This window comes from Amycolatopsis sp. NPDC051758 (assembly GCF_044453095.1).
Taxonomy (GTDB): domain Bacteria; phylum Actinomycetota; class Actinomycetes; order Mycobacteriales; family Pseudonocardiaceae; genus Amycolatopsis.
On sequence record NZ_JBITCJ010000003.1, the window covers coordinates 109609 to 166209 of the forward strand.

Consider the following 56601-nt stretch of genomic DNA (forward strand, 5'->3'; position numbering starts at 1 on the left):
CTGCTGGCCGAGCAGGGCTTCGTGACCCTCGCCTTCGACGCCGCCTACCAGGGCGAGTCCGGCGGGCTGCCGCGCGGCCTGGAGGATCCGGCTCAACGCATCGAAGACTTCAAGGCCGCCGTCTCCTTCCTCACGACCCGGCCCGAGGTCGACACCGGCCGGATCGGGCTGCTGGGCATCTGCGCCTCCGGTGGCTACTCGCTCGCCGCCACCGGTGGTGACCACCGGGTCAAGGCCGTCGCGACCGTGTGCACCGCCGAACCCGCCCGCCAGTTCCGCTACGGCGCCGACGGCACCCAGGACCCGTCCGTCTTCCAGGGCCTGCTCGACGCGGCCGCGCAGGCCCGCACGACCGCCGCGCGCGGCGAAGACCCCGGGGTGCTGACCATGTTCCCCGAGACCGCCGAACAGGCCGGCGCCCTCGGTGGTGAGCACGGCATCGAGGGCTGGGAGTACTACTGCGGCGCCCGCGGGTACCACGAGCGCTCGGCGAAGTTCCTCACCTGGGACAGCGTCGACAAGATGGCCTCCAGCGACGTCTTCCACGCCGTCCCGCTGATCGGCCCGCGCCCGATCCTGCAGATCCTCGGCGAGCGCGCCGTCACCGCCTGGATGGGCCTGGAAGCCCACCGGCGCGCCACCGGCCCCGCGGAGATCCACTGGATCAAGGGCGCGAGCCACGTGGACCTCTACGACAAGCGCGAGTACATCGACCAGGCTGTCGGCAAGCTCACCGATTTCTTCACCGTCAACCTGGACAAGTGACCTAGACTCGGGCTCGCCACAGGTTCCCCGGGGTTCGCTCCGGGGAGGCAAGAGGGAACCCGGTGCGAATCCGGGACTGCCCCGCAGCGGTGAGTGGGAACGAAAGCCGTCAAGAAGCACTGAGCGACACAGCTTGGGAAGCGACGGCCGGTAGGAGTGCGCAGTGCGCCCACGAGTCCGAAGACCTGCCCGTGGTGCGTGCGCCGACGGCGTGCGCGAGTCCGGGCCTCGCGGGATGGGCACGACCGAAACGCTCGCCTTCGCGCGCGTCCGGACTCTTCGGACTAGCTCGCGAGGAGAGAGCTGTGACCATCGGCACCACTGTGCTCGGCTACCCCCGGATCGGCCCGGACCGGGAGCTCAAGCGCGCCCTGGAACGCTACTGGGCGGGCAAGATCGACGAGGCCGCGCTGCTGGCCGTCGGCCGGGAACTGCGTCAGCGGACCTGGCTCGACCTGCGGGAAGCCGGCCTGGATTCCATTCCGTCCAACACGTTCTCGCACTACGACCACGTGCTCGATACGGCCGAGCTGTTCGGCGCGCTGCCCGCACGGCCGGGTCTTTCGCCGCTCGACACGTACTTCGCCGCGGCGCGAGGCGTCCAGGACGCGCCGGCGCTCGAGATGACGAAGTGGTTCGACACCAACTACCACTACCTCGTCCCGGAACTGGGCCCGGACACCGAGTTCACGCTCGCCGGGACCAAGCCCCTCGACGAGTACCGGGAGGCCCGCGCGCTCGGCATCGAGACGCGGCCGGTGCTCGTCGGGCCGGTGACGTTCCTGCTGCTGAGCAAGGGTGTCGACGGGTTCCGTCCGTTGGACCTGCTCGACACCCTGCTCCCCCGCTACGCCGATCTGCTGGCTCGGCTGCACGACGAAGGTGTCGAGTGGGTGCAGCTCGACGAGCCCGCGTTCGCCGCCGACCGCACCGAGGCCGAGCTGAACGCGCTGATCCGCGCGTACCACTGGCTCGGCAAGGCGACGGCCCGGCCGAAGCTGCTGGTCGCCGGGTACTTCGGCGGGCTGGGCCGCGGGCTCGGGGTGCTGGCGCGCTCCCCGATCGACGCGCTGGCCGTCGACCTGGTCACCGATGCGTCCTTTGTGGACGCCGTCGCGGCCGAGCCGGCGTTGCGGGACAAGGAGGTGCTGGCCGGGGTGGTCGACGGGCGCAACGTCTGGCGGACCGACCCGCAGCGCGCGCTGAGCCGGGCCGCGACCCTGCTCGGCGTCGCGAAGTCCGTCAGCGTCTCGACGTCGTGCTCGCTGCTGCACGTGCCCTACGACGTCTCTCGGGAGGACCTGCACCCGCGACTGAAGAGCTGGCTGGCCTTCGCGCGGCAGAAGGTCGACGAGGTTGTCCTGCTCGGCCGGGCGCTGCGTGGTAAGCCCGCCGACCTGACGGCCGCACGCGCCGCCGTCGCGGACCGGGCCGCCGCGGCCGAGCTCGCCGACGACCAGGTCCGGGCCCGGCTGGCGGCGCTGGAGCACGTCTCGCGGGCGCCGTACGCGCAGCGGGCGGCGGCGCAGCAGGCCGCGCTCGATCTCCCACCGCTGCCGACCACGACGATCGGCTCGTTCCCGCAGACCCTGGACGTCCGTCGCGCGCGGGCCGCGCACCGCGCCGGGACGCTCGACGACAAGGGTTACGACGACGCGATGCGGGCCGAGGTCGAGCGGGTCGTCCGGCTGCAGGAGGACCTCGGCCTCGACGTGCTGGTGCACGGCGAGCCGGAGCGCAACGACATGGTGCAGTACTTCGCCGAGCAGCTGAGCGGGTTCGCCGCGACCGCGCACGGCTGGGTGCAGTCGTACGGCTCCCGCTGCGTCCGTCCGCCGATCCTCTACGGCGACGTCTCGCGGCCGGCGCCGATGACCGTGGCGTGGGCGCGGTACGCCCAGAGCCTGACGGCCAAGCCGGTCAAGGGGATGCTCACCGGGCCGGTGACGATCCTCGCTTGGTCGTTCGTCCGCGACGACCAGCCCCTCGGCGACACCGCGCAGCAGGTGGCCCTGGCGATCCGCGACGAGGTGCACGACCTGGAGGCGGCCGGCATCCGGATCGTCCAGGTCGACGAGCCGGCGCTGCGGGAGCTGCTGCCGCTGCGGGCTCGTGCCCACGAGGCGTACTTCGGCTGGGCGGTGTCGTCGTTCCGGCTGGCGACGTCCGGGATCGCCGACACGACGCAGATCCACACGCACATGTGCTACTCGGAGTTCGGCGAGGTGCTGCCGGCGATCGACGCGCTCGACGCCGACGTCACCAGCATCGAGGCGGCCCGCTCGAAGATGGAGGTGCTCACCGACCTCAACGCCGGCGGCTTCGGCCGCGGTGTCGGGCCCGGGGTGTACGACATCCATTCGCCGCGCGTGCCTTCCCCGGCCGAAGTGGCCGGGCTGCTGCGGACGGCGGTCGGCGCGGTGCCGGCTTCGCGGGTGTGGGTCAACCCGGACTGCGGCCTGAAGACGCGGGGTTACGCGGAGGTCGAACCGGCGCTGCGGAACCTGGTCGCGGCGGCCCGGGAGGTGCGTTCCGAGCTGGGCTAAAGCCGTGAAGGACTCCTTACCGGCATCTCGAGCCGGTAAGGAGTCCTTCACGGACCACCCGAAAAGAGGGCAGCCGAGGTGTTGTCAGGTCGTCAACAAGGGTGCATCGTAGGAGGGGTAACCGATCTCGACGGGGAGATGGTCACCTTGACGAGCACTGTGGGCCGGGCCGCCGAAACCCTGCGCGAACGCGTGCCACCGCTGACCTCGCTCCCCCTCCCCCGCGGTGTCGACCAGCGCTGGCTGCAGTCACGCTGGCCGGTCAAGGAGCTGGCGACGCCGCCCGCGGGCAGTGGCCTCAAGCCCGTGCTGGGTGACGAAGGCCCGCCGGTGGTCGGGCACATGCTCGAGATGATGCGCTTCGGCCCCGCGTTCGGCCTGCGCCGCTACGAGCTCTACGGGCCCGTGTCGTGGACCGGCGGCTTCGGCCGGCGGATCGTCGCGCTGTCCGGGCCGGAGGCGACGCAGATCGCGCTCGTCAACAAGGACAAGGCGTTCTCGCAGGAGGGCTGGAAGTTCTTCATCGAGAAGTTCTTCGAGCGCGGCCTGATGCTGATGGACTTCGGCGAACACCACCTGCACCGCCGGATCATGCAGGAGGCCTTCACCCGGCAGCGGCTCATCGGCTACGTCAACGAGATGGGCCCGGCCCTGCGCGAAGGCGTTGCGGCCTGGGGCACGAGTGAGCGCCCGCGGCTGTACTGGTCGCTCAAGCAGCTGACCCTCGACGTCGCCACGCGCGTGTTCATGGGCATGCGCAGCGGCGCCGACGCGCACCGGATCAACCGCGCGTTCGTCAGCTCCGTGCGGGCCGGCACCGCGCTCGTGCGCGTCCCGGTGCCCGGCGGGCGCTGGTCGGCCGGACTGCACGGGCGGAAGGTCCTGGAGCGCTACTTCGGCGAAACCCTGCCCGCCAAGCGGAAGTCCGACGGCGACGACCTGTTCTCCGCGCTCTGCCACGCCACCACCGAAGACGGCGACCGGTTCTCCGACACCGACATCGTCAACCACATGATCTTCCTGATGATGGCCGCGCACGACACGACGACCATCACCAGCAGCGCGATGGCCTACTACCTCGCCAAGCACCCGGAGTGGCAGGAGCGGGCGCGCGAGGAGTCGCTCGCACTGGGTGACGACGTGCTCGACATCGACGCCGTCGACCGGCTCGAGACGCTCGACCTCGTGATGAAGGAGGCGCTGCGGCTCGTGGCGCCGGTGCCGTCGCTGACCCGCCAGACCGTCAAGGACACCGAGGTCCTGGGCCACTACATCCCCGCCGGCACCCTGTGCGGCGTCTCGCCGACGGTGAACCACTTCTCGCCCGAGTGCTGGACGAACCCCTTCGCATTCGACCCCGAGCGCTTCGCCGAGCCGCGCCGGGAGGACAAGTCGCACCGGATGGCGTGGATGCCGTTCGGCGGCGGCGCGCACAAGTGCATCGGGCTCCACTTCGGCGGGCTCGAGGTGAAGTTGCTGATGCACGAAATGCTGCGCGCCTACCGCTGGTCGGTTCCGGAGAGTTACACGGCGAAGTGGGATTACGTGTCCTTGCCGGTGCCCGCCGACGGTCTCCCGGTGCGGTTGACCCCTCGCTGACCCGGGTGCCGTCCACCACTGCATACACGGTGTGACAAAAAGTTACCGCATGTGGAGATTCGTTCACTCGTTCAGCCGGTAGACACCCCGTTACGCGCATGATGGCGTGGCATCGTTCGCGGCTGAGGGGTGCCTAGTGTGGCTTCATGATCCCCGACACCGTGTCTGAACTGGGCTGACCTGTGCGTGAAGAGGTGGAGTGTGCCTGAGCTCGGTGCCGCGCCGGGATTGCTGGACGTGGCGCGCAGGTGGGCGGCGACCCTGGCCGACACCAAAGGAGTAACACTTCCCCCGGAGGAGCTCGAACCGCTCCTCCTGGAGATCGCGCACGACGCGGTCGGCCACGTCGTGCCCGGGCAGGACGGCGCGCTGCACCGGTTCACCGCGCTCTACGCGGCGTCGCCGATGGGGATCGCGCTGGCCGACCCGGACGGCGAAGTCGTCGAGGCCAACCTCGCGCTGGGCCAGTTGCTCGGCTGCTCGCCGGACGAGCTGCGGGGCCGGCACCTCACGGACTTCGGCTCGACCGACCACGACGTCTCGCGGCTCAAGGCCGGGCTCGAGCAGGTGCGTTCCGGGCGGGAGCGGTACCAGGAGCGGATGCTGCTCGACCACACCGAGGACGGGCAGCTCTGGACCGACGTCACCCTCGCCCGGCTGCCCGGCGACCGGCCGGGCTCGATCTACCCGGTGCTGATGGTCTCCGACGCGAACGAGCTGCACCTGCTGCAGGAACGGCTGCTGCACCAGAACGTGCACGACCCGCTGACCGGGCTGCCGAACGCGTCGTCGTTCACGACGAAGCTCGAAGCCGCGCTCGGCGCCGGCGCGCGGGACGACATCGCGCTGATCTACCTCGACGTCGACGGCTTCAAGGTGATCAACGACGGGCTCGGCGCCGGCGTCGGCGACCAGGTGCTGCGGGGGATCGCGAGCAAGCTGACGGCCGTGTTCACCGGCCACCACGACGGGTTCGTCGCGCGGCTGTCCGGCGACGGCTTCGCGATCCTGCTGCGGGGCGAGCTCAGCGCCACCGAGGTCGTCGAGCTCGTCGAACGGGCCCTGGAGGACCTCAACGAGCCGATCTACCTCGGCGGGCACGGCATCGGCGTCAGCGCGAGCGCGGGCATCGTGGTGCGGGCCGCCGTCGAAGGCGGGGCCGCCGAGCTGCTGCGGGCCGCGGAGATCGCGCTGCACCGGGCCAAGGAGGCCGGCAAGGCGCAGTGGATGCTGTTCGACCCGGAGCTGGACGCCCGCGACCGCGGCCGGTACCAGCTGGGCGCGGTGATCGCCGGCGCGCTGGAGAACGGCGAGTTCTCGCTCGTCTACCAGCCGACGGTGAAGCTCGCGCACACCGACGAGCTCGCCGCGGTCAACGCCGGCCTGCGGTGGAACCACCCGGACAAGGGCGAGCTCGACTCCGACGAGTTCTACCCGCTGGCCCAGACCACCGGCATGACGGTGCCGCTGGGCCGCTGGCTGCTCGCCGAGTCCCTGGCCGCGACCGCCCGCTGGCGGGAGCGTTTCGGTGACGCCGCCCCGGACGTCTGCGTCCGGCTGCCCGCGCGGCTGGCCATCGACCCGGACCTGGTGCTGCTGGTCAAGGAGCAGCTGGACAGGCACGAGCTGCCGCCCAGGGCGCTGCGCCTGTGCACGGACCGCGATTCGGTGCTCGACCCGTCCGGCGAAGTCCTGGAGTCGTTCACGGTGCTCGCCGACCTGGGCACGCAGCTGGTCCTGACGATCTCGGGGTCGGCGGACCTGGAGCTCATCCCGCTGCACGGGCTGCCGGTCCGGCACGTGATCCTGTCGGGCCCGGTGGTCGACGCACTGGACACCGACGAGCCGGCCGAGACCGACCTGCGGCACCTGACCCAGCTGATCACCCGGGCCCGCGAGCTGAAGCTGCGCGTCGGCGCGGAGGGCGTCCGCACGCACGAGCAGGCCGCCCGGCTGCGTCAGCTGGGCGTACTGGCGGCGCGAGGCCCGTTCGTGAGCGCCTCGGCCACCGGCGACGAGGTCGACGAGCTGATCGCGGGCCACCCCGACGAGTAGGCGCGGGGCCCGGGCCGGTGGCGACGGCTCAGCTCTCTGGGCAAGCCGGGACCAAGCCGGCGGCGCGACGGCTCCGAAGACCCGGCAAGATGGGTTCTGCCGCCGACGAGAAGGGACGTCCATGGACGCCGGAGACCTCGCCCCCGATTTCACGCTGCCCGACGACCAGGGCCGCGAGCGCACGCTCTCGGACTTCCTGGCCACCGGACCGGTGGTGCTGTTCTTCTACCCCGCCGCGATGACCGGCGGCTGCACGGCGGAGAGCTGCCACTTCCGCGACCTCGCCGCGGAGTTCGCCGAGGTCGGCGCGCACCGCATCGGGATCAGCCCGGACGGTGTCACCAAGCAGCGCCAGTTCTCCGAGGCCAACAACTTCGACTACCCGCTGCTGTCCGATGTGGAGGGTGAGGTCGCCAAGCAGTTCGGCGTCTGGCGCAAGCTCCTGCCCCTGCACGCGAAGCGCGCCACCTTCGTGATCGGCGAGGACCGGAAGGTGCTCGAGAAGATCAAGAGCGAGCTGAACTTCACGGTCCACGCCGACCAGGCGCTGAAGGTCCTTCGGGAGCGGAACAAGGTCGCCTAGGACGCCGTCAGCCGCCACACGTGGTTGACGCCGGTGCACGCCGGCGCGCGGTCCTCGTCCGCGGTTTCCTTGCGCACCATCGTGAAACCCAGCCGGGCCGGGATCGCGCCGCTGCGGGTGTTCAGCTCGTCGTGCTTGATTTCGACGTAGCCGGCGCCGCGGCGGAACGCGTCCGCCGCCAGCAGGGAAACCGCGCGGCTCACCAGGCCGCGGCCGGTGCTGGCGTGGCCGAGCCAGTAGCCGATCTCGACACCGCCGTCGCGGGTCATCACGCCGATGCCGCCCGCGATCGAGCCGTCGACGCGGATCGCGTAGTCGTACGCCCGGCCCGTCTCCCAGTTTTTGTTGGTGAGCCGCAGGAACGTCGCCGCGTCTTCGTCCGAGTACCCGCCGGTCGCCCAGAACACCCAGTCGGCCAGGTGCGCCCCGGACGCCTCGATCACCGCGCGCAGCGGCGCACCGTCCGCAAAGGTCCAGCGGGTCAGCAAGAACTCGTCGTGGGTGAAGGTCTCAGCCGGGGTTTCCATGCACCTCATGGTGCCCCGGCCGGACCCCGCCCCGCACGCCATTAATTGACGATGACGCTGTCCGGGATCTCCGTGTCGTTCTTCAGCGCGTCGAACAGCTGCTTCGACTTGTTCTTGTCCCAGTTCTCCGCCGACGCGCTGGTGATCGGGACCGTCGTCGTCACGACGCCGCCGGAAGAAATGCCGCGCATCGCGATCGCCAGGCCGACCAGGTTGTGCACGTGGTCACCCGAGTCCATGGTCAGCGCGTCCGGCGCCGAGGACAGCAGCGGGAAGAAGTGGAACGGGTTGAGCACCGTGCCGGGGCTGGCGATCTGGCTGACCAGCGCGCCGATGAACTTGCGCTGGTTGGCGACGCGGTCGAGGTCCGAGCGCGGGGTCGCTTCACTGTGCCGCATCCGGACGAAGCCCAGCGCCGACCGGCCGTCGAGGGACTGGCAGCCCGCCTTGATGCTGATGTTGGTGAAGGTGTCGTTCATGTCCTTGTCGACGCACATGTCGACCCCGCCGATCGCGTCGACGATCTTGGCGAACCCGCCGAAGCCGATCTCCGCGTAGTGGTCGATGTGCAGCCCGGTGGCGCCTTCGACGGTCTGCGCCAGCAGCGACGGCCCGCCGAGCGAGAACGCCGCGTTGATCTTGTTGGTGCCGTGGCCGGGGATCTTCACCTGCGAGTCGCGCGGCAGCGACAGCAGCGTCGGCTTGGTGCTGTTGTCGGGGATGTGCGCGACCATGATCGTGTCGGTGCGCTGCCCACCACCCGCCGCGGCGACGTCACCGGTGGCCAGGCGCTCCTCGTCCTCCGCGGTGAGGCCTTCACGGCTGTCGGAGCCGACGATCAGCCAGTTGGTGCCGGATTCGGCGACCGGGCGGCCGGAGTAGTCGGCCAGCGCGTCGACACGCTTGATGGAGAACTCCAGGTAGACCCAGACGCCGGTGAGGAACACCACGAAGACCAGCAGCAGGGTCATCAGGATCCGGCCGAAGCCCCACCGGCGGCGCCGGCGCGGCGGCCGGGACGGCGGGTAGTCCTCGTCCTGGCGCGGCGGGGGCTGCCGCGGCGGCGGCTGCGGCGGCACGTAGTCCTGCTCACGGTGGCCCATCGGGCGGGTGCGCTCGTCGTACGGGCTCTGGCCGCGCCCGGGCAGCGGCATCATCTGCGCGCGCTGGTGGTCCCGGGGGCGCCCGGCTGGCGGCCGGGGCGGGGGCATCCGGCGTCCGCCGTCGTCGCCACGGTACGTCATCACCCATCACCCAATCCCGATTCGGACAAACCTGTCGTCGTCAGTCAACCGCACGTCCTCGAAAGGAGGACGTGCGGTACCGGGTCGGGGTTGCCGCCGCGGGTTACTTGTCGGTCACCTCGTAGCCGAACTGGTGGACCTTGAGGTAGCCCGAGCGGAACCCGGCCTCGGAATAGGCCAGGTAGAACTCCCACATCCGGCGGAAGACGTCGTCGAACCCGAACCCGGCGATGTCGGTCCAGCGGTGCAGGAACCGTTCGCGCCACAACCGTAACGTGTGCGCGTAGTCCTGGCCGAACTCGCGCATCCCGGCCAGCTTGAGCCGGGTGTTCGCGACCAGGCCGTCCTCGATCGAGCGGACCGACGGGATGATGCCGCCGGGGAAGATGTACTTGTGGATCCAGGTGTAGGCGCGGGACGCCGCCATCATCCGGTCGTGGTCCATCGTGATGGCCTGCAGGCCGAACCGCCCGCCGGGGCGCAGCCGCTCGCCGATGGTCGTGTAGAACGCCGGCCAGTAGGACGCGCCGACGGCCTCGATCATCTCGACGCTGACCACGGCGTCGTACTGCCCGCTCGACTCGCGGTAGTCGCACAGCTTCACCTCGACGCGGTCGGAGAACCCGGCCTTGGCGATGCGCTCGGTGGCCAGCGCGCGCTGTTCCTCCGAAATGGTGAGCGAGGTGACGACGGCGCCGCGCGCGGCGGCGCGGATCGCGAGTTCACCCCATCCGGTACCGATTTCGAGGACTTCGCTGCCCGCGCGGACCCCGGCGTAGTCCAGCACGCTGTCGATCTTGCGGTGCTGGGCGGCGGTGAGGTCGTCGGCCGGGCCGAACAGGGCCGAGGAGTACATCATCGACTCGTCGAGGAAGGCGCCGAACAGGTCGTTGGACAGGTCGTAGTGCCGGTGGATGTTGGCCCGCGCGCCCTCGAGGGAGTTCTCCTCCTGCGGCGGCTGCGTGCGCTCGGCGATCTTCCGGAACTTCTGCAGCACCGGCGGCACCAGGGTGGCCATCCGCTCGGCGAACGGCGTCAGCACCTCGGCCAGGTCGGACGCGGTCCAGTCACCGGCCATGTAGGACTCGCCGAAGCCGATCTTGGCGTCGACTCCGAGGCGGTGGAAAAAGGCGTCCGGCCGCAAAATACGCATTTCGGGCGATTCCGGGCCGCCGGCGCCGAGCACGGTGCCGTCCGGGAACATCACCCGCACGTCGAGCGGGCGGACCGCGCGACGGAAGAGCGAGGCCGCGATCCGCGCCCGCAGCGCGGAGTGCGGCGGGGTGGCCAGGCCCGGCCACCGGGACTCGTCGGGGACGTCCTGGGCCGACGCCCGGTCAACACTCGAGGTGGTCACGGTTCTCCCTCCGGCCGGCCAGATTCGCCGGTGATCCTAATCGCCGCACCCCACGGCGCGCTTCGCAATATGCCCTGTTCGGGGCGCTCTCACACGGGTATTCGCAGCCGCTCGGGCCCCGGAGCGGCCCACGCCTCACGGAGTTCGTCAGCGGCACCCCCGGCGATTGCTTCCAGCGTGAAAGCAATCGTCAGCCGGGTCCACACGGACGACCGCCGCAGCATCGCGTGGCCTTCGTTGGCGATCTCGAACCGGGCGACCCGGGCGGCGATGCGCTCGGCCCGTTCGGCGAAGGCGTGCGACTCCACCGGGCTGGTCATCCGGTCGCGGGTGCCGTGCACCACGAGCAACGAACGCCCGGCCACGGCCTCGACCGGCTCACCCCGCGGGGTCCACGGCGCGAGGGCGCAGATCCCGCGCACGGCCGGGTCGTCGGCGACGCGCAGCGCCACCCGGCCGCCCATCGAGTGGCCGACCAGCACGACCGGCACCCCGGGGTGGTCGGCGTGGATGCGTTCGAGGGCCCAGCGGGCGTCCTGGACCGGGTCCAGCGCGGGGGCGTTCCAGCCGTAGCGCCGGTTGCGCAGCAGCCGCACCTCGACGCCGGCCTTGCGCCCGGCCCGGTGCAGGGCACGCGCGATCGGGACCATCCGCAGGTAGGCCAGCTTCCAGGGCGGCACGCCGCCCGTGCTGTGTTCCGTGCCGCCGTGCAGTACGAGCACGACCGCTTCGGTCCGCCCGCGTGCCGGCCACACGGACACCGCCGGTTCCGCTTCGCCCACCCACGCCTCCCGCTGCCTGAGGACCCTGTTGCCGACGTTCGGATAAACCCCGATCGGCCGTCCGGCTATTCCACCGCGTACCACCATCTTCGCGGTAGATTCGGCGCCCGATCCCCTACGGAAGGGTGGGTGTGGTGAGCGCCACGGACATCTCGGTCAGCGTCGCGAAACAGCTGGCCGACGTCGAGCAGGCCAACGCCGAGGCAGTGCGCGAAGCGGCGGATCTGGTGCTGGGGGTGATCCGGGCCGACGCACTGGTCTATACCGCCGGGGCCGGGCACTCGCTGGCGGCCGTCGCCGAGACGTTCTACCGGGCCGGCGGGCTGGCCTGCGTGTACCCGCTGTACCACCCGGACCTGCTCCCGCTGCACGGCGCGGTGAGCAGCACGAAGACCGAGCGACGCAGCGGCCTGGCCGCCGAGGTGCTGGCCGAGCGCGCGCCGGGGCCGGACGACGTGCTGGTGGTGTTCTCGACGTCCGGGTCGAACCCGTACCCGGTCGAGCTGTGCATCGAGGCGCGCAAGCGCGGGGCGGCGGTCATCGCGATCACGTCGCGGGCGTGTGTGGCGGCGGCGCCGCGGCGGTCGTCGAGCACACTGGTCGAGCAGGGCACCGTGGTGCTGGACTCGCTGGTGATCCCGGGTGACGCGAGCTACCCGCCGGACGCCCCGCGCACCGCGCCGCTGTCCACTGTGGTCAACGCGTTCCTGTGGAACCTGGTGCTCGCGCAGGTCTACGACCGCGGCACCGCCGAGGGCCTCGACGTCCCGCTGTGGCGCAGCTCCAATGTGGAAGGCGGCGACCAGGCGAACGAGGCGCTGCTGGCGAAGTACAGCGTGATCGTGCCACGGCTGAAGTAGCCCTTTCCGTGAAGAAGCACCGGCCGGGCACGGCTTGACGGGCGTGCCCGGCCCCCTTTAGCGTCGACATACCGACTGGTCGGTGTGCTCAACGACGAGCTGAGGAGATCCCATGGACGGTGCCACGGCGACGGTGCAGGGTGAGTGTGCTCCCGGGTTCGAGCCGGTGCGCGAAGCCTTCGAAGCGAACTTCCGCGAGCGCGGCGAGCTGGGCGCGGCGTTCACGGCCATCCGCCACGGCGAGGTCGTCGTGGACCTGTGGGGCGGGTGGTCCGGGCCGGACCGGACGCGTCCTTGGCAGGCGGACACCCTGGCCAACGTCTGGTCGACGACCAAGGGCATGACCGCGCTCTGCGCGCACCGGCTCGCCGACGCCGGCGAACTGGACGTCGACACGCCGGTCGCGAAGTACTGGCCCGAGTTCGCCGCGGCCGGGAAGTCCGAGATCCCGGTGCGGTGGCTGCTTTCGCACCGCTCCGGTGTCAACGGGATCGGCCTCGACCGGCCAGTGCGGGTCGAGGAGCTGTACGACTGGGACCTGATGACGTCACTGCTGGCGGCGCAGGAACCGTTGTGCGAGCCGGGTTCCGCGGGTGGTTACCACGCGCTGGCCTACGGCTGGCTCGTCGGCGAGGTCGTGCGGCGGATCGCCGGGCAGGGCATCCGCGAGTTCTTCGCGGAGCAGGTCGCCGGGCCATTGGGCGCCGACTTCTCGATCGGCCTCGACGAGTCCGTCGACCTCGATCGTTGCGCGACGCTGGTGGACCCGGTGGTGCCGGAGGAGGTGGCGAACGCGCTGGCCGCGGCGTTCGCCGCCGCGGGCCCGGTTGCGCTGGCCGCCTTGACCAACCCGCGCGTCGAAGGCCACGACGCCAACACCCCGGCGTGGCGCCACGCCGTCATGCCGGCACTGAACGGCCACGGCACGGCCCGCGCGATCGCGACGATCTACAGCGCGATCGCCGACGGCACGCTCCTGTCCCCCTCGGCACTGGCCCTGGCCCGGGAAAGCCAGGGCAAGGAGGTCGACGCGGTCCTCGGCCTGCCGAACGAGTGGGGCCTGGGCTTCTACCTCGGCAGCGACGCCCGCGGCTTCGGCCCGAACCCGGCGGCCTTCGGCCACGACGGCCTCGGCGGCTCCACCGGCGCCGCCGACCCCGAGAACGGCATCGCCTTCGGCTACACGCTCAACCAGCTCGGCCCCCTGATCCGCGACGACCCCCGCAAAATGGCCCTGGTCCAGGCGGTCTACCAGTCCCTCCCGAACACGTAACCCCCGTGATCAGAGCCGTGACTCGCGTGATTGGTGCCGTAACTCGCGAGTTACGGCCCCAATCACGCGAGTTCCGGCTTCAATCACGCCAGTTCCGCCTCTGATCACGCGACGGCGGGTTCTTCCTCGGCGAACTGGGTGGCGTGGAGGGTCGCGTAGCGGCCGTTCGCGGCCAGGAGTTCGTCGTGCGTGCCGCGCTCGACGATTTCGCCGTGCTCCAGGACCAGGATCTGGTCCGCGGCTCGGACCGTCGACAGCCGGTGTGCGATGACCAGCGCCGTGCGGCCGGCCAGCGCGTGCGTCAGGGCTTCGCCGACCGCGGCCTCGGACTCGGAGTCCAGGTGCGCGGTCGCCTCGTCGAGCACGACGACCTTGGGCTGCGCCAGCAGGAGCCGCGCGATGGTCAGCCGCTGACGCTCACCGCCGGAGAGCCGGTAGCCGCGCTCCCCCACCGTCGTGTCGAGGCCGTCGGGCAGCGAGTGCGCCAGTTCGCCGAGCCGCGCGCGTTCCAGCGCCGCCCAGATCTCGTCGTCGGTGACGCCGGGACGCGCATACGCGAGGTTCGCGCGGATCGTGTCGTGGAACAGGTGCCCGTCCTGCGTGACGACCCCGACGGTTTCCCGCAGCGAAGCGAAACTCAGGTCCCGAACGTCCACATCGGACAGCCGGACCGACCCGGAATCGACGTCGTAGAGCCGTGGCAGCAGCGACGCGATCGTCGACTTCCCCGCCCCCGACGACCCGACCAGCGCGACCATCTGCCCCGGCTCGGCGCGGAACGAGATCCCGTGCAGCACTTCTTCGCCGCCGCGGTGGTCGAGCGTCGCGACGTCTTCCAGCGACGCCAGTGAATACCGGTCCGCCGCCGGATAACCGAAGCGGACGTCGGAGAATTCGACGGACACACCGGAGGACGGCGGCAGGGTACGCGCTGAAGGCTTCTCCTCGATCATCGGCTTCAGGTCGAGGACCTCGAAGACCCGCTCGAACGACACCAGCGCGGTCATCACGTCGACGCGCACGTTGGCCAGCGCGGTCAGCGGCGCGTAGAGCCGGGTCAGCAGCAGTGCCAGCGCGACGACGGTGCCCGGCGCGAGCTTGCCGGTCAGCGCGAGGTAACCGCCGAGACCGTAGACGAGCGCCTGCGCCAACGCCGAAACCAGCGTCAGGCTCGTCATGAACCAGCGGGTCAGCATCGCGGTCCGGATGCCGATGTCACGCACGCGCCCAGCACGCTCACCGAAGTCCGCGACCTCCTGCACCGGCCGGCCGAAGAGCTTGACCAGCGTGGCGCCGGGCGCGGAGAACCGCTCGGTCATCTGCGTGGTCATCCCGGCGTTCAGGTTCGCGGCTTCCCGCTGCAGCCCGGCCATCCGGCGGCCGAGCCGGCGCGCGGGCAGCACGAAGATCGGGAGCAGCACCAGCGCGAGCAGGGTGACCTGCCAGGACAGCGTCAGCATGACGGCCAGCGACAGCGCCAGCTGGATCACGTTGGTGACCAGGCCGGACAGCGTCGCGGTGAACGTCCGCTGCGCGCCGATCACGTCGTTGTTCAGCCGGGAGACCAGCGCGCCGGTGCGGGTCCGGGTGAAGAACGCGATCGGCATCCGCTGCACGTGCTCGAACACCGCGCGCCGCAGGTCGTAGATGATGCCTTCGCCGATGCGCGCGGACTGCCAGCGCTCGACGAGCCCGAGCCCGGCGTCGGCGATCGCCAGCCCGGCGATCACGACGGCCAGCCAGACGACGACCGGCAGGTCGTGCCCACCGACGATGGCGTCGACCACCTTGCCGGCCAGCACCGGCGTCGACACGGCCAGGACCGCCGAGATGACGGTCAGCACGAGGAAGGCCACCAGCCGCCGCCAGTGCGGCCGGGCGAAGCGGGCGACGCGCTTGAACGTGCCGCGGCTCAGCCCCTTCGGCACGTCGTTGGCGCGCATCGCCGAACTCAGCAGCGCCCAGGTGTTGTCCACGGGAGACCCCCAGTTCCAAAACCTCTATGTTAATTGAGGTTTTCTTCGGATATGACCTGGACAACGCGGTCGTCGTCCGATTGCTTCCCGGCCGTGTTCACTCGCCGCGAACAACCCGGTGCAGCGCGGCGCGCAGCCGGTCCGCATCATCCCCGAGAGGCGCCAGCAGGAGCGCCTCGGCCTCGCGTGTCGCCGCTTCACCGGCGTGACGGACCCGCTCCCCCTCGCCGGTCAGCCGCACCAGCCGCTTGCGGCGATCGCCGGGCGCGACCTCGCGCCGGACCAGGCCCTTGACCTCCAGCTCGTCGACCAGCGCGACCATCGTCGTCCGGTCGATGCCGAGGCGCGCCGCACCGTCCTGCTGCGACTGCGCCGGCCCGTCACCGAACAGCGTGAGCAGCGCCAGCTGCCGCCCGGTGACGCCGAGCGGCTCGTACAGCGGCTCGGCCAGCTCCCCGAGCCGCGCCCGGGCGTGCTTCAGCAGGTACCCGAGCCGGCGGGTGACGGCGGGCGGCGCACCGAGATCGCTGGACATGCGAGAACTCTACACTTAGGCTGATCGTCAGTTTTACTGATGATTTGCGTGACTGACAATCAGGAGTACTTCATGACGACCATCGGGATCAAGCCACCCCAGCAGCACATCGGAATCACGGCCCTCCGCGAGATCTGGGCGATCGCCGACGACGCCGGCTTCGACGGCTGCTGGGTGTTCGACCACCTCGCGCCGATGGGCCCGGACCGCACCGGTGACGTCTTCGACGGCTGGAGCCTGCTCGCCGCGATGGCCGAGGCGACAAAGCGGGTACGCATCGGATGTCTGGTCTCCGGCAACACCAACCGCCACCCGGGCACGTTCGCGAAGATCACCGCGACCGTCGATCACCTCTCCGGCGGCCGGCTCGACGTCGGCCTCGGCGCGGGCGGCGACACGCACACCGACACGATGCTGGGCACGCCGACGCCGGCACCGGTCGAACGTGTCGAAAGACTGGCCGAGACCTGCGAAATCCTCCGTCTGCTGTGGACCCGGCCGAGCACGGACTTCCGCGGCCGCCACTACACGCTGACCGGCGCGATCAGTGACCCGAAGCCGCTGCAACAACCGAAACCGCCGCTGTGGCTGGGCAGCAGCGGCGAAAAGCGCGGCCTGCGCGTGGTCGCCGAGCACGCCGACGTCTGGCTCAACGCGGCCCTGCCGGGGACGGAAACCGCCGAGCTGCAACGGCTTTCCGCCGTGCTCGACACGCACTGCGCGACGGTGGGCCGCGATCCGGCGGCGATCCGCCGGGCGGTGCAGTTCCGGCTGCCGTCCGATGCGGACAGTGCCCTGCGCCTCGCGCAGAGCTACGTCGACGCCGGGTTCACCGAGCTCGTCCTGATGCCGGCGGGCCACGACGACGTTGTCAGCGCCTCGGAAGCGGCCGCGAAGCTGCTCCCCCGCCTGCGAGACGTCGGCTGAACCGGGCCGACGGCCCGTCGGTAGCCTGGCGAAGTGGAAACGGAGGTGGGCCGGGCGCCCGCATGGCGGCGCGCGGCACGGCTCTTCACGGCACCCGCGCAGGCTCCCGGCCTCGCGGCCCTGCGGTGGGACCTGGGGTTCTACCTCGCCTGCTTCGCCTTCGCGTTGCCCACCGCACTCAAATCCGAGTTCTACGGCTACCGCGTCTGGGGCAACTTCGCGACGGTGGCGTACGGCCTGGGCGCCCTGCACAGCGGTTGGCTGCTGCTGTCCGCACGCAGTGGCCGTACGCCGCGTGGCCTACTCGGTTCCCGCTGGTGCGGGATCGCCGCGGTCGCCCTGTTGGCGATGATCCTTCCGTTGGCACTTCTGGTGATTCGCCGACTGACCGGAGTGGACTGGCTGATCACCCCCGGCTCGTGGGCCGCGCAGCCCGAGGTCTGGGTGATCGAGCGGTCCGCGGATCTGCTGCTGCACCACGGAACCCCGTACGTCGACGTCACCGCGCTCGGCCGGGCGCCCGAGGTAAACGATTACACGCCGTACGGCCCGGTGATGGCCATCTTCGGCCTGCCCCGGGCCGTGTTCGGCGGCACCCCGGTGGCGAACGCGCTCACCGACGCCCGCTGGATGTTCGCCCTGGCCGCCTGCGCGTGTGTGCTGGGCACGCTGAAACTGCTGAAGTGGCCCCAAGTTCCGGTCGGGGCCGCGCAGCTCGCGCTCGCCTGCCCGCTCACCGCGCTGACCTGGGCCGTCGCCGGCCCGGACCTCGCGATCGTCGGCCTGCTGGTGCTCGCGTGCGCGCTCGCCGCCACCGGGAAGATCGCCTGGTCGGGGCTGGTGCTGGCGCTGGTGATCAGCGCGAAGCTCATCGTCGCGCCCGCGGCCGCGGTCCTGGCGTTCTTCGTGCTGGCACGCCGGGGCAAGGTCAGCCACAAAACCGGGCCCGACTGGGCCGCGCTGGGGCGGTTCGCGTCAGCGCTCGTCGCGACGACGGCCGCACTGCACCTGCCCGTGTACCTGGTGGACCCGACGGCGTTCGTCGAACACGTCTTCCGGTTCCCCCTCGGGATGGGCGCTGTGCGTTCGCCCGCGGCCAGTCCGTTGCCGGGCCACCTGATCGCCGAAACCGGCGTGGTCGGCCAGGTGGCGGCGTTCGTGCTGGTCGGCGTCGCGGCCGTGGTGATGCTGCTCTGGCTGGTGCGCCGGCCCCCCGCGAACGGCTCCGGCGCAGTGCTGCGCATCGCCGTCGGACTCGGCGCCTTGATCCTGCTCACCCCGGCCACCCGGTACGGCTACCTGGTGTACCCGCTGGTCCTGCTCGGGGCCCACCTGGCGTTCCGCGTGGCCGAAGCTCCCGCTGCGCCCCCCGCGCAGCAGTCCTCGGCTACTTCTTCTTGACCCTGGTGGCCCCGCCGCGCCCCCGCAGCTGAACCCCGGACTCCGACAGGACCCGGTGGACGAACCCGTAGGAACGCCCGGTCGACTCCGCCAGGGCCCGGATGCTCTGGCCCTTCTCGTATTTCTTCTTCAGGTCAGCGGCCAGCTTGTCGCGCGTGTTGCCGGTGATCCGCGCGCCTTTCTTGAGATCAGCCACGTCGATCGCCTTCCCGCCGAGAGTGTTCTGGGCCACATATCGGCCCCTGCCGGGGCAATGATCGAACACTGAGCGCCGGAATGCCAGACGACAGACGTAAAACGGCCGAAACTGCGATCACATTGGGCCATTCCAGTGCTCTGGGGGAACGATCTTGCACCCGAATGGACGCACCGGTCACGCAAGCTGGACAAGTTCCAGATAGTCCGCCGACCAATGGTCCTCGGTGCCGTCGGGCAGCAGGATGACCCGCTCGGGCTCCAGCGCTTCGACCGCGCCGGGGTCGTGCGTCACCAGGACGACGGCGCCGGCGAAGCTCCGCAAAGCGTCCAGGACCTGGGCGCGGCTGGCCGGGTCGAGGTTGTTCGTGGGCTCGTCCAGCAGCAACACGTTGGCAGCGCTGGAGACCAGGCCCGCCAGCGCGAGCCGGGTCTTCTCCCCGCCCGAAAGCGTGCCGGCCGGCTGGTCGAGCTGCTCACCGGTGAAGAGGAAGGACCCGAGCAGGTTCCGCAGCTCCTGGGCGCCGGTGTCCGGCGCGAGGTGTCGGATGTTTTCCCACACCGACGCATCATGATCAAGAGTTTCGTGCTCCTGTGCGTAATAGCCCAAACGCATTCCGTGACCCGGAACGACGGAACCCGTGTCCGCGCTTTCCATTCCCCCGAGGAGCCGGAGCAATGTGGTCTTTCCCGCGCCGTTCAGGCCGAGTACGACGACCTTCGAACCGCGGTCGACCGCGAGATCGACGCCGGTGAAGATTTCCAGCGAGCCGTACGACTTGGACAGGTCCTCGGCGGTGAGCGGGGTCCGGCCGCAGGGAGCGGGCTCGGGGAACTTGATCCGGGCGACCTTGTCGGCGTGCCGGGTGTCCTCGAGCGCGTTCAGCATCTGCTCGGCGCGGCGGGCCATGTTCTTGGCCGCCACGGCCTTCGTCGCCTTCGCGCCCAGCTTCGCGGCCTGCTGATGCAGGGCCGACGCCTTCTTCTCGGCGTTGGCGCGCTCGCGGCGGCGGCGCTTCTCGTCGGTGGCACGCGCGTCGAGGTAGCGCTGCCAGCCCATGTTGTACAGGTCGAGTTCGGCGCGGGTGGCGTCGAGGAACCACACCTTGTTGACAACGTCGGCAAGCAGCTCGACGTCGTGGCTGATCACGACCAAGCCGCCGTCGTGCTGCTTGAGGAACCCGCGCAGCCAGTTGATGGAGTCGGCGTCGAGGTGGTTGGTCGGCTCGTCGAGCAGCAGGATCGTCTCGGACTTGCCGCCGGCGCCGGCCTCGGCCGCGGCGAACAGGATCCGCGCCAGCTCGACGCGGCGGCGCTGCCCGCCTGACAGCGTGCCCAGCGTCTGGGCGAGCACGCGGTCGGCGAGGCCGAGGTTCGAGCAGATGCGCGCGGCTTCGCTCTCCGCGGCGTACCCGCCGAGCGAGGAGAACCGCTCCTCGAGCCGGGCGTAGCGGTTGATCGCCTTGTCGCGCGCGGCGTCGTCGACGAGCTCGGCCATCGAGGCCTGCGCCTTTTCCATGTCCCGCATCAGCTTGTCGAGGCCGCGGGCGGACAGCACACGGTCCTTCGCGGTGACCGAAAGATCACCTTCACGCGGGTCCTGCGGCAGGTAGCCGAGTTCGCCGGTGCGGCGGACCTCGCCCGCGTGCGGCTCGCCTTCGCCGGCGAGGACCTTCAGCGAGGTGGTCTTGCCCGCGCCGTTGCGGCCGACGAGGCCGATGCGGTCGCCGGGCTGGATGCGGAGGGTGACGCCGTCGAGCAGGATGCGCGAACCCGCGCGCAGCTCAAGGCCGGTGGCCGTGATCAAGGGAAACTCCCGTGGAAAGGGGGTGTACGGAGGACAGCGTCAAGCGGCCGGTCGACTCAAGACCGGCGGCGGCGTCACTCCAGCAGGATATCCACGGAGACCAGTGTACGGGCTGGGGTCGACCGGTTTTTCCGGACGTGTGCGGTCTCACCCGCCGCGTAGCGTGACCTGCACCGACAGCGCGCGGACGGCCGCTTCTTCGAGGACGGCCCGCCGCGGTTCGCCGATCTCCAGCACCCGCGGTTCCGCGCGGGCGAACAGCGGGGCCAGCCGGCGGTCTGCACGCAGCTCGTCGAGCGCCCGCCGGTCACCGCCGAGCACCACGGCGTCCACTTCGGACAACCGCGGCACGAGTACTTCGAAGACGTCCTGCGCCGCCGCCTGCAACGCCTGCCGCGCCTGACCCGCGCGACGCCGGGCGAAGCGCTGCTGCGACCAGCCGCCGGCGGCGGACCGGCCGTGCACGAGGTGCCGGTCGGTGCGGGAGACCTCGACCCGCCCGTCCCGCGCGATCCCGATGCTGTGCCCGCCGAGCCGCACGAGCACCAGCGCGATCCGCCGCGGAACCAGGGCGTGCGCGACGAGCGCGTCGATCGAGGACCCGTCGAAGGGTCCGAAAGGGACGGTGGCGGTCGCGGTGACCCCGTCGGCCGCGGTGACGCGGAGTCCGTCCGAAGTGGCCTCGGTCGCCACGACTCCCCCGTGACCTCCGGCGAACCGGGCGAACCAGCCGGCGAGGCGCTCCGGCGGCACCTCGACGGCGCGCCCGCCGCCCGCGACCTGCCGCGCCTTCGCCATGGGGAAACGGTACGGGGCCGCCGCGTCGCCGCGACGGCCCCGTCCGAGGGAATACTTGCGAATCAGTGCTTACAGCGGGTGCACCGGACCGTTGTTCGTGTAACCCCGCACGTTCGACGGCGCGCCGGCCGCCGGGGGCTGCACGAACCCGTTGATGTGCAGGGCCACCGCGCGGATCGAACCGACGTCGCCGCCGGCCACGTCCACCGCGCTGAACGTCCAGGTGCCGTCCGCGGCCGCGCCGGCCAGGCCGCCGGTCAAGGACTGCGTCGGCCGGTAGGACCCGGTGAACGGCGCGTTCGCCGAGGTCACCGTGCTGAACGCGGTCGCGGCGTTGTCGGCGAAGACGACCTGGCACAGGTTGTCGCCGGAGCCGCCGTTGCGCTGGAACACCGTGGCCTTCGCCCCGGACGGCGAAGTCAGCGTGCCGACCAGGTCACCGACGTAGGAGTGGTTCAGGCCCACCGTCGTCGAGTTCGGGTCGGTGCTGCAGGTCGTGCCGTCCACGGAGAACGTCACCTTGGACGCGCGGCCGACCCCGGTGACCGGGATGGTCACCGACGCGCCGACCGGGCTGTTGTCCGGGATCGCCACCGGCGCGCCGGCGTAGGCGAAGTCCTGCGCGACCGGGGACGGGGTGCCCACCGGCAGCGAGAACGACGCCGTCGTCGGCGAGTGCGCCCCCGCGAAGGTGACGCGGGCGTTCAGCACCACCGGCACACCGAGCTGCTGGCTCGCCGGGACGGTGATGGTGAAGTCGTTGACGCCGGTCTGTCCCGGGCTGATGGTGCCGTAGGACTTCGAGCGCGGCGCCACGGTGACGCCCGGGGTCGGGCTGGTGAGCACAACGCTGGTGGACACGGCGGTGCCGTCACCGTCGTTGGTCACCGGCAGGGTCACCTTGGCGGTGTCACCCGGGTCGAGCGACGAGCCGCCGTCGGCCGGGGTGACCGTCGGCTGCTTGGCCACCGCGAGCGGCTGCGGGCTGGCGCCGGTGTAGGCGAGCACCTTGTCCGCGAGGATGACGCCGGCCCCGGTGAAGTTGTCCGGGCCCGGCTTCTCGATGTCGACGGCGGTGTTGATCAGCGCCTCACGCACCTCCGACGGCGGCAGACCGGGGTTGCCGGACAGCACGAGCGCCGCGATCGCGGCCGCGTGCGGAGCGGCGGCCGAGGTGCCGAAGAACGGGTTGAACCCGGTCACGCTGGTCTTCACGCCGTCGGCGGCGGTGATCTCCGGCTTGGTCCGGACCTCACCACCGGTCGAGGACACGTTGCCCGGGGTGATCGGCGTGCCGTCGGCCTCGTAGAACACCCGGCGCGGGCCGTCGGAGGTGAACCGCTCGGCCTTGCTCGCCCCGCTGAAGGAGCCGGGGTACGGGCCGGCCGGGTTGGCCGGGTCACCCGGCTCGAGGAGCCGGCCGAACGCCTGGGCGGCCGGGGTCGCCGCGACGCTGAAGGCGTCCCGCGCGGCCGAGTGGCCGACCGTCACGCCCGGGGTGTTGTAGGCCTTGAGGCCGTCCGCCGAGTCGGAGAACCGCCCGCGCAGCGCGGACAGCGACAGGTAGCGCGCCGCACCGGAGAACTTGACGACGGCCAGGCGCAGCCCGGCACCGCCGAACGCCGGTGTCGCCAGGATCTCGTACGGGTCCTGGGTGCCGTCCTGGACGTTCTGGCTGAAGCTGACCACGGCGCCCGCGGCGTTGAGCAGGTAGAGGTCGTAGTCGTTCGCGGACGCGCCGATCGGGTCCGACCAGTGCAGCGTCACCGGGACGTTGGCCGAGGACGCGGTCGAGATGGGCTCGTAGATCTGGTTGCCCGCCGCGCCGGCGAAGTTGTGCGCGGTGCCGGCGAACTTGCCGACCGACTTGCCGGAGTCGACGAAGTCGCCTTCCCAGTGCCCGGCGGTGCCGTCGGCGACGTTGCCTTCGTTGCCCGCCGACGAGAAGTACAGCGCGCCGTCCGCGGTCACGTCGTTCACGGCCTGGGCGATGATCCAGTCCTGGAACGGGGATTCCTTGAAGTAGATGACGTCGTCGACGATGACGTCGCAGTGCGACTCGAAGCGGAGCTTGCGGATGTTGTCCGCGAAGCTGGCGTCGGAGTTGAACGCCGACGCGAAGCCGAGCGCGGCGTTGGGCGCGAGGTCGTGGATGATCTCGAGCATCGCGGTGCCCTCGTCGCCGTCACCCTCCTGGCCGGCGATGACGTCGACGTTCGGCGGGAGCTCGCCCTTGGCCTGCGAAGCGGCCAGCGAGTCGACACCGTCGGACAGCGCGCACGCCTTGACCCCGACCCCGGTGACGCCGAACTGCTGGCGCGCGATGTCGGCGTTGTGGGCGCGGTCGCCTTCACTGGTCAGCGTGGCGGCTGCGGCGGCGCTGCGCTGGGACTTGGCGGAGACGGCCTTCTGCAGCTCCCCGGCGATGCGGTCGGCCTTCTGCTGCTTGGTTTCGGTGCCCTTCCCCGACGTCACGGGGGTGGCCAGCTCGCGGGCGGTCATCGCCTGGTCGGCCTGCTCGACGCGCTTGACGTCGCTGCGGGCGGCGATGGCGCTGACGGCGGAGAGCGGCACTTCGGCCCGGACGCTGCCGTACCGGTCGGACACCGCGCGGATGCCCGCCCCGGCCTTGGTCAGCCCGGCGATGAGGTCCGGCGAGACCTTGCTCGCGCGGATGTCGACCACGACGGTCCCGCCGGCGGCGACTCCCGACTGGAGCGCGTTCAGCTGCTTGGCAACACCCTTCTCGGCGACGAGGAGCTTGCTGTCCACTTTGGACTCGGTGGCGGTGCGCCCGGCCTTGACGGCCTGGAGGGCGGCGATCTGCTGTTGCGCGGTGGCGGAGAAGGCGTCCGGAGTGGACGTGGTGGCGGCCCCCGCGGCGGGCGGGGAAACCAGGCCGAGCGCGGCGAGCAGCGCCGCCGCCCCGGCTGTGAGCACAGTGGATCTCGATCTCGTGGAACGGGTACGACGCACGTGCGCCCTCCGATATCTCCAGGCGCGTGCCCCGACTCACGCTGACCGATCGCCGGTGATCACCGACGGGACCAAGTCAAGTACGGTGTGTTCTCCGTAAAAACCCGCCGTTCGAGTGACAAAGGACGGATAATTTCCCGAACCGGCCGGAGGTCGTAGGCCGTTCAGCTCAACCGTGAATTTTCCACCGGACACTCACAGGACAAACGAGTCCGACCACGGCTGCGCGGCCCGCCCCGACAGCGCGTCCAACAGCGTCACCGCCTGCTTGTCCGTCAACGAAGCCACGAAGTCCACCACCGCGCGCCCGCGCGCCAGGCCGCGTACCGCGTCCGCGCCCGTCACCGGTTCGCCCGTCGCGCCGACCAGCAGCTCCGGCGCCGACCGCGCCAGGTCCGAGTATTCCTTGCGGGCCAGCTCGACCAGGTCGTGCAGCCGGCGGGGCAGCCGGGAGACCTCGTCGCGGTCGAGGAGCCACGCGTCCAGCGCGTCGACCAGGCTCGACACCACCCCGGCCTGGCCGCGCTGGTGCAGCGCCAGATCGGGCCGCAGCAACACGAACCGGCGGTGCACGAACTTGAGCACCTGCGCCTCGTGCCACTGCGCGGGCCGCAGCGAAACGTGGCCGCTGCGGGTGGACGGCGAGGCGACCACGACCACACCGTCGACCAGCCGCGCCGTCCAGTTCGCCGAGAACGCCGCCGTCGCCTGCTCGGCCTCGATCGAGCCGTCGAACTCCTCGGCGAGCAGGCCGTCGACCAGCTCCGCGCGCACCCGCGCCACCGCGGCGGCGAAGGCGTCGTCGTCGACGACCCACGCGTCCTTGGCGTGCATCCGACGGCGGAGGCGTTCCAGCGACCGGCCCGGGCGGCGCAGGCCCGCGTGCAGCGTCTCGTCGTCCAGGGCGGCCAGCTCGCCCGCGTGCTCCAGCCACTCCCCCAGCTCCGCCGCGACCGGCGCGTGCTGCAGCACCCCGATGCGGTGGAAGTCCTGCAGGTCGTGGATGGCGTAGGCGATGTCGTCGGCGGTGTCCATCACGGACGCTTCGACGGTCTGCTGCCAGCTTTCGACGCGCCCCGCGAACGCCGCGCGGGCCTGCTCGAAGTCGTCGAGTTCGGTGGCGTAGGCGGAGAACTTGGCCGCGCCGGTGCCGGGCAGCTCGTCGGGCTCGGCGGCGCCGCGCGGCGGCACGGCCATCTCGGAGGGGTGCGGCGCGGGGTGGTGCAGCCGCAGCCACGGGTACTTGAGCACGGCGGCGCGCACCGCCGTGGTGAGGTCGAGCCCGATCGCCGACGGTCCGCGCACGTCGGTCGTGGTGATGATGCGGAACGACTGCGCGTTGCCCTCGAAGCCGTCGGCGAGGCCGAACCGGTGCCGCGCGATGCGGTCGAGCGTCTGCTCCCCCAGGTGCCCGAACGGCGGGTGCCCGAGGTCGTGGGCGAGCGCGGCGGCCTCGGCGACGTCCGGGTCGCAGCCGCCCAGCTTGTCCGCGAGCTCCGCGTCGTCACCGGTGGTGATCCGCTCGGCGACCGCCCGGGCGACCTGCGCGACCTTCAGGCTGTGGGTGAGCCGGTTGTGCAGCAGCCCGGCGCCGCCGGCGCTGACCACCTGCGTCACCCCGCCGAGGCGGGCGAAGAACGGCGACGCGGCGATCCGGTCGCGGTCGATCCGGAACGGGCTGGTCGCCAGGTCGGTGAACCCGCCGACGTTCGCCACGGGGTCACGCCGGGCCGCCCGCGGGTCGGTGTGCTCGCTGCCCTGATCCATGCGCCGACCCTATCCGGCTTCACCCGATCGGCGGGCAGGTGCGTGGGTACCCTCGGGTATGTCCCGACGGATCGTCACGACGCTCGCCGTAGCCGCCTTCGCCCTGGTCGCGTGCGGCGCGCCGCCGGGAGGCGCCGGCACGACGACGGTGGTCTCGACGTCGACCTCAACATCGACATCAGCTCCGGCGCCGGCCTCTGCGGAGGCCAAGACGATCAAGGTCCCGGACGTCTCGGGCATGAACCACCAGGACGCCCAGAACGCGATGCAGAAGGCCGGGCTCTACAACCTGCGCGAGGTCGACGGCACCGGTCAGGGCCGGGCCCTGGTCATCGACCGCAACTGGGTGCAGACGGGCCAGGACCCGGCGGCCGGCACGGAGGTTTCGGCCGACGCGGTGATCACCCTGACGGCGGTCAAGTACACCGATCGTTAAGCCTCCGGCTGGGCGGTGTAGGCCGCGAGGCAGCGGTCCGCCATCGCGTGAGCGGTCGCTTCGTCCTCGCCGCCCTCGACGTGCGCCCGGTACCAGGCTTCGTTCGCCGACGTCACGAACTCGATGCCTTCCGGGGAAGCCATCCAGGCCATCGCCTCGGCCGGGTCGACGACCACCTCCGGACCGGCGGCCAGGTGCCGGACCAGGGCCGTCAGCGCCATGTCCCAGCCGACGCCGACCGCGCCCGGGCCGAACTGGTCCCAGTGGTCGTCGACGTGCGCGACGTGCTCCAGCTCGAACCGCGTGCCGTCACCCTCGGGGCTGAGCCGGACCTCGATCCGGCTGACGCCGCCCATGGCCTCCCACGTCGCGGCGAAGCTCTTCGGCGGGTCGCAGCGCTCGACCGTGCCGCCCGCGTTGCCCTCCAGCTGGTACTTCCCGCCGACCTTGAGCTCACCGCGGACCGGCAGGAACCAGCGCGGGATGCGCTCGGCGTTGGTGCAGGCGTCCCACATGTCGTCGACGTCGGTGTCGTAGACCTGGCTGATGGTCATGACGCGTGCCTCGCCCGCTTCGAGCACGCGCTTGCCGACCGTGCGGCGGACGGCGCTGATCTGGTGGCTTACGTCGATCACGACGGTTCTCCTTCGGTGTTTTCGGCGGCCAGGCGCCGTTCGCGCTTGCCGCGGGCGATTTCGGTGGCCAGTGCGTCGAGCGGCGGGGTCCAGAACCGGCGGAACCGGTCGAGCCAGACGTCGACGTCGCGCAGCGGTGCGTGCCCGACCGCGTACAACCGCCGCGTCCCGTCCTGGCGGACGAGGGCGAAGCCGTTCTCGCGCAGCACTTTCAGGTGCTGCGACACCGCCGGCTGCGAGATGCCGAACTCGGCCCGGATCACCTCGGTCACCGCGCCGGCGGCCTGCTCGCCGTCGGCCAGCACTTCGAGGATCCGGCGGCGGACCGGGTCACCCAGGACGTCGAACGCGTGCACCTCGTCAAGCTACAAGTGGCGACTTATATAAGTCAAGAGTGAATAAGTGGCCGGTGTCACCCTGAGTTACTCCGATGTGGGTAACGCCGATGAACATCTGTCGACATCGGTTTGATTTCGCCGGGCGACCCGCGACGATCGGGGTGTGAAGTCGCCACGCGCGGTCCGCTTCGCCTTCCAGCCGCTGTACAGCCTCCACACGGGAGGCGTCGTGGCTCACGAAGCGCTGGCCAGGCCCGGCCACGGAACCGTCCCCGAACTGCTCACGCAGGCGCGTCGCGAAGGCCGGCTCGCCGAGGCCGACCTCGGGCTCGCGATCGCCGCCGTCCGGCAGGACGAGTCGCCGCTGCCGCTGCACGTGAACCTTTCCGCCCGCACCCTCGCCGCGCCGACGGCGATGTTCGACGACCTGCTGGCCGAGCTCGGCGACGCCGGGCGCCGCACCCGCGACGTCGTGCTGGAGATCGGGCCGCCGTTCGCGCCGCTGCCCACCGAGCGCGCGCTGACCGGCATGCGAGGGCTCGCCGAGCTGGGCTTCCGGCTCGCGCTCGACGGCCTCGGCCGCGGCGACCTGCCGCTGAACCTGCTCGTCGAGGCGCCGATCGACCTGGTCAAGCTCGACCGCACCGCGCTGCGCGGGCTGCCGGACGACCGGGCCGCGGTCGCCGTCGTCGAGGCGCTGCTGCACTACACGAACCGCACCGGCACCCGGCTGGTCGCGACCGGCGTGGAGACCGACGCCCAGCTCGACGCCGTCCGCGATCTGGGCATCCGGATCGCCCAGGGCAACCTGCTCGCGCCGCCGACGGCCGAAGGCCCCGCCCCGGCGCTGCTCACGCGGCCCCGCGTCGCTCCCGGCCCGGCGACCGTGGCGCCGTGCGTCGGCGATTTCCTCCGCCCGGCCACGACGTTGCCGGAAACCGCGACGTGCGACGAGGTCCGCGAACTGCTCGCGGCGGCCGACGCACCCTCGGGCGTCATCGGCGTGGACGAGCTGAACCGGCCGCGCTGGTCGATCGACCGGACCCGGTTCCTGGTCGCGGTCACCGGCCCGTACGGCCACGCGCTGCACGCGAAGCGCCCGGCGGCCCGGCTCGCCGACACCCCGCACACCATCGAAGCCCGCGCCGGCGCGATGGAGTTCCTCGAGCTGGTGACCGACGCCGACTGGGGCCGCACCGGCGACGACGTCGTGGTGGTCGACGAGGTGGGCCGCTGCCTCGGCGTGGTGCTGGTGACCGCGGTGGTGCGCGGTGTGGCCGAGGCGAAGGTCGAAGCCGCGGCCGCGCTCAATCCGCTGACCCGGCTGCCGGGCAGCGACATCGTCGCCCGCGACGTCGCCCGCCGGATCACCATCGGCGAGCCGTTCGTGGCCGCGTGGCTGGACATCGACTCGTTCAAGACGGTCAACGACACGGCGGGCTTCGCCGCGGGTGACGACCTGATCCGCGAACTGGGCGCGGCCCTGACCTCCCTGGCCGGCGGCCTGCGCCGGATGCGGGTCAGCCACGTCGGCGGCGACGACTTCCTGGTGGTCTGCGACGTCGACGAGATCGCGACGGTGGCCGGTGCGCTCCTGGACCGCCGCTGGTCGGCCGACGGCCTCCCGGTGACGGTGTCCCTGGCAACGCTGGTCTGCGCGAGCGGCGCGGTCCCGTCGTACCAGGAGGTTTCGCGGCTGTTGGCACCGTTGAAGAAGCGCGCGAAGGCGGTGCCCGGGTCGAGCTGGGTACTCAGCCGGCCGGGCTCGGACCGGGTGGAAGTGTTGCGCGGCATCGGAACCCGGGGCCTGCAGGCCGCCGCCGGTTAGCCCTGACCGGAGATTTCATGCCGGTGGTCACTTCCAGTCGAGCGTCAGCTGGGCGCCGATCGCCGCGGCGGCCCAGTCCACGTACTCCTCGTGCTGCCAGCCGCACACGCTTGTCAGATGGTCATAAGCCTCGTGGGACGTGATCAAGCCGATCGCGTCAGCCAGGCGACCACAGTCGCCGTCCGGCGCCAAACCGGCTGACGACAGCCGGGCCACGATCTCAGCCCGGCGGACCACCGCCAGCTCCGCGCGGACCGCCGCCACCGCCGGGTCGGCCGCCGCCGCGGTGGTGAACGCTCGCCAGATCGGCAGGGACCGGCGCACGCCCGCAGCAACCCGCGAAACCACCGCAGGCAGGTCCGCCGGCCCGGCGGGACCCACCAGCGCGTCGAGGCTCACCGCGTCCGGATTGCCCGCGAAGCCGTCCCGGAACGCGGCGAGCAGCAGGTCCGCCTTGCGCCCGGCCTGCGTCACCGTCTCCAGGCTCACTCCGGCCGCGGCGGCGATCTGCCGGACGCTCGTGCCCGCGTAACCCCGCTCGGCGAACAGCCGCCCCGCCGTCGCCACCACGTGTGCCCGCGTGCGCCGGGCCCGGGCCGAGCGCACCGGCGACTCGTAACGACGCCGCGCGCCTTCGGATTCCGGTATCGTCATCAATTGGATAGTACAGCGTATCGGTGAATCAGGGGGAGCCATGACCCGCGTACTCGTCTGCGTCCAGCCCGCTCGCGGCCACGTCGGCCCGACCAAGCCGATCGTCGCGGCCCTGCGAGCCGCCGGGCACGAGGTCGTCGTGGTCACCGGAGCGCGCTACCGGAAGACCTTCGAGGAACTTGGCGCCGAGGTGCGCGTCCTGCCACGGGAAGCGGACTTCGACGAAACCGACCTCGACGGCTCCATCCCCGGCCGGGCCGGCCTGAAGGGATTCAAGCTCGCCCGGTTCGAGCTGACCCACTTCGTCCAGGCGATGCCCGCCCAGCTGAGCGTCATGGACCTCGACGTCGACGTGGTCTTGTGCGACCCGCTCTTCATGGCCGGCCTGGCACTGGTGCGCCGCGCGCACCGGCCGCGCCTGCTGGTGCTGGGGTTCCTGCCGTTCATGCCCCCGGTGCCGAGCGGCCCACCGCCGAAGACGCCGGCCGACCGCCTGCGCGGCGCGGTCCTGAAAACGCTTGCGCCGTGGGTGCTCGGGCCGGCGCAGCGGCGAGCCCGCGACCTCCTCCGAGAAGACCCGGGCATGCTCTTCGCGGACTGGCCGCTGCACAGCGACGGCGTCCTGCAGATGACCTGCCCGGGCTTCGAATACCCCCGCCCCGGAGCGTCGCTGCACTTCATCGGGCCGACCACGGTCAGCGGGGCGGGCGAGCACCCGCTGCCGCCGTGGTGGGCCGACCTCGACGGCTCCCGCCCGATTGTGCACGTGACCAGGGAACGGTGGCCAACGACGACCTGAGCCGCCTCGTCGAACCCACGATCGACGCGCTCGCCGACCAGGACGTGCTGGTCGTCGTGACGACGTGCGGCACCCGGCTGCGGCCCGGCCCGCTGCCCGCCAACGTCCGGGTCGCCGATTTCCTGCCTTACGACGAGCTGCTCCCCCGCTGTGCCGCGATGGTCGGCAACGGCGGGTACGGCGGTGTCAACCACGCCCTCCGCTACGGCGTGCCCCTGGTCGTGGTCGGCGCCAGCGAGGACAAGCGCGAGGTGGCCGCCCGGGTGAGCTGGTCCGGCGCCGGAATCGGCCGTGCCCGCGCCTCCGCTTCACCACAAGCGCTGCGGCGGGACGTCCGCGCCGTCCTGGACGAGCCGCGCTACCGGGACCGGGCGCGGGAGCTGGCCGCCGAGATGGCGGCCGGTCCGGCGATGGACGAGGTCGTCAAGCTGATCACCGCGAGCTGACCGGCTCGCCGAAGCGCTCGTCGACCTCCTCCGCCGTCAGGCCGAACTCTTCCAAGCTGTAGCGGTGCACGGGCTTCCGCTCCCCCGTCCGGCTCGCTTCGTGCACGGCCGTCATCGCCGCCCGCGCCTCCGGGGTCAACGTCAGTCCGAAGTGGTCGTACACAGTGGACACCGTGCCGATCGGATCGGCGACGAAGTCCTCGTACGCCACATCGCAGAACTGCGCCGGGTTGTGCCGGGCTCGCGCCGAGCGGAACTCCTCGGCGCCGCGGGCCCACAGGTCGAGCTGGCCGCGGCCGATCACCTCGCCGCGGAACTTCGACGACCAGCCGTCCGCGGCCTTCTCGGCGAGGCTGCACATCGAGCCCATGATGGTGCGCGGCGCGCGGTGGGTCTGGATCACCAGCGCGTCCGGGTAGTTCGCCATCAGCGCGTCCAGGGCGAACAGGTGGCTCGGGTTCTTCAGCACCCAGCGCTTGCCCGCGTCGGGCAGCCCGATCAGCTGCAGGTTCCGCCGGTGCCGCGCGTAGGCGTCCGTCCAGTCCTGCTTCGCCAGCCAGCGCGAGTAACGCGGCAGGTGCGCGAGGCACTCGAACGACACCGACCGCATCGACTGCCGCAGCAGCTGCCAGCACTCTTCCACCTGGTCCGCGGACATGTGGTGCACGCCCATGAACTCCGGATGCTCGACGTGGTGGCGCTCGTACCCGGCCTGGATCCCCTGGAACACCGGGTTCTCCGCCCACGTCGAGCGCGGCGGCCGCGGCTGCGGGACCTCGGCGAGCCACACCTCGAGGCCCTGGTGCGCGGGGTCCTCGACGAGCAGCCGGTGCAGCGCCGTCGTGCCGGTGCGGGGCAGGCCGGTGACGAAGATCGGCCGCTCCACCGGGACGTCCGCGTAGGCCGGGTTCTGCTTCCAGCCCGTCTCGCTGAGCAGCCGCGCGACGAGCGCGCCGCGCAGCATCGCCCGGTGCACCTTGTTGCCGAACGGCGTGAGGTCCTCGTCGGCCTCGTACGACTCCAGCAGCACACGCAGGCCTTCGACGTACTCGTCACCGCCGAAGTCGTCGAGCCCGGTGAGCTTCGACGCCGAAGCGTGCAGGTCGTCGAACGTGCCCAGGTCGGCCCGGCCGGGGAGCATGGATCCTCCTAGTGGTGGTACTCGCCGCCGTTGACGTCGAGGCACTGCCCGGTGATCGCGCGCGCCATCGGCGAGGCGAGGAACACCACGGCGTCGGCGATCTCGTCGGGTTCCGGCAGCTTGCGCAGGTCTATTGTGGACGCCGTCTCGGCGTACACCTCTTCCGGCGTGATGCCGCGTTCCTTGGCCAGATAGGCGAAGTACCACTTGAGGTTCGGCGCCCAGATGTAGCCGGGCGCGACGGTGTTGACGCGCACGCCATCCGGCCCGAGCTCACTGGCGAGGCTCTGCGACAGCGACAGCAGTGCCGACTTCGCCATCTTGTACGCGCCGAACGTGCGCCGCGAGTGCCGCAGCACCGCAGAATTGATCATGACCAGCGAGCCCTTGCTCTCCTTGAGCGCGGGCAGGAACAGCCGCGTCAGCCGGAGCACGGAGATCCCCGCGGTCTCGAACCCCTTGCGGACGGCGTCGAGGTCCACAGTGGCCAAGTCGGTCAACGGCGGAACGGCGAAGGCGTTGTGCACCACCGCGTCCACCCGGCCGAAGGCTTCGACGGCCGCACTCACCAAATGTGCGGCGGAGTCCTCGTCGTCGATGTCGGTGCGGACCGCGACAGCACGGCGTCCGAGATCGGTCACCTCCTTCGCGACCTCGGTGAGCCGCGACTCGGTGCGTGCGGCGAGCACGACGTCCGCCCCGGCCAGCGCGCAGCGCACGGCGATCGACCGGCCGAGGCCCGGGCCGATGCCCGAGACGACGACCACCTTGTCCCGCAACAGGTTCTCCACGCTCACCCCAGCATCCGGGCGGCGACGGCGTCCTGCCGGGCCGCGATCCTCGCCGACCACTCGGCCGGCGTCACGCGTGCTTCCTCGTGGTAGGGCAGCCGGTCGGGCAGGTCGTCCACCTTGACGATTTCGACAACCGGGCCGTCGTCCGGCCCGAGGTCGCGGGACAGCCGCTGCCAGCGGATCTGCACGTATCCGCGGTCGTGGCCGGTGCGCTCCAGCCAGTTCGCCACGCCGGGGTCGCGCTCGCTGATGACGAACCGGATCTTGCCGTCCGGGTCGACGCGCGCCTGGTCGGCGGTGAGGCTCGTCTGGTGGTTGATGTAGTCGAGCGAGACGTACCAGAGGCTGCCGAGCTGGATGCCCTGGTACGGCGCGTCGGCACAGCGGGGCACGGTGACGACCATCGCCTCTTCGTCCCCGAGCTCGTAGTGCCCGGCCGAGGAGAACTGCGTGGTCAGTCCGCCCGGCGTCGAGCGCGGCTCGGTCATCGTGTTCACCGGCAGGTTGTCGTAGAACCACTTCGGGAAGGCCAGGAACGTCTTGAGCCGGCTCAGCAGCATCTTGCCGGTGACGCCGTAGCGCTTCGCCAGCGCCGGCCGGTCCGGCACCGGCGGCGCCTGGCCCGCCGTGTCGACACACTGGATGCGGATCTCGCCGCGCCGCTCGGTCGCCCAGTCGCTGTGGACCTCGCGGACCACGAGCATCGACGAGCCCTTGCCCAGGGTGAAGTAGTCGGGGCCGGCGTTCTCACGCGCCGGGCCGAAGCGCAGCTCGAACCGGCCGTCTTCGCCGATCTCGATCGCACGGTCGTCGAACGCGGCGAGGCTGTCGGGCACCACCACCGGCGAGTAGTCGCCGTTGAGGATCTGAAAGCTCAGGTCGGCGGTGGTCCCGCGAACGCCGGTGACCAGGTACTCACGGTCGTCGCGGATGTTCGCGTTGAAGTACAGCGTGTCCGGGTTGTCCAGGCCCATCTTGGTGTAGGGCCCGGTGGACGCGGTGAAGTACGGGAAGTCGCGCTGGTAGGCCCAGGCCATCTGCAGCGACGCGCGGATGCTCCCGGCGAGGTAGTCGTACCCCTCGATGAGGTCCTGCTCGGTCTTCACGTGCGGGGCTTCGGCGATCAGCTGCTCGGCCTCGGCGATCGCGTCGGCGAACGGCCGGGTCAGCAAGAACTCGTTCTCGATCATGCCGGCACGGCCCAGCGGTTGGCGAGCAGCCGGAAGCCCGGGTTGTCCGCCCACGAGAGCATCGACTCGTAGGTCCGGACGTAGCCGATGTGCGACATCCGCCAGGCGCCGTCGGCTTCGCGGCGGTAGGTGTCCTCGTAGAACGCGGCGCCCTCGATGATCACCTTGTGGTCGGGCACGATCACCTTGTCGGTGAACGCCCACCGCCCGGTCGCGGTGTCGCCGTCGACGTCGATCTCGGGCTGACCTGCAAAATGTGTGGTGATGATGCCGTTGCCGAGGCTCTTGGTGAGGAACTCGACGATGGCGGCGCGGCCTTCGAACCGCTTTCCGTCGCCGCCCACGGCATGGGTCCCGTAATCGGCCGTGGCGTCGACGGTGAAGGTGTCGGCCACCTCGCCCCACTGCTTCAGGTCGACCGCGCGCAGGTAGCGGTACTTCAGCCGGCGGATCTCTTCGAGTACGACCAGGTCCATCGTCCCAGGGTCCCGCACCGCTTGACCGATGACAAGAACATGTTCTACTTTTTTCCGGTGTCCGTGACCTCGTACGAGCTCTCGCACCTGGCCGCGCTCGAAGCGGAGGCGGTGCACGTCTTCCGTGAGGTCGCGGCGACCTTCGAACGCCCGGTCCTGCTGTTCTCCGGCGGCAAGGACTCGGTGGTGATGCTGCACGCCGCCGCCAAGGCGTTCTGGCCGGCGCCCCTGCCGTTCCCGGTGCTGCACGTCGACACCGGCCACAACTTCGACGAGGTGCTGCGCTTCCGCGACGAGACCGTCGCCTCCCTCGGCCTGCGGCTGCACGTCGCGAGCGTGCAGGACGACCTCGACGCCGGCCGCGTCGTCGAGGAGACCGGGCCGGGAGCCAGCCGCAACCGGCTCCAGACGGTCACGCTGCTGAGGGCGATCCGCGAAGGCGGCTTCGACGCGGTGTTCGGCGGCGCCCGCCGCGACGAGGAGAAGGCCCGCGCGAAGGAGCGCGTCTTCAGCTTCCGCGACGAGCACGGCCAGTGGGACCCGCGGGCGCAGCGCCCGGAGCTGTGGAACCTCTACAACGGGCGGCACCGGCGCGGTGAGCACATCCGCGTCTTCCCGCTGTCGAACTGGACCGAGCTGGACATCTGGCAGTACATCCGCGACGAGCGGATCGCGCTGCCGCCGCTCTACTACGCGCACCGCCGGCCGGTGGTCCAGCGCGACGGCATGCTGCTGGCCGCCACCCGCTTTCTGTCCCTTGTGGACGGGGAGACACCGTACGAGGCGACTGTGCGCTTCCGGACCGTCGGCGACGCGACCTGCACCGGCTGCGTCGAATCGGCGGCGGCGACACCGTCCGAAGTGGTCGCCGAGGTGGCCGCGACGCGCGTCACCGAACGCGGTGCGACGCGGGCGGACGACCGGATTTCCGAAGCAGGCATGGAAGATCGCAAGCGGGAAGGCTACTTCTGATGCAGCTGCTGAGGATCGCCACCGCCGGCAGTGTGGACGACGGGAAGTCCACGTTGATCGGGCGGCTGCTGTTCGACTCGAAGGCGATCTTCACCGACCAGCTCGCCGCCGTCGAACGCGCCAGCCGGGACCGCGGCGAGGACTACCCGGACCTGGCGCTGCTCACCGACGGCCTGCGCGCCGAACGTGAGCAGGGCATCACCATCGACGTCGCGCACCGCTACTTCGCCACGCCCAAGCGGAAGTTCATCATCGCGGACACGCCGGGGCACCTGCAGTACACGCGGAACATGGTGACCGGCGCGTCGACGGCCGACCTGGCACTGGTGCTCGTCGACGCGCGCAAGGGTGTGCTGGAGCAGTCGCGGCGGCACGCGTTCCTCGCGTCGCTGCTCGGGATCGGGCACCTCGTGGTTTGTGTGAACAAGATGGACCTGGTCGGCTGGTCGCAGGAGCGGTTCGACGAGATCCGCGAGGACTTCCGCCGGTTCGCGATGAAACTGGACGTCGCCGACCTGACGTTCGTGCCGGTTTCGGCACTGCACGGCGACAACGTCGTCCACCGCAGCGCCAGCATGCCCTGGTACGAAGGGACTTCGCTGCTGCACCAGCTGGAAGAGGTGCACGTCGCCTCCGACCGGAACCTCATCGACGCGCGGTTCCCGGTGCAGTACGTGATCCGCCGGTCGGACTTCCGCGGTTACGCGGGCACGATCGCCGGCGGGGTGTTCAAGCCGGGTGACGAGGTCGTGGCGCTGCCGTCGGGGATCACCTCCACGGTGCGCGCGGTGTGGGGGCCGGGCGGGACGCCGCTTTCGGAAGCCTTCACCGGGCAGGCGGTGGCGGTCGAACTGGCCGACGACCTGGATCTGGGGCGGGGCGCGATGCTGTGCCGCCCGGGCAACCGCGCCGAGTCGGCCCGCGAGGTCGACGCGCTGGTGTGCTGGTTCTCCCCGCGGGCTTCCTTGACACCGGGCTCTTCCTACGTCGTCCGGCACACGACCACCGAGACGCGGGGTTCGATCGAGCGGCTGGAGTACCGCCTCGACGTCACGACGCTGCACCGTGACTCCGCGGAGTCGCTGTCCCTGAACGACATCGGCCGGATCCGGCTGCGCACCCGCACGCCGCTGCTGTTCGACCCGTACCGCCGCAACCGCGCCACCGGCGGCTTCCTGCTGGTCGACGAACACACCGGCGACACGGTCGCGGCGGGCATGATCACCGGCGCGGTGGCGTCCCCGGTCGTCTGGCACACCGCGGCCGTCCGGCGCGAGGACCGCCCGACCCGCGGCGCGACGGTGTGGCTCACCGGGCTCTCGGCGTCGGGCAAGTCGTCGGTGGCGGTCGAGCTGGAGCGCCGGCTGGTCGCGGCGGGCCGCCCGGCCTACCTCTTGGACGGCGACAACCTGCGCCACGGTTTGAATGCGGGGCTGGGGTTCAGCCCGGAGGACCGCGCGGAGAACGTCCGGCGGGTCGCGGAGGTGGCGCGCCTGTTCGCGGACGCCGGCGTGGTGGCCATCGCGTCCCTGATCAGCCCGTATGCGGCGGACCGCGCTTCGGCGCGAGCGATCTCCGGGGATCTGCCGTTCGTGGAGATCTTCGTGGACACGCCCCTGGAAATGTGCGAGGCGCGCGATCCCAAGGGGATGTACGCAAAGGCGCGGGCGGGCGAGATCCAGGGGTTCACCGGGATCGACGCGCCGTACGAGCGGCCGTCGTCACCCGATCTGGTGCTGCGACCGGCCGACGGCGATCCGGCGGCGATGGCGGCGGCGATCGAGGCCGTCCTCGACCGGAACGTGTCCTGAAGCGGCCAGTGACGCCGGAAGCATGTGCGTCACAGTCCGGTTTGTGGTCTGATACGTCCGCTAACCGGGGTGCTGTCGAGGGGAAATGCAGTGAGAAGCGTGGTTTGGTGGTCGATCGGCCTGCTGTTCGGGCTGAGCCTGGTGTCACTCGGCCTGTTCGGGACCGGCGACCCCAACTCCAAGGTGCTGTGCGGCAGCGAAGAGATGCAGCCGGGGCAGACCTGCGAGAGGACCTCGTACGGCCAGAAGAGCAGCGAGACCTACGAAGAGAAGCGCCAGGAATCGATCGACAGCGCGAACACCTTCAACAACGGTGGGCGGTGGGTCACCTTCGGGATCGGCGCGGGGATCGGGGCCTTGTGCGGCTGGCGGCTGGTCATCGCGATCCGGCGCCGGGCCGGCCAGGGATCGGGCCCGGTTGCCCAGCCCGTGTTCGCGCAGCAGCAGCCTGGCTTCGCGCCGCCGCCGGGATACGCGCCGCAGGGATACCCGCAGCAGCCGGGATTCCAGCACCAGTCCGGATTCCCGCAGCAGCAGCCGGGATTCCCGCCGCCGCAGGGGTTTCAGCAACCACCACCGCCGGGGTACCAGCCGCCGCGCGGGCCGTACCAGCAGTAGCAGCGCCTAGCCGGCTTCGAGGACGAAGAACAGGAAGCTCGGGAAGGTGTCGAGGAGCTCGAAGTCGTCGGGGAACAGCTCACGGGCTTCCGCAGTGGGGTGGGGCTCGCCGATGACGGAGATCCGGAAGCCCGCCTCGGTGAAGGCGTCGGTCATCGCGTGCAGCGGCCGGTTCCAGAAGGTCATCCGAGCGGTCCGGCCGTGCATCTCGAATTCGTCGGTCCAGGTGTACTGCTCGAAGTAGTCGGGCCGGGGCCCGGCCTGGCGATGCGTGAGGTTGACCATGAAGGGGTGGTTGACCGAGGCGATGAGCCGGCCACCGGTCTTGAGCACCCGCCGCAGCTCGGCGAGGGTCGGCTTCCAGTCTTCCAAGTAGTGCAGCACCAGGGACGCGATGACGTCGTCGAACGCGTCGTCGGGGAAGGGCAGCGGCTCGGCGAGATCGGCAACCCGCAGATCCGCGTCGGCGCCGAGCCGCCGCCGGGCCAGCTCCAGCATCCCGGCGCTCTGGTCGATGCCGGACACCACCGCACCCCGGTCACGCAGCGCCGCGAACAGCGGGCCCGCGCCACAGCCGGCGTCGAGGATCCGCCGTCCGGCCACGTCGCCGGCGAGCTCCAGCGTCGCGGGCCGTTCGTAGTGGGCGTTCATGAGGCTGGTCTCGTTCTCGGCGGTGTACGCCTCGGCGAATTCGTCGTAACGGGCACCGGGAGTCATACGGCCCATCCTGCCCGAGCTAACCCGCCGGCGTCACGAAGCCCGAGTCGTACGCGCGGATCACCGCCTGGGTGCGGTCGCGCGCGCCCAGCTTCGCCAGCACGTTGCCCACGTGGGTCTTCACCGTCTGGATCCCCAGGTACAGCTCGCCCGCGATCTCCACATTGGACAGTCCGGCCGCCATCAGCCGCAGCACTTCGCGCTCTCGTTCGGTCAGGTTGGCGCCGGCCAAGCCGTCACCGGAAGGCGGGTGCTGGGCCGCGAGGCGGCGGATCGCCGCCGGGAAGAGCAGCGACTCGCCCGTCACCACCGTCCGGATCGCCGCGACGATCTCCTCCGGGCGCGCCCGCTTGAGCAGGAACCCGCTGGCCCCGGCGACAAGAGCGTCGTAGACGTAGTCGTCGTTCTCGAAGGTGGTCACCACGATCACCTTCGGCGGCTCGTCCACAGTGGACATCAGGTGGGTGGTGGCCCGGATGCCGTCCACCGCGGGCATCCGCACGTCCATCAGCACGACGTCCGGGCGCAGCCGGGCCACCAGCCCGGGCACCTCGGCGCCGTCGGCGGCCTCGCCGAGCACGCTCAGGTCGTCCTCGCTGTTGATGATCGCCCGCAGTCCGGCGCGGATCAGCGGCTCGTCGTCGACCAGCAGCACCCCGACGCTCATCGCCCGCTCCCCCACGGCACCCGCACCACGACCTCCCACCGCTCGTCCACCCGCCCGGCCGACACCTCGCCGCCGAGCACCGCGACCCGCTCGGTCACGCCACGCAGGCCACGGCCGCCGCCGGCGCGGCCCGTGCCGCTGCCCAGCGGGTTCACGACCCGCGCGAGGAGCCCGTGCGCCGCGACGTCGACGAGCACCGTCACCGGGACCCTACCGGCGTGGCGCACCGCGTTGGTCAGGCATTCCTGCAGGATCCGGTACACCTCGCGGGAGACCACCGGCGGCACGGCGGCCAGGTCACCACCGATGTCGGCGGTGACCTCGGTGCCGGCCAGGCGGGTGGTCGTGAGCAGGTTCTCCAGCTCGGTCAGCATCGGCTGCGGCGTCCGGCCGGCCGCCTCCTCGCGCAGCAGCCCGAGCACGTGGTCGAGGTCGTCGAGCGCCGTGCGGGCCGACTCCTCGATGGCGCCCAGCGCGCGCTCGGTGAAGTCCGGGTCGGTGCGCAAGGTCCGCCGGGCCGCGCCGGCCTGCACGGTGACGACGCTCAGCGCGTGCCCCACCGAGTCGTGCAGCTCCCGGGCGAGCCGGTTGCGCTCGGCGAGCAGCTCGGTCCGCCGTTCCAGCCGCGCGATCCGATCGGCGGCGGTCATCCCGAGCAACCCGGCCGCGGCCCGGCGCAGCAGCCCGCCGACCGCCCAGACGGCGTAGATCAGCAGCACCGCGCCGAAGATGAAGACCACCGGGAGCCACGCGGACGCCCACCCGGTCGGCACGGTGACGTCGCCGCCGTCGGTGGTCTGGAAGAAGTACCCGGTGAACACGGCACTGACCGAGAGCCCGATCATGACCGGGGCGACGAGGCTGAAGAAGCTGACGACGAACCCGGCGACCACGTGCAGCACGAACATCGTCGCGGCGTGCAGCCGGCCCTGCCGGGTGTGCGGCTTCGCGGGCGCGTCCGGCACCGGGTCGTCCAGCAGCTCACGGATCGCGGTGGACTCGAGCACGTGCACGGCGGGCAGGAACGCGGTGCCGGCCAGGACGAGCAGGGTGAGCAGGCCACCGATCACGGTCGCCCGCTCCAGCGTGGTGACGAACGGCAGCAGCGACGGCACGGCGATCGCGGAGAACAGCAGGTAGGGCACGCTGATGGCGCCGCCGAGAACGAGGTAGACCCAGCGGCGGTAGGTCGCCTTGCTCGTCAGCGGCCGGAGTACGCGCACCGGTCGATCTTCGCAGGCGGACGGGGTGGGCGCCTCCCTCCCGCGGTGGAGCGCCCCAATGTGGCGTTCGGTGCATCCCACGCACCCAACGCCACATTGGGGCGTTTGGGCCGGGTCTAGTAGGCGACCGCGCGGGTTTCAGCCGTCCGCGCCGTGAAGCCGTTCACCCACAAGGACTGCACCTTCGCCGCCTCCGCCGCCGAAGGCTTTGCGTTCTTGCACGCCGTGCCCGGGCCGTGGCCGGACATCAGCTCGGTGCACGGTCCGGTGTAGTGGTCGGGCAGCCCGAGGTTGTGGCCGAGCTCGTGGGCCGCGATCCGGGTCGGGTCGAAACCCTCGGCGACCTGGCTGGTGTCGAGGTAGATGTCGCCTCGGCCGTGCCCGTTGGTGTTCGTGTACGAGCCGCCGCTGTGGATCTCGTGGAACACGATCGTGGCGCCCGAGCTGCGCTTCACCAGCTTCACGTCGGTGACCGCCGCATTCCAGTTGGCCGCGCCGCCGTCGATCTGGGTGACGTAGTCCGGCGCACCCGAAGAGCTGTAGTACAGCGTCGTGACGGCGGCCGCCGAAGCGGCGGGAGCGACGGCGAGGCCCAGGCCCAGCGGGGCCGCGACAGCCGTGGCCAGCGCCACGACCCGGCCGATCACGCGTCTGTTCATCGTGTCTCCTTCGTCCGGTTTAGAGAACACTTCACCGTGGTTCGCGCGATCAGGTTAGAAGTCCACCGCAACACCGGGCCACGGCCGAAAGTAGCTCCCTCGCGGGAGGGAGCCCGGTCCCGCCGCTGCGTGAGCCGGCCGCCCCGGCCGCCGTGGTCTGCTTCCCGGCGTGGACATCCTGCTGGGCCTGCTGACCCTCCCCCTGTACGCACTGGTGCTGTGGCCGCTCGTGGTCGCGTCACGCCGGGTGCTCGGCGTCCGGATCGGCGCCGTCCGCGCGTTGTGCGCCGCCGGGTTCGGCTGGCTCGTCGCGGGCGGCATCGCACAGGCGTTCCCGGTTTCCCTGCTGCACAACGGCGGCGCGGCGCTCGGCCTGCTCATCCCGTTGGCGGGCAGCGCTTTCCTCGCAACGCTGATCTTCCTCTTCGTCGCCGAGATGGCGATGCCGAGCGGCTCCAGCGTGCTCGGCCGCCTGCGGTCGGTGCGGGCCCGGCTCTCCCGCACCCGCCGGTACTCGCAGATCAGCCGGATCGCGATCAAGCACGGCCTCGGCCGCTACCTGGCCGGCCGCCGTGAGCCCGGCCTCGCGCCGGGACGCCACGCGAAGCTCGCCCGCTCCCTGCGCCGCGCCCTGGAGGAGGGCGGCGTGACGTTCGTGAAGCTCGGGCAGCTGCTCTCGACCCGCGCCGACCTGCTGCCGCCGGTGTTCGTCGACGAGCTCGGCAAACTGCAGGACCAGGTCGCGCCCGCGCGCGCCGAAGCCGTCTGGGCGGTGCTGGCGGCCGAGCTCGGCGGCTCGCCGGACGACGTCTTCGCCGAGTTCGACCCGGAACCGCTCGCCGCCGCGTCGGTCGCGCAGGTCTACCGGGCCCGGCTGCACAGCGGTGAGGAGGTCGTGGTCAAGGTCCAGCGCCCAGGGGTGCGCGAGCAGGCCGACCGCGACATCGACATCGTCCGGCGCGTCGCCGCGGCGCTGGAGGAACGGGCGGACTGGGCACGCTCCCTCGGCGTCGCCGAACTCGCCGACGGGTTTGCCGAAGCACTCGCCGAGGAGCTCGACTTCACCATCGAGGCACGCAACATCGCCGCCGTGGCCGCGACTTCCTGCCCGGACGTCGCCCTGCCGGTCGTCCACAAGGGACTGTCCACCGACCGGGTGCTGGTGATGTCCCGGCTGACCGGAAAGCCCCTGGAGACGGCGCCGCCGGCCGACCGCAAACGGCTCGCCCGGTCACTCCTGCGCTGCCTGCTCGACCAGGTGATGATCGGCGGCGTCTTCCACGCCGACCCGCACCCCGGCAACCTCATGCTCCTGGCGGACGGCCGCCTGGGACTGCTCGACTTCGGTTCGGTCGGCCGCCTCGACGCCGGGCTCCGCGGTGGGCTGCAGAACCTCGTGCTGGCCCTGGACCGCGGCGACCCGGCGGCCCTGCGCGACGGCCTCCTGGAGATCGTCGACCGCACCGACGAGATCGACGAGCTGCGCCTCGAACGCGCCCTCGGCGCCCTGGTCGCCCGGCACTTCGGCCCCGGCCGCACGCCCGGCCTCGACCTGTTCACCGGGCTGTTCCGGGTGGTCGCGGACTTCCGGCTGAGCGTGCCACCGCCGGTCGCCGCGGTGTTCCGGGCCCTGGCCACCGTGGAGGGCACCCTCGCGGCGCTCGACCCCGGGTTCGACGTGGTCGCCGAGTCCCGCGCGTTCGCCGTCGAAAAGGTCGGTGCCGGACTGCGGCCGGAGTCGTTGCGCCGCACCGCGGTCAACGAGCTGATGGCGCTGGTGCCGGTGCTGCGCCGGATCCCCCGCCGCGTCGACCGCATTGGCGCGGCCTTGGAGGAAGGCCGGCTGTCGGTGAACGTCCGGCTGTTCTCCGACGAGCGCGACCGCGACGTTGTCACCGGCCTGGTCCACGAGGTCCTGCTCGCCTTCGTCGGCGCGGCGACCGGCCTGATGGCGGTGCTCCTGCTGAGCGGCTCGGGCGGGCCGCGCATCGCGACGGACCTGACGCTGCACCAGGTGTTCGGCTACAACCTGCTGGTGATCAGTGCCTTGGTGGGACTGCGGCTGCTCTTCGTCGTCTTCCGGCGTTCCGGACGACGGTCACGATCGTCCCGATGAACCCGGCGACGAACAGCACGAACCCGCCGACGATCCACCACCGCAATCCGCTCAGCGTGGTGTCCTCGAACGGCGCGCCGGGCAGGCCGGCGTCGGTGAAGGCGGTGACGGGCGCCAGCGGACGAGGGGTGACCACGGTGCCGGTGGCGACGACGAACCCGACCACGCCGGACCGCGGCACCGGGCCGCTGAACCGCGAGTCGTCGGAGTTTCCGCGGTTGTCACCCTCGACGAAGATCGCGCCCTCGGGCACCTTGGCGGAGAACTGGAAGAGACCTTCGTAGCCGGGAGTGACGTAGGGCTCGGTGAGCGGCTTGCCGTTGACCGAGAGGTGGTCGTCGGTGCAGCAGGCGACCGTGTCCCCGGCGACCCCGACCACGCGGACGACGCTGATCCCTTCACCTCGCGGCTGGGCGTACGCACTCATGTCGATGGCGACGACGTCCCCGCGGTGCACCTCGTCGGCCTGGCGCACGACGAGCCGCTCCCCGGGCGCCAGGGTGGGGCGCATGTTCTCGCTCTGCAGCGCGTAGGCCTCGTACCCCAGCACCATCCGGCCGAAGCCGTACGCCCCGGCACCGACGCCGAGCAGCATCACGACGATCCACAGCGCGATGGCGCGGGACATCCGGCGGCGCGGCGGCGGGCCGGGCGGCGCGGGCGGAAAGGACATCTCGGTCACGATGATCTATCGGGCCACAGTGGACAGCGTTACCCCGTCCGGGGCGCGTACATGATCACGGCGACCCCGGCCAGGCACAGCAGCGCGCCGATCACGTCGTAGCGGTCCGGGCGGTAACCGTCCGCCACCATCCCCCAGGCCAGTGAACCCGCGACGAACACCCCGCCGTACGCCGCCAGGATGCGGCCGAAGTGGGCATCCGGCTGGAGCGTCGCCACGAAGCCGTACACGCCGAGCGCCAGCAGGCCGCCGCCGATCCAGAGCCAGCCGCGGTGTTCGCGGATGCCCTGCCAGATCAGCCACGCGCCGCCGATCTCGCACACCGCCGCGGCCAGGAACAGGAGGATCGACCGCAGGACCACCCCGGGATACTAACTCCGTGCCGTTCACGCTGAGTCATCCCGCCGCCGTGCTCCCGCTGGCGAGACGACCGCTGGTGCCCTCCGCGCTCGTCGCCGGGTCGGTCGCGCCGGACGTCTTCTGGTTCGTGCCGCGGCTGCCCGGCGTCGGCCTGACCAAAACCCACGAACTGACCTCGGTCCTCTGGCTCGACCCGCTCATCGCGCTCGTCCTGCTGGCGGTCTTCCAGATCGTCCTGAAGCGTCCCCTGCTGGCTCTGTCCCCGAAACCCCTGGCCGAACGGCTCCCCCGCCACTTCAGCTGGAAACGGCCGGGCTGGATCGCGCTGTCGCTGGTCCTCGGGGCTGCCACGCACGTCGGCTGGGACGCCTTCACCCACGAGAACGACGGGTTCGCGTTCCTGCGGACCCCGCTCGTCACCGGGGTGGACGTCGGCCGGCTGATCCAGCTGGTCAGCACGATCGCCGGGGCCGGGATCCTCGCGTGGTGGCTCGTGCGCTGGTACCGCACGGCGCCCACCGAGCCGGCGCCGAGAGCCACCCGCCACCGCAAGCCGGTGGTGGCGATCCTCCTCATCGGAGCGCTGGCCGGCGTCCTGGCGCAGGTGCTGCCCTTCCTGGCCCACCACGACCCGATGACCCGCGCCGGCGTCGTCGGCAACACGACCTACCTCGCGGTCACCGGCGCCGGCAGCGGTTTCCTCGCCGCGCTCGTCCTGTACGCGCTGGCCTGGCACGCGCGGTATAGGTCGTTATACACAAAGCGGGCCACCTCGGAAGGTGACCCGCTCGATGCGAAAGAAGTCAGACGGTGAAGCCGAGGGCGCGCAGCTGCTCGCGGCCGTCCTCGGTGATCTTCTCCGGGCCCCACGGCGGCATCCAGACCCAGTTGATCCGGAAGTCCTGGACGAGGCCCCCCGACGTCAGCGCCGCCGACGTCTGGTCCTCGATGACGTCCGTCAGCGGGCAAGCCGCCGAGGTGAGCGTCATGTCGATGGTCGCGGTGTTGTCCGGCTCGACGCGGATGTCGTAGACGAGGCCGAGGTCGACGACGTTGATGCCGAGCTCCGGGTCGACAACGTCGCGCATGGCCTCCTCGACGTCCTCGAGCTTGGCGAGCTCGAGGTCCTGCGTCGCGGTGGTCTCCGCGTCGAGGTCGGCGGCGGTGCGCCCCTCACGAGTGGCGGTCTCTTCGGTCATGCTTTCTCAACTCCACTGGTGGTCCGGGCGACGGCGTCCTTGAAGGCCATCCAGCCGAGGAGGGCACACTTGACCCGCGCCGGGTACTTGGCGACGCCCGCAAAGGCGATGCCGTCCTCCAGCACTTCCTCGTCCGGTTCGACCTTTCCCTTGCCCTGCATCAGTTCGACGAACGCGTCCATGGTGGTGAACGCTTCCTCGAGGGTGTGCCCCACAACGAGATCCGTCAAGACCGACGTCGAGGCCTGGCTGATCGAGCAGCCCTGGCCGTCGTAGGAGACGTCGGCGACCTTCCCGTCGTCGAGCTTGACCCGCAGCGTCACCTCGTCGCCGCAGGTCGGGTTGACCTGGAACGACTCGGCGTCGAACGGGTCACGCAGGCCGCGCCCGTGCGGGTTCTTGTAGTGGTCCAGGATGATCTCCTGGTACATGCTCTCCAGGTTCACTGAGCCACCCCGAAGAACTTCTGGGCCTCGCGCACACCCGCTACCAGGGCGTCCACTTCGGACAGCGTGTTGTAGAGGTAGAACGACGCGCGCACGGTCGCCTGGGCGCCGCAGGCCCGGTGCAGCGGCCACGCGCAGTGGTGGCCGACGCGGACGGCGATGCCGAGGCTGTCGAGCACCTGGCCGGCGTCGTGCGGGTGCACCCCGTCGATCACGAACGACACCGTGGCGCCGCGGTCCTTCAGGTCGGTCGGCCCGACGATCCGGACGCCGGGGATGGCGCCGATGCCCTCGAGGGCGGCTGCGGCGAGCTCGTGCTCGTGCGCCGCGATCCGGTCCATGCCGATGGCCGAGAGGTAGTCGACGGCCGCGCCGAGGCCGATGGCCTGCGACGTCATCGGCACGCCCGCCTCGAACCGCTGCGGCGGCGGCGCGAAGGTCGAGCCCTCCATGCGGACCATCTCGATCATCGACCCGCCGGTGAGGAACGGCGGCATGGCCGACAGCAGTTCGGTGCGCCCGTAGAGCACGCCGATGCCGGACGGGCCGAGCATCTTGTGCCCGGAGAACACCGCGAAGTCGACACCCAGCGCGTGGAAGTCGACGGCGAAGTGGGGCACCGACTGGCAGGCGTCGAGCACGGTCAGCGCGCCGACGGCCTTGGCCTTCTCGACCAGCAGCGAGACCGGGTTGACCGTGCCGAGCACGTTCGACTGGTGCGCGAACGCGACGACCTTGGTCTTCGGGGTGATGAGCTCGTCCACATCGGACAGGTCGAGCCTGCCGCCGGTGGTCACCTTGAACCACTTCAGCGTGGCCCCGGTGCGCTGGCACAACTGCTGCCAGGGCACGAGGTTCGCGTGGTGCTCCATCTCGGTGATGACGATCTCGTCGCCCGGCCCGACCCGGAAGCGCTCGGCTTCCGGGCCGGCCGTGGCGGCGTTGCTCATCGAGTACGCGACGAGGTTGATGCCCTCGGTCGCGTTCTTGGTGAACACCAGTTCCTCGGGGTCGGCGCCGACGAACTCCGCGACCTTCGCGCGCGCGGACTCGTAGGCGTCGGTGGCCTCTTCGGACAGCTGGTGCGCACCGCGGTGGACAGCGGAGTTCGACGTGAAGACGTAGTCACGTTCCGCGTCGAAAACCGCGGTCGGGCGTTGCGAGGTCGCCCCGGAGTCCAGGTACACCAAGGGTTTCCCGTCGCGAACCGTGCGCGACAGGATCGGGAAGTCGGCGCGCAGCGCGGCGACGTCCAAGGGAACAGAGCTAGCCGAGGTGGTGGTCATCGGGCCGGCTCCTCTCTTTCTCTCGGTGTAGTCCTGGGGTGGGCAACGTCAGAGCGCGGCCGGCTCGGGCTTGCCGGCGTACTTGACGTAGCCGTGCTCCTCCAGCTCGTCCGCCAGCTCCTTGCCGCCCGACTCGACGATCTGGCCGCCGGCGAACACGTGCACGAAGTCCGGCGTGATGTGCCGCAGGATCCGGGTGTAGTGCGTGATCAGCATGACGCCGACCTCGCTCGATGCCTTGTAGGCGTTGACCCCCTCGGAGACGACGCGCAGGGCGTCGACGTCAAGACCGGAGTCGGTCTCGTCGAGGATGGCGAACTTCGGCTTGAGCAGCGCCAGCTGGAGGATCTCGTGGCGCTTCTTCTCGCCGCCGGAGAAGCCCTCGTTGACCGAGCGCTCGGCGAACTCCTGCGAGATCTCGAGCTTGCCCATCTCCTCCTTGACCTCCTTGACCCAGTGGCGCAGCTTGGGGGCCTCGCCACGGACCGCGGTGGCCGCGGTGCGGAGGAAGTTGGACATGGACACGCCGGGCACCTCGACGGGGTACTGCATGGCCAAGAACAGACCGGCCCGCGCGCGCTCGTCGACGCTCATCTCGAGGACGTTCTCGCCGTCGAGCAGCACCTCGCCGGAGGTCACCTGGTACTTCGGGTGACCGGCGATCGCGTAGGACAGGGTGGACTTGCCGGAGCCGTTGGGGCCCATGATCGCGTGCGTCTCGCCCGACTTGATCGTCAGGTTGACGCCCTTGAGGATCTCCTTGGCGCCTTCGTCGGTCTCGACGGAGGCGTGCAGGTCCTTGATTTCCAGGGTAGCCATTCTTCGTTTCCTAAAAGTCTGCGGTGGACGGCGTCAGGCGCCAACGGCTTCGAGCTCGGCCTCGATCGCGGCTTCGAGGCGCTCGCGCACCTCGGGGACGTCGATCTTCACCAGGATCTCGTGGAAGAACCCGCGCACGACCAAGCGTCGGGCGGCTTCTTCGGCGATCCCACGCGACTGGAGGTAGAACAACTGCTCGTCGTCGAACCTTCCCGTCGCGCTCGCGTGGCCGGCGCCTTCGATCTCGCCGGTCTCGATCTCCAGGTTCGGCACGGAGTCCGCGCGCGCACCCGGCGTGAGCACCAGGTTGCGGTTGAACTCGTAGGTGTCGGTGGCCTCGGCCGCGGCGCGGATCAGCACGTCGCCGATCCAGACCGTGTGCGCGCCCTCGCCCTGCAGCGCGCCCTTGTAGCCCACGCGCGACTTGCAGTTCGGCACCGCGTGGTCGACGAAGAGGCGGTGTTCCTGGTGCTGGCCGCCGTCGGCGAAGTAGACGCCGAGCATGTCGACGTCGCCGCCCTTGTCGGTGAAGGTCGCCGTCGGCGAGACGCGGACCAGGTCACCGCCGAGGGTGATCACGGTGTGCCGCAGCGCGGCGTCGCGGCCCAGCTTCAGGTGCTGCTCGGAGACGTGCACCGCGTCGTCGGCCCAGTCCTGGACGCTGACCACAGTGACCTTGGCGCCGTCGCCGATGACGAACTCGACGTTGTCGGCGTAGGTGCCGGAGCCGACGTGGTCGAGAACGACGACGGCTTCGGCGAACGCCTCGGCGCGGACCTGCAGGTGCCCGTAGGCGACCTGGTCCACCCCCGGGCCGTGGATGCGCAGCACGGACGGCTTGGACGCCTTCGTCTCCTTGGGCACCGTCACGACGGTGGCCTTGGTGAACGAGGAGTAGGCCTGCGCGGCGATGCGGTCGCTCGGCACGCCGGCCTGGCCGAGGCGGGAGTCGTCACGGCCGACGGTCTCGATGGTGAGTTCGGGGGCGGCGTCGGCTTCCAGCGTGATCTCGCCGGTCGCGGGCGCGCTGCCGTCGTGCAGGCCGCGCAGCCGCTTCATCGGCGTGAAGCGCCAGTTCTCCTCACGGCCGCCCGGGACCTCGAAGGCCTCGACGTCGTAGGAGGTGAAGCGCTCCGCACGGGAGGCCGCCGGAATGACGGCCCCCTCGCGAAGAGCTTCGGAAACGTTGTTCTCGGTAACCGACATGACTAGCCGACGGACCCTTCCATCTGGAGCTCGATCAGGCGGTTCAGCTCGAGCGCGTACTCCATCGGCAGCTCACGCGCGATGGGCTCGACGAACCCGCGCACGATCATCGCCATCGCCTCGGCCTCGTCGAGGCCGCGCGACATCAGGTAGAACAGTTGCTCTTCGCTGACCTTCGACACCGTGGCCTCGTGGCCCATGGACACCTCGTCGTTGCGGATGTCCACGTACGGGTACGTGTCCGACCGCGAGATGGTGTCCACCAGCAGCGCGTCGCAGACGACGCTGGAGCGCGAGTGGTGCGCGCGCTTCGCGACGCGGACCAGGCCGCGGTACGAGGTGCGGCCGCCGCCGCGCGCCACCGACTTCGACACGATCGTCGAGGAGGTGTACGGCGCGAGGTGCTCCATCTTGGCGCCCGCGTCCTGGTGCTGGCCCTCGCCCGCGAACGCGACCGAGAGGACCTCACCCTTGGCGTGCTCGCCCATGAGGAAGACCGACGGGTACTTCATGGTCACCTTGGAACCGATGTTGCCGTCGATCCATTCCATGGTCGCGCCCTCTTCGCACTTGGCGCGCTTGGTGACCAGGTTGTAGACGTTGTTCGACCAGTTCTGGATGGTCGTGTAGCGGCAGCGGGCGCCCTTCTTGACGATGATCTCCACGACCGCCGAGTGCAGCGAGTCGGACTGGTAGATCGGCGCCGTGCAGCCCTCGACGTAGTGCACGTAGGCGTCTTCGTCGACGATGATCAGGGTGCGCTCGAACTGGCCCATGTTCTCGGTGTTGATCCGGAAGTAGGCCTGCAGCGGGATGTCCACCTTGACGCCCTTGGGCACGTAGATGAACGAGCCGCCGGACCACACCGCCGTGTTCAGCGCGGAGAACTTGTTGTCGCCGGCCGGGATGACCGAACCGAAGTACTCCTCGAACAGCTCCGGCTGCTCGCGCAGCGCGGTGTCGGTGTCCAGGAAGAGCACGCCCTGCTTCTCGAGGTCCTCGCGGATCGAGTGGTAGACGACCTCGGACTCGTACTGGGCCGCGACACCGGCGACGAGGCGCTGCTTCTCCGCCTCGGGGATGCCGAGCTTGTCGTACGTGTTCTTGATGTCTTCGGGCAGGTCTTCCCAGCTCGCAGCCTGCTTCTCGCTGGAGCGGACGAAGTACTTGATGTTGTCGAAGTCGATCCCGGAGAGGTCGGCCCCCCAGTTGGGCATGGGCTTCTTCTCGAAGAGCTTGAGCGCCTTCAGTCGCGCTTCGCGCATCCACTCCGGTTCGGACTTCTTCCCGGAGATGTCGGTGACGACATCTTCGTTAAGCCCGCGACGGGCGCTGGCGCCCGCCTCGTCGGAGTCGGCCCAGCCGAACGCGTACTTGCCCAGGGACTCGATGGTCTCTTCCTGGCTCAAGGGCGCGGTGGTGGGAGTGCGCTGCTCGGCAGCGGCAGTCATGCGGGTTTCCCTCCATTCGGGATCCGTGCTGTGCGCCCAGAGGGCACCGTGCTGACCGGCTCGGGATGGGCCGGCTGACCCGCCGAAGCGGGTACGTGGGTGGTGCACGCGGAGTCTCCGCGCGCGATGGTCGCCAGCCGCTGGACGTGGGTGCCCAGCAGCTTCGCGAACGCCTCCGTCTCGGCCTCGCACAGCTGCGGGAACTCCGCGGCCACGTGGGCGACCGGACAGTGGTGCTGGCAGAGCTGCGCGCCGACGGTTTGACCGGGTGTCGGAGCGCCGACCTGACGGGTCGACGCAGCGTAGCCTTCCCTGCTCAGGGCGGTCGCGAGGGCCTCGGCGCGCGCCGCCGGATCACTCGATCCAGTGATCGCGGAGCGGTGTGGCCCGACGAGCTTCTCGATGCGCTGCTCGGCGAAGGCGCGTACGGCGTCTTCACCGGCGTGCTCGGCGAGGAAGCGGATCGCGGACACGGCCAGGTCGTCGTAGGCGTGCCCGAAGCGGGCGCGGCCGGACTCGGTCAGCAGGAAGAGCTTGGCCGGACGACCCCGACCTCGGGGTCCACGGCGCGACGCGTCACGCGTTTCGGCTTCGCCATCCGCAAGAAGCGCGTCCAAGTGCCTGCGGACCGCCGCCGGGCTGATCCCGAGCTGCTCGGCGACCACGACGGCGGTCATGGGACCCTGTTCCAGGAGCAGCCGGGCGACCTCGTTACGGGTCTTGCCCTCGGCGCTGACCTGCGACGGGACAGCGTTGATCAGGGCACGCGGCATGTCGCCGCCCGCCTGGTCACCCGCCTCCGTCTTTTTCACAACACAAGTGTGTCTTATTTCCCGGCGGTCGGCAAAGGCGGGGTGTCGGGCAGTGACCCGACTCACTCCGGGGCGGCCCGATACCCTGCACGCGTGGCAGTGGGTGAACTGGGAGAACATCCTGGGCAGCAGGAGCAGCAGGTGGCACGGCTCGAAACCGGGAGTGCGCACCCTGTGACGCTTTCGCCCGTCCACCCGCGCGAAGCGCTCCCGCTGGAGGCCGACGAGCAGCGCGGGCTGAACGTGGTCCGCCGGTTCGGCACGATCGGGTCGCTCTTCCTCGCGCTCGGCTCCCTCGGCGCCGGCGCCGCCCCGGTGATCAACCCGGTGCAGGAGATCCCGGTGCTGCGGCTGTTCACCCGGATCCCGACGGTCTCGCTGGCCATCGCCATCTCCGGGATGGGCATCCTGGTGCTGAGCTGGCTGATGCTCGGCAAGTTCGCCCGGCCCGACCGCGCCCGGCTCGCGTCGCAGGGCCAGCTAGCGCGCACCATCGCGCTGTGGGTGCTGCCGCTGCTGGTCATCCCGCCGCTGTTCTCCCGCGACGTCTACAGCTACCTCGCGCAGAGCGAGATCGTGCACCGCGGGATGGACCCGTACGTCCTCGGCCCGGCGCAGGCCCTCGGCGTCGCCGACCCGTACACCGCGGGGGTGTCGAACATGTGGCGCGAGACGCCGGCGCCGTACGGGCCGCTGGTGCTGCGCCTCGGCGGCTGGCTCGCCCCGCTCGCCGGGAACAGCATCGCGGTCGGCGTGCTGCTGCAGCGCGTGCTGGCGCTGGCCGGCGTGGTCCTGATCGTCTGGGCCCTGCCGCGGCTGGCCCGCCGGTTCGGCGTCCAGCCCGCGACCGCGCTGTGGCTCGGCGCCCTGAACCCGCTGCTGATCTTCCACTTCGTCGCCGGCGCCCACAACGACGCGCTCGCCGTCGGCCTGATGCTCGCCGGGCTGGAGGTGGGCATCCGGCGGCTGCCGATCCGGGTCAAGGGCGACACACCACCCCCGCTGGCCCGGGGCGAGCTGCTCTACATCGGCCTGGGCGTCGCGATCATCACGCTCGGCGTCGCGGTGAAGCTGCCCGCCGTGTTCGCGCTGCCGTTCTTCGCCGTGATGGTCGCGCGGCGCTGGCACGGCCGGCTCAAGGACCTGTTCCTGGCCGGGGCGCCGATGGCGGCGTGGTTCGGGGTCGTGCTGGTCGCCGTCTGCTTCGGCACCGGACTCGGCTTCGGCTGGGTGGGTGCGACGTTCAACACGCCCGGGCTCGTCCGGTCGTGGATCTCCCCCACCGCCGAGCTCGCCAACCTCTCCGGTGTGCTCGGCATCGCGCTCGGGCTGGGCAACCACACCAACGGCCTGGTGCCGATCCTCGGCGCGCTCGGTTACCTCGTCGCCGTCGCGATCACCTTCAAGTTCCTCTGGGACAGCTTCAAGTGGCGCTACCGGCCGATCATCGGCCTCGGCGTCTCGCTGGGCGCGGTGATGATCCTGCAGATCAACCTGCAGCCCTGGTACGTGCTGTGGGCGGTGATCCCGCTCGCCGCAGCCGCCGGGACGTCCCGGTTCCGGGTGGCCGCGACGGTGCTGTCCGCCGCCCTGCCGTTCCTGCTGCCGCCGACCGGCAGCACCTTCGACGGCCGCCCGTACGTGCTGCCGTTCGCCTACGTCGCGGCGATCGTCGTGTGCGGCGCGGGAATGCTGATCGTGCGGCGGCTGGCTCCCGTGTTGCTCTCCAGGCCGTCCCCGCGGCTGCCCGCGCATGCCGACGCCGTATCGTGACCCGACGTGAGTGCCCCCGCCGTCGAGATCACCGGGCTGGTGAAAAGCTACGGCTCCACCCGCGCGGTCGACGGTCTCGACCTGCGGATGGAGCGCGGCAGCCTGCTCGCCCTGCTCGGCCCGAACGGGGCCGGCAAGACCACCACCGTCGAGGTCTGCGAAGGCTTCCTGCGGCCTGACGCCGGCACGGTCCGGGTGCTCGGCCTCGACCCGGTGCGGCAGTCGGCCGCGCTGCGCCCCCGCGTCGGGATCATGCCCCAGGGCGGCGGCGCCTACCCGGGTGTGCGAGCCGACGAGATGCTTCGCCTGGTGGCTTCGTGCGCCGCGTCCCCTCTGGACCCGGCCTGGCTGCTGGACATCCTCGGGCTGGCTTCGGTGCGGCGGACGCCGTTCAAGCGCCTTTCCGGCGGGCAGCAGCAGCGGCTTTCGCTGGCGTGCGCCCTGATCGGCCGACCGGAGCTGGTGTTCCTCGACGAGCCGACGGCGGGCATGGACCCACAGGCCCGCCGGCTGGTCTGGGACCTGCTGGGCGCGCTGCGCGCCGACGGCGTTTCGGTGCTGCTGACCACGCACCTGATGGAAGAGGCCGAAGCGCTGGCCGACACCGTGGTGATCATGGACCACGGCAAGGTCGTCGTCTCCGGCGCGCCGCACACGCTCACGGTGGACGAGAGCGGCAACGCGGGGCTGCGGTTCAAGGCCCGCACCCGGCTCGACACCGCACTGCTGACCGCCGCGCTGCCCGAGGGTTACACCGTGCGCGAGTCGGCGCCGGGCACGTACGTGGTGATGGGCTCGGTCGACCCGCAGGTCGTGTCGACGGTCACGGCGTGGTGCGCGCAGCAGGGCGTCCTGCCGGAGGAGCTGCAGGTCGGCAAGCGGACGCTCGAAGAGGTCTTCCTCGAGCTGACCGGACGGGAGCTGCGCGCGTGAGCGTTTTCGAGCCGGGCACGTTCACCCCGGCCCCCGGGCGCGGCTCGCTGGGCCGCATGCTGCGCACGCACGCGCGGATCGAAGCGAGCCTGACCCTGCGCCACGGCGAGCAGGTGCTGCTGACCCTGCTCATCCCGCTGGCCCTGCTGATCGGCCTGTCCCTGCTGGACATCCTCCCGGCGGCCCAGCTCGGCTCGACGTCCAAAGTGGACTGGATCACGCCCCGCATCCTGGCGCTGGCGGTGATGTCCTCGGCGTTCACCGGCCAGGCGATCGCCCTCGGCTTCGACCGCCGTTACGGGGTGCTGAAGCGTCTCTCGGCGACGGCACTGCCACGCTGGCTGCTGGTGGCGGGCCGGGTGGCGGCGGCTCTGGTGGTCGTCGTGCTGCAGTCGGTGATCATCGGCGTGGTGGCGGCGTTCCTCGGCTGGTCACCTTCTGCGTCCGGCTTGGCGTCGGCGGTGTTGCTGCTGGTGCTGGGGACGTTGGCGTTCGGCGCGCTGGGTGTGCTTCTGGGTGGGGCGCTGCGGGCGGAAGCCGTGCTGGCGCTGGCGAACATCGTCTGGTTCGTGTTGCTGCTGGCGGGCGGGATCCTGCTGGCGCCGTCCGCGCTGCCTTCGGGGCTCGCTGTGGTCGTCGAGCTGCTGCCGTCGGGCGCGCTGGCCGAGGGGATGCGGGCGGCGTTGGTCGACGGGGCTTTCGCGCCCGGGCCGATGGCGGTGCTGGCGGTGTGGGCGGTTCTCGCGGGCGCGCTGGCTTCGCGGACGACCAAGCTCACCTGACTCCGGGACCGGTCCCCGGGCCGCCGCCCTACGTTTTGTCCCATGCGTCGCGTCCTCGTGCTGCTGGCCCTGCCGCTGCTGCTGGCCGGCTGCACAACGGTCGCCGGCGGCCGCGCGACGCCCGCGACCGTCGTCCCGACCACACCGAGAGTCCCACGGCCGGGCACCGGCGCAGGGCCCTACCGCAGCGGCGACTGCGTCGAACTCCCCGACGTCACGAAGGTGAGCTGCGACCGGCCGCACGAGTACGAGGTCATGCTGTCGGCGAACTTCGCCCCGGAGGTCCCCGCCGCCTACCCGCCGGACGTGAAGCGGCTGGCGCGCCCGGCCTGCCACACGGCGCTGCCGGCGTACCTGGGCAACCCGGACGCGGACGCGAGCACGCTGGAGGCGTTCACCCTCTGGCCGGGCGAGCAGCCGTGGGGTGCGGGCGAGCGCTGGTACGCGTGCCTGGTGACCGCCCGCGGCGGTGACAACAAGCCGGTGAAGCAGCCAGGCCGGCTGGCCGCGGCGCTGGCGCACGGCCTCGGCCGGTTCCAGGAGTGCCGGGCGGGTGAGCCGCTGAAGGAGAGCCCGGTCCACGTGGTGCCGTGCGGCGGCCCGCACCGCTCGGAGGCGGTCCCGGGGGTGCTGCAGCTGGGCAAGGCGACCGACCCGCCGATCGACCTGAACGGCCCGCTGGTGGGAAAGGCGATCAGCCACTGCGAGCAGAAGGTGATCGCGTACCTGGGCGGGCGCCGGCCCGGAGTCACCTCGACGGCGATCCTGCCGCTGCCCCAGGACTGGCCGACGGGCGAAACGGCCGCGGTCTGCTGGGCGATCGCGGACCACGACGTGACCGGCCCGCTGGGCCACGCCTGACCTTCGGCGCCGGTCACCGATGACCTAGGTCCCTTGCGGCCACCGTCCCGTTCCGGGCGCCGGGACCTGCCGAAAGCCGCGTTTTCGCGCGCTCTACCATCGATGCCGTGCCGTTCACCAGCCTCGTCGCCCGCCTGCCGTTTCCGTCCGCCGCCGTGCAGCGGGCCGTCGGGATCGCCGCGGTCCTCGCGCAGGCGCTGATCGGCGTCACCGGCTCCATCGTGCGGGTCACCGGCTCCGGCCTCGGCTGCCCGACCTGGCCGCAGTGCGTCGCCGGCAGCCTCGTCCCGGTGAACCACCCCGGCATCCACGCGCTCAACCAGTGGATCGAGTTCGGCAACCGGATGCTGACCGGCGTGGTCATCGCCGTCGCCGCGATCGCCGTCATCACCGCGTGGCGCGTGCAGATCGACCACCCGTCCCGCAAGCGCCTCGTGAAGCTGGCCTGGACGATGCCCGGCGGCGTTGTGCTGCAGGCCGTCGTCGGCGGCATCACCG

54 protein-coding genes and 1 riboswitch (2 of these 55 cut by a window edge) are annotated in these 56601 nt (G+C 71.1%); of the genes, 23 read left to right on the forward strand and 31 right to left on the reverse strand.

The genetic code is table 11. The features are described from left to right. The 5 genes from ACIA5G_RS15865 to ACIA5G_RS15885 form a co-directional block, all read left to right on the forward strand. Positions 1-765 carry the 3' portion of an alpha/beta hydrolase gene (locus tag ACIA5G_RS15865; protein WP_395923641.1) on the forward strand. Its footprint begins 144 nt before the window's first position, so only the last 765 of its 909 coding nucleotides appear in the window; its start codon lies off the left edge, out of view; it ends in the stop codon at positions 763-765. Positions 766-768: 3 nt separating this feature from the next. Beyond that, a riboswitch (cobalamin riboswitch) is annotated at positions 769-973 on the forward strand. A 97-nt stretch (positions 974-1070) separates the two neighbouring features. After that, complete coding sequence (gene metE, locus ACIA5G_RS15870) at positions 1071-3311, forward strand: 5-methyltetrahydropteroyltriglutamate--homocysteine S-methyltransferase (protein WP_395923642.1); 2241 nt, start codon at positions 1071-1073, stop codon at positions 3309-3311. A 138-nt stretch (positions 3312-3449) separates the two neighbouring features. Beyond that, complete coding sequence (locus ACIA5G_RS15875; protein WP_395923643.1) at positions 3450-4910, forward strand: cytochrome P450; 1461 nt, start codon at positions 3450-3452, stop codon at positions 4908-4910. Positions 4911-5147: 237 nt separating this feature from the next. Then, on the forward strand, positions 5148-6965 hold the full coding sequence (locus ACIA5G_RS15880; protein ID WP_395924899.1) for a putative bifunctional diguanylate cyclase/phosphodiesterase: 1818 nt from the start codon (positions 5148-5150) through the stop codon (positions 6963-6965). 121 nt (positions 6966-7086) lie between these two features. Continuing rightward, positions 7087-7548 carry a peroxiredoxin gene (locus ACIA5G_RS15885; protein ID WP_395923644.1) on the forward strand — a complete coding sequence of 154 codons (462 nt, stop codon included), beginning with the start codon at positions 7087-7089 and terminating at the stop codon, positions 7546-7548. Here the strand turns inward: ACIA5G_RS15885 and ACIA5G_RS15890 are convergent. The 4 genes from ACIA5G_RS15890 to ACIA5G_RS15905 all read right to left on the reverse strand — a co-directional run bounded on the left by ACIA5G_RS15890 (position 7545) and on the right by ACIA5G_RS15905 (position 11458). Next, the gene (locus ACIA5G_RS15890) at positions 7545-8117 is read right to left on the reverse strand and encodes a GNAT family N-acetyltransferase (RefSeq protein ID WP_395923645.1); all 573 of its coding nucleotides are present in this window, start codon (positions 8115-8117) and stop codon (positions 7545-7547) included. The genes ACIA5G_RS15885 and ACIA5G_RS15890 overlap by 4 nt on opposite strands. Continuing rightward, on the reverse strand, positions 8117-9319 hold the full coding sequence (locus ACIA5G_RS15895; RefSeq protein WP_395923646.1) for an LCP family protein: 1203 nt from the start codon (positions 9317-9319) through the stop codon (positions 8117-8119). Before ACIA5G_RS15895 ends, ACIA5G_RS15890 begins: the two co-directional genes overlap by 1 nt. A gap of 103 nt (positions 9320-9422) precedes the next feature. Then, a complete protein-coding gene (locus tag ACIA5G_RS15900) occupies positions 9423-10676 on the reverse strand; it encodes a class I SAM-dependent methyltransferase (protein ID WP_395923647.1) in 1254 nt (417 codons plus the stop codon). A gap of 89 nt (positions 10677-10765) precedes the next feature. Next, a complete protein-coding gene (locus ACIA5G_RS15905; RefSeq protein ID WP_395923648.1) occupies positions 10766-11458 on the reverse strand; it encodes an alpha/beta hydrolase in 693 nt (230 codons plus the stop codon). A gap of 131 nt (positions 11459-11589) precedes the next feature. Here ACIA5G_RS15905 and ACIA5G_RS15910 point away from each other — a divergent pair, with 131 nt between their 5' ends. Continuing rightward, on the forward strand, positions 11590-12318 hold the full coding sequence (locus tag ACIA5G_RS15910; protein WP_395923649.1) for an SIS domain-containing protein: 729 nt from the start codon (positions 11590-11592) through the stop codon (positions 12316-12318). Between the two features lie 112 nt (positions 12319-12430). After that, positions 12431-13591 carry a serine hydrolase domain-containing protein gene (locus ACIA5G_RS15915; RefSeq protein ID WP_395923650.1) on the forward strand — a complete coding sequence of 387 codons (1161 nt, stop codon included), beginning with the start codon at positions 12431-12433 and terminating at the stop codon, positions 13589-13591. 104 nt (positions 13592-13695) lie between these two features. Here the strand turns inward: ACIA5G_RS15915 and ACIA5G_RS15920 are convergent, their stop codons facing one another. Both ACIA5G_RS15920 and ACIA5G_RS15925 read right to left on the reverse strand, forming a co-directional pair. Continuing rightward, entirely contained in the window at positions 13696-15567 is a 1872-nt protein-coding gene (locus ACIA5G_RS15920) for an ABC transporter ATP-binding protein (RefSeq protein WP_395923651.1), read from the reverse strand. Between the two features lie 97 nt (positions 15568-15664). Further along, the gene (locus ACIA5G_RS15925) at positions 15665-16102 is read right to left on the reverse strand and encodes a MarR family winged helix-turn-helix transcriptional regulator (RefSeq protein ID WP_395923652.1); all 438 of its coding nucleotides are present in this window, start codon (positions 16100-16102) and stop codon (positions 15665-15667) included. 72 nt (positions 16103-16174) lie between these two features. Between ACIA5G_RS15925 and ACIA5G_RS15930 the strand changes: the two genes are divergently transcribed. Together ACIA5G_RS15930 and ACIA5G_RS15935 are read left to right on the forward strand one after the other, a co-directional pair. Then, the gene (locus ACIA5G_RS15930; protein ID WP_395923653.1) at positions 16175-17029 is read left to right on the forward strand and encodes an LLM class flavin-dependent oxidoreductase; all 855 of its coding nucleotides are present in this window, start codon (positions 16175-16177) and stop codon (positions 17027-17029) included. A 33-nt stretch (positions 17030-17062) separates the two neighbouring features. Further along, entirely contained in the window at positions 17063-18430 is a 1368-nt protein-coding gene (locus ACIA5G_RS15935; protein WP_395923654.1) for a glycosyltransferase 87 family protein, read from the forward strand. Here the strand turns inward: ACIA5G_RS15935 and ACIA5G_RS15940 are convergent. From ACIA5G_RS15940 to ACIA5G_RS15960, 5 genes are all read right to left on the reverse strand, one after another. Further along, positions 18417-18626: a helix-turn-helix domain-containing protein gene (locus tag ACIA5G_RS15940; RefSeq protein WP_395924901.1), complete on the reverse strand. Its 210-nt coding sequence runs from the start codon at positions 18624-18626 to the stop codon at positions 18417-18419. The genes ACIA5G_RS15935 and ACIA5G_RS15940 overlap by 14 nt on opposite strands. Positions 18627-18803: 177 nt before the next feature. Further along, on the reverse strand, positions 18804-20432 hold the full coding sequence (locus tag ACIA5G_RS15945; RefSeq protein ID WP_395923655.1) for an ABC-F family ATP-binding cassette domain-containing protein: 1629 nt from the start codon (positions 20430-20432) through the stop codon (positions 18804-18806). Between the two features lie 147 nt (positions 20433-20579). Next, entirely contained in the window at positions 20580-21230 is a 651-nt protein-coding gene (locus ACIA5G_RS15950) for an acVLRF1 family peptidyl-tRNA hydrolase (RefSeq protein ID WP_395923656.1), read from the reverse strand. A gap of 69 nt (positions 21231-21299) precedes the next feature. Further along, positions 21300-24170 (reverse strand): S8 family serine peptidase, encoded by a 2871-nt coding sequence (locus tag ACIA5G_RS15955; protein WP_395923657.1) that lies wholly within the window; start codon positions 24168-24170, stop codon positions 21300-21302. Between the two features lie 231 nt (positions 24171-24401). After that, the gene (locus tag ACIA5G_RS15960) at positions 24402-25973 is read right to left on the reverse strand and encodes a deoxyguanosinetriphosphate triphosphohydrolase family protein (RefSeq protein WP_395923658.1); all 1572 of its coding nucleotides are present in this window, start codon (positions 25971-25973) and stop codon (positions 24402-24404) included. A 58-nt stretch (positions 25974-26031) separates the two neighbouring features. On the opposite strand from ACIA5G_RS15960, the gene ACIA5G_RS15965 reads away from it, so the two are divergent. After that, entirely contained in the window at positions 26032-26409 is a 378-nt protein-coding gene (locus tag ACIA5G_RS15965) for a PASTA domain-containing protein (protein WP_395923659.1), read from the forward strand. Here the strand turns inward: ACIA5G_RS15965 and ACIA5G_RS15970 are convergent. Both ACIA5G_RS15970 and ACIA5G_RS15975 read right to left on the reverse strand, forming a co-directional pair. After that, a complete protein-coding gene (locus ACIA5G_RS15970) occupies positions 26406-27044 on the reverse strand; it encodes an SRPBCC family protein (protein WP_395923660.1) in 639 nt (212 codons plus the stop codon). The two genes, ACIA5G_RS15965 and ACIA5G_RS15970, sit on opposite strands and share 4 nt — an antisense overlap. After that, positions 27041-27400 carry an ArsR/SmtB family transcription factor gene (locus ACIA5G_RS15975; protein ID WP_395923661.1) on the reverse strand — a complete coding sequence of 120 codons (360 nt, stop codon included), beginning with the start codon at positions 27398-27400 and terminating at the stop codon, positions 27041-27043. Before ACIA5G_RS15975 ends, ACIA5G_RS15970 begins: the two co-directional genes overlap by 4 nt. A 145-nt stretch (positions 27401-27545) precedes the next feature. Between ACIA5G_RS15975 and ACIA5G_RS15980 the strand changes: the two genes are divergently transcribed. Then, positions 27546-29210, forward strand: coding sequence for an EAL domain-containing protein (locus tag ACIA5G_RS15980; protein ID WP_395923662.1), 1665 nt, complete (start codon positions 27546-27548; stop codon positions 29208-29210). Between the two features lie 27 nt (positions 29211-29237). Here ACIA5G_RS15980 and ACIA5G_RS15985 read toward each other — a convergent pair whose 3' ends face one another. Further along, the gene (locus ACIA5G_RS15985) at positions 29238-29864 is read right to left on the reverse strand and encodes a TetR/AcrR family transcriptional regulator (protein ID WP_395923663.1); all 627 of its coding nucleotides are present in this window, start codon (positions 29862-29864) and stop codon (positions 29238-29240) included. Positions 29865-29904: 40 nt separating this feature from the next. On the opposite strand from ACIA5G_RS15985, the gene ACIA5G_RS15990 reads away from it, so the two are divergent. Together ACIA5G_RS15990 and ACIA5G_RS15995 are read left to right on the forward strand one after the other, a co-directional pair. After that, entirely contained in the window at positions 29905-30663 is a 759-nt protein-coding gene (locus tag ACIA5G_RS15990; RefSeq protein ID WP_395923664.1) for a hypothetical protein, read from the forward strand. Further along, on the forward strand, positions 30645-31109 hold the full coding sequence (locus tag ACIA5G_RS15995) for a glycosyltransferase (protein WP_395923665.1): 465 nt from the start codon (positions 30645-30647) through the stop codon (positions 31107-31109). The genes ACIA5G_RS15990 and ACIA5G_RS15995 overlap by 19 nt, the downstream gene beginning before the upstream one ends. Here the strand turns inward: ACIA5G_RS15995 and ACIA5G_RS16000 are convergent. The 4 genes from ACIA5G_RS16000 to ACIA5G_RS16015 are packed head-to-tail and all read right to left on the reverse strand — an operon-like array spanning position 31096 to position 34710. Beyond that, entirely contained in the window at positions 31096-32250 is a 1155-nt protein-coding gene (locus ACIA5G_RS16000; protein WP_395923666.1) for a sulfotransferase family protein, read from the reverse strand. The genes ACIA5G_RS15995 and ACIA5G_RS16000 overlap by 14 nt on opposite strands. An 8-nt stretch (positions 32251-32258) precedes the next feature. Beyond that, a complete protein-coding gene (locus ACIA5G_RS16005; RefSeq protein WP_395923667.1) occupies positions 32259-33047 on the reverse strand; it encodes an SDR family oxidoreductase in 789 nt (262 codons plus the stop codon). Next, the gene (locus ACIA5G_RS16010) at positions 33044-34234 is read right to left on the reverse strand and encodes a hypothetical protein (RefSeq protein WP_395923668.1); all 1191 of its coding nucleotides are present in this window, start codon (positions 34232-34234) and stop codon (positions 33044-33046) included. The genes ACIA5G_RS16005 and ACIA5G_RS16010 overlap by 4 nt, the downstream gene beginning before the upstream one ends. Beyond that, entirely contained in the window at positions 34231-34710 is a 480-nt protein-coding gene (locus ACIA5G_RS16015; RefSeq protein WP_395923669.1) for a nuclear transport factor 2 family protein, read from the reverse strand. The genes ACIA5G_RS16010 and ACIA5G_RS16015 overlap by 4 nt, the downstream gene beginning before the upstream one ends. Before the next feature lie 39 nt (positions 34711-34749). Here ACIA5G_RS16015 and cysD point away from each other — a divergent pair, with 39 nt between their 5' ends. From cysD to ACIA5G_RS16030, 3 genes are all read left to right on the forward strand, one after another. Beyond that, entirely contained in the window at positions 34750-35682 is a 933-nt protein-coding gene (gene cysD / locus ACIA5G_RS16020) for a sulfate adenylyltransferase subunit CysD (protein WP_395923670.1), read from the forward strand. After that, a complete protein-coding gene (gene cysC / locus ACIA5G_RS16025; protein ID WP_395923671.1) occupies positions 35682-37493 on the forward strand; it encodes an adenylyl-sulfate kinase in 1812 nt (603 codons plus the stop codon). The genes cysD and cysC overlap by 1 nt, the downstream gene beginning before the upstream one ends. A gap of 90 nt (positions 37494-37583) precedes the next feature. After that, the gene (locus tag ACIA5G_RS16030) at positions 37584-38111 is read left to right on the forward strand and encodes a hypothetical protein (protein WP_395923672.1); all 528 of its coding nucleotides are present in this window, start codon (positions 37584-37586) and stop codon (positions 38109-38111) included. A gap of 6 nt (positions 38112-38117) precedes the next feature. Here ACIA5G_RS16030 and ACIA5G_RS16035 read toward each other — a convergent pair whose 3' ends face one another. The 4 genes from ACIA5G_RS16035 to ACIA5G_RS16050 form a co-directional block, all read right to left on the reverse strand. After that, positions 38118-38828, reverse strand: coding sequence for a class I SAM-dependent methyltransferase (locus ACIA5G_RS16035; RefSeq protein WP_395923673.1), 711 nt, complete (start codon positions 38826-38828; stop codon positions 38118-38120). Positions 38829-38847: 19 nt separating this feature from the next. Continuing rightward, entirely contained in the window at positions 38848-39495 is a 648-nt protein-coding gene (locus tag ACIA5G_RS16040) for a response regulator (RefSeq protein ID WP_395923674.1), read from the reverse strand. Then, positions 39492-40718 carry a sensor histidine kinase gene (locus ACIA5G_RS16045; RefSeq protein ID WP_395923675.1) on the reverse strand — a complete coding sequence of 409 codons (1227 nt, stop codon included), beginning with the start codon at positions 40716-40718 and terminating at the stop codon, positions 39492-39494. Before ACIA5G_RS16045 ends, ACIA5G_RS16040 begins: the two co-directional genes overlap by 4 nt. Positions 40719-40834: 116 nt before the next feature. Further along, a complete protein-coding gene (locus tag ACIA5G_RS16050) occupies positions 40835-41377 on the reverse strand; it encodes a snapalysin family zinc-dependent metalloprotease (protein ID WP_395923676.1) in 543 nt (180 codons plus the stop codon). A gap of 169 nt (positions 41378-41546) precedes the next feature. Between ACIA5G_RS16050 and ACIA5G_RS16055 the strand changes: the two genes are divergently transcribed. After that, a complete protein-coding gene (locus tag ACIA5G_RS16055) occupies positions 41547-43493 on the forward strand; it encodes an ABC1 kinase family protein (RefSeq protein ID WP_395923677.1) in 1947 nt (648 codons plus the stop codon). On the opposite strand, the gene lepB is transcribed toward ACIA5G_RS16055, so the two are convergent. Beyond that, positions 43417-44166 (reverse strand): signal peptidase I, encoded by a 750-nt coding sequence (gene lepB, locus ACIA5G_RS16060; protein ID WP_395923678.1) that lies wholly within the window; start codon positions 44164-44166, stop codon positions 43417-43419. The genes ACIA5G_RS16055 and lepB overlap by 77 nt on opposite strands. A gap of 38 nt (positions 44167-44204) precedes the next feature. Continuing rightward, positions 44205-44537, reverse strand: a complete 333-nt coding sequence (locus ACIA5G_RS16065) for a YnfA family protein (protein WP_395923679.1) — start codon at positions 44535-44537, stop codon at positions 44205-44207. Positions 44538-44554: 17 nt separating this feature from the next. Here ACIA5G_RS16065 and ACIA5G_RS16070 point away from each other — a divergent pair, with 17 nt between their 5' ends. Continuing rightward, entirely contained in the window at positions 44555-45349 is a 795-nt protein-coding gene (locus tag ACIA5G_RS16070; RefSeq protein ID WP_395923680.1) for a DUF4184 family protein, read from the forward strand. Here the strand turns inward: ACIA5G_RS16070 and ACIA5G_RS16075 are convergent. The 7 genes from ACIA5G_RS16075 to ACIA5G_RS16105 are packed head-to-tail and all read right to left on the reverse strand — an operon-like array spanning position 45339 to position 51715. Beyond that, a complete protein-coding gene (locus ACIA5G_RS16075) occupies positions 45339-45734 on the reverse strand; it encodes a metal-sulfur cluster assembly factor (protein WP_395923681.1) in 396 nt (131 codons plus the stop codon). The genes ACIA5G_RS16070 and ACIA5G_RS16075 overlap by 11 nt on opposite strands. Further along, positions 45731-46180, reverse strand: a complete 450-nt coding sequence (gene sufU, locus ACIA5G_RS16080; RefSeq protein WP_395923682.1) for a Fe-S cluster assembly sulfur transfer protein SufU — start codon at positions 46178-46180, stop codon at positions 45731-45733. Before sufU ends, ACIA5G_RS16075 begins: the two co-directional genes overlap by 4 nt. Next, positions 46177-47466, reverse strand: a complete 1290-nt coding sequence (locus ACIA5G_RS16085) for a cysteine desulfurase (RefSeq protein WP_395923683.1) — start codon at positions 47464-47466, stop codon at positions 46177-46179. The genes sufU and ACIA5G_RS16085 overlap by 4 nt, the downstream gene beginning before the upstream one ends. Positions 47467-47514: 48 nt before the next feature. Further along, the gene (gene sufC / locus ACIA5G_RS16090) at positions 47515-48285 is read right to left on the reverse strand and encodes a Fe-S cluster assembly ATPase SufC (protein WP_395923684.1); all 771 of its coding nucleotides are present in this window, start codon (positions 48283-48285) and stop codon (positions 47515-47517) included. A gap of 33 nt (positions 48286-48318) precedes the next feature. Next, positions 48319-49491 (reverse strand): Fe-S cluster assembly protein SufD, encoded by a 1173-nt coding sequence (sufD, locus tag ACIA5G_RS16095; RefSeq protein ID WP_323330378.1) that lies wholly within the window; start codon positions 49489-49491, stop codon positions 48319-48321. 2 nt (positions 49492-49493) lie between these two features. Next, a complete protein-coding gene (gene sufB, locus ACIA5G_RS16100) occupies positions 49494-50942 on the reverse strand; it encodes a Fe-S cluster assembly protein SufB (RefSeq protein WP_364517506.1) in 1449 nt (482 codons plus the stop codon). Next, on the reverse strand, positions 50939-51715 hold the full coding sequence (locus ACIA5G_RS16105; protein WP_395924903.1) for a helix-turn-helix transcriptional regulator: 777 nt from the start codon (positions 51713-51715) through the stop codon (positions 50939-50941). The genes sufB and ACIA5G_RS16105 overlap by 4 nt, the downstream gene beginning before the upstream one ends. Positions 51716-51895: 180 nt before the next feature. Between ACIA5G_RS16105 and mptB the strand changes: the two genes are divergently transcribed. The 5 genes from mptB to ACIA5G_RS16130 form a co-directional block, all read left to right on the forward strand. Beyond that, a complete protein-coding gene (gene mptB / locus ACIA5G_RS16110) occupies positions 51896-53527 on the forward strand; it encodes a polyprenol phosphomannose-dependent alpha 1,6 mannosyltransferase MptB (protein ID WP_395924905.1) in 1632 nt (543 codons plus the stop codon). A gap of 6 nt (positions 53528-53533) precedes the next feature. After that, on the forward strand, positions 53534-54460 hold the full coding sequence (locus ACIA5G_RS16115; protein ID WP_395923685.1) for an ABC transporter ATP-binding protein: 927 nt from the start codon (positions 53534-53536) through the stop codon (positions 54458-54460). Positions 54461-54516: 56 nt separating this feature from the next. Continuing rightward, positions 54517-55242, forward strand: coding sequence for an ABC transporter permease (locus tag ACIA5G_RS16120; protein ID WP_395924907.1), 726 nt, complete (start codon positions 54517-54519; stop codon positions 55240-55242). 42 nt (positions 55243-55284) lie between these two features. Further along, complete coding sequence (locus ACIA5G_RS16125; RefSeq protein WP_395923686.1) at positions 55285-56103, forward strand: septum formation family protein; 819 nt, start codon at positions 55285-55287, stop codon at positions 56101-56103. 107 nt (positions 56104-56210) lie between these two features. After that, positions 56211-56601, forward strand: the 5' end (the start) of a protein-coding gene (locus tag ACIA5G_RS16130; protein ID WP_395923687.1) for a heme A synthase. 581 nt of this gene lie beyond the right edge of the window; the window shows 391 of its 972 coding nt (coding positions 1-391); the start codon lies at positions 56211-56213; its stop codon lies off the right edge, out of view.

Bases quoted from the DNA above. Each gene is read 5' to 3' on its own strand.
- ACIA5G_RS15875 (WP_395923643.1), top strand. From the start codon at position 3,450: ATGGTCACCTTGACGAGCACTGTGGGCCGGGCCGCCGAAACCCTGCGC.
- ACIA5G_RS15885 (WP_395923644.1), top strand. From the start codon at position 7,087: ATGGACGCCGGAGACCTCGCCCCCGATTTCACGCTGCCCGACGACCAG.
- ACIA5G_RS15890 (WP_395923645.1), bottom strand. From the start codon at position 8,117: ATGGCGTGCGGGGCGGGGTCCGGCCGGGGCACCATGAGGTGCATGGAA.
- ACIA5G_RS15895 (WP_395923646.1), bottom strand. From the start codon at position 9,319: ATGACGTACCGTGGCGACGACGGCGGACGCCGGATGCCCCCGCCCCGG.
- ACIA5G_RS15915 (WP_395923650.1), top strand. From the start codon at position 12,431: ATGGACGGTGCCACGGCGACGGTGCAGGGTGAGTGTGCTCCCGGGTTC.
- ACIA5G_RS15925 (WP_395923652.1), bottom strand. From the start codon at position 16,102: ATGTCCAGCGATCTCGGTGCGCCGCCCGCCGTCACCCGCCGGCTCGGG.
- ACIA5G_RS15930 (WP_395923653.1), top strand. From the start codon at position 16,175: ATGACGACCATCGGGATCAAGCCACCCCAGCAGCACATCGGAATCACG.
- ACIA5G_RS15950 (WP_395923656.1), bottom strand. From the start codon at position 21,230: ATGGCGAAGGCGCGGCAGGTCGCGGGCGGCGGGCGCGCCGTCGAGGTG.
- ACIA5G_RS15960 (WP_395923658.1), bottom strand. From the start codon at position 25,973: ATGGATCAGGGCAGCGAGCACACCGACCCGCGGGCGGCCCGGCGTGAC.
- ACIA5G_RS15965 (WP_395923659.1), top strand. From the start codon at position 26,032: ATGTCCCGACGGATCGTCACGACGCTCGCCGTAGCCGCCTTCGCCCTG.
- ACIA5G_RS15985 (WP_395923663.1), bottom strand. From the start codon at position 29,864: ATGACGATACCGGAATCCGAAGGCGCGCGGCGTCGTTACGAGTCGCCG.
- ACIA5G_RS15990 (WP_395923664.1), top strand. From the start codon at position 29,905: ATGACCCGCGTACTCGTCTGCGTCCAGCCCGCTCGCGGCCACGTCGGC.
- ACIA5G_RS16000 (WP_395923666.1), bottom strand. From the start codon at position 32,250: ATGCTCCCCGGCCGGGCCGACCTGGGCACGTTCGACGACCTGCACGCT.
- ACIA5G_RS16010 (WP_395923668.1), bottom strand. From the start codon at position 34,234: ATGATCGAGAACGAGTTCTTGCTGACCCGGCCGTTCGCCGACGCGATC.
- ACIA5G_RS16015 (WP_395923669.1), bottom strand. From the start codon at position 34,710: ATGGACCTGGTCGTACTCGAAGAGATCCGCCGGCTGAAGTACCGCTAC.
- cysD (WP_395923670.1), top strand. From the start codon at position 34,750: ATGTTCTACTTTTTTCCGGTGTCCGTGACCTCGTACGAGCTCTCGCAC.
- cysC (WP_395923671.1), top strand. From the start codon at position 35,682: ATGCAGCTGCTGAGGATCGCCACCGCCGGCAGTGTGGACGACGGGAAG.
- ACIA5G_RS16035 (WP_395923673.1), bottom strand. From the start codon at position 38,828: ATGACTCCCGGTGCCCGTTACGACGAATTCGCCGAGGCGTACACCGCC.
- ACIA5G_RS16040 (WP_395923674.1), bottom strand. From the start codon at position 39,495: ATGAGCGTCGGGGTGCTGCTGGTCGACGACGAGCCGCTGATCCGCGCC.
- ACIA5G_RS16050 (WP_395923676.1), bottom strand. From the start codon at position 41,377: ATGAACAGACGCGTGATCGGCCGGGTCGTGGCGCTGGCCACGGCTGTC.
- lepB (WP_395923678.1), bottom strand. From the start codon at position 44,166: ATGTCCTTTCCGCCCGCGCCGCCCGGCCCGCCGCCGCGCCGCCGGATG.
- ACIA5G_RS16075 (WP_395923681.1), bottom strand. From the start codon at position 45,734: ATGACCGAAGAGACCGCCACTCGTGAGGGGCGCACCGCCGCCGACCTC.
- ACIA5G_RS16085 (WP_395923683.1), bottom strand. From the start codon at position 47,466: ATGACCACCACCTCGGCTAGCTCTGTTCCCTTGGACGTCGCCGCGCTG.
- sufC (WP_395923684.1), bottom strand. From the start codon at position 48,285: ATGGCTACCCTGGAAATCAAGGACCTGCACGCCTCCGTCGAGACCGAC.
- sufD (WP_323330378.1), bottom strand. From the start codon at position 49,491: ATGTCGGTTACCGAGAACAACGTTTCCGAAGCTCTTCGCGAGGGGGCC.
- sufB (WP_364517506.1), bottom strand. From the start codon at position 50,942: ATGACTGCCGCTGCCGAGCAGCGCACTCCCACCACCGCGCCCTTGAGC.
- ACIA5G_RS16105 (WP_395924903.1), bottom strand. From the start codon at position 51,715: ATGCCGCGTGCCCTGATCAACGCTGTCCCGTCGCAGGTCAGCGCCGAG.
- ACIA5G_RS16120 (WP_395924907.1), top strand. From the start codon at position 54,517: ATGCTGCGCACGCACGCGCGGATCGAAGCGAGCCTGACCCTGCGCCAC.
- ACIA5G_RS16125 (WP_395923686.1), top strand. From the start codon at position 55,285: ATGCGTCGCGTCCTCGTGCTGCTGGCCCTGCCGCTGCTGCTGGCCGGC.